The 57,671-nt window shown below is 61.9% G+C and carries 45 protein-coding genes (1 of these 45 running past the window's edge); 22 read left to right on the top strand and 23 right to left on the bottom strand.

Going from position 1 to position 57,671, the window contains the following annotated elements:
• The 9 genes from FBX99_RS09735 to FBX99_RS09695 form a co-directional block, all read right to left on the bottom strand.
• Window positions 1-1,554, bottom strand: partial view of a glycosyltransferase gene (locus FBX99_RS09735; RefSeq protein WP_145131340.1) — the start only. The gene continues 2,025 nt to the left of window position 1, outside the view; only the first 1,554 of its 3,579 coding nucleotides appear in the window; it begins with the start codon at window positions 1,552-1,554; its stop codon lies off the left edge, out of view.
• Between the two features lie 210 nt (window positions 1,555-1,764).
• Window positions 1,765-3,330, bottom strand: coding sequence for a flagellar hook-associated protein 3 (locus tag FBX99_RS09730; protein ID WP_144928299.1), 1,566 nt, complete (start codon window positions 3,328-3,330; stop codon window positions 1,765-1,767).
• A 13-nt stretch (window positions 3,331-3,343) separates the two neighbouring features.
• Window positions 3,344-5,410, bottom strand: a complete 2,067-nt coding sequence (gene flgK / locus FBX99_RS09725) for a flagellar hook-associated protein FlgK (RefSeq protein ID WP_144928301.1) — start codon at window positions 5,408-5,410, stop codon at window positions 3,344-3,346.
• Window positions 5,411-5,420: 10 nt separating this feature from the next.
• Entirely contained in the window at window positions 5,421-6,728 is a 1,308-nt protein-coding gene (flgJ, locus tag FBX99_RS09720) for a flagellar assembly peptidoglycan hydrolase FlgJ (protein ID WP_144928303.1), read from the bottom strand.
• A gap of 10 nt (window positions 6,729-6,738) precedes the next feature.
• A complete protein-coding gene (locus tag FBX99_RS09715) occupies window positions 6,739-7,824 on the bottom strand; it encodes a flagellar basal body P-ring protein FlgI (protein ID WP_144928371.1) in 1,086 nt (361 codons plus the stop codon).
• 45 nt (window positions 7,825-7,869) lie between these two features.
• Window positions 7,870-8,565 carry a flagellar basal body L-ring protein FlgH gene (flgH, locus tag FBX99_RS09710; protein WP_144928305.1) on the bottom strand — a complete coding sequence of 232 codons (696 nt, stop codon included), beginning with the start codon at window positions 8,563-8,565 and terminating at the stop codon, window positions 7,870-7,872.
• A gap of 52 nt (window positions 8,566-8,617) precedes the next feature.
• Window positions 8,618-9,403 (bottom strand): flagellar basal-body rod protein FlgG, encoded by a 786-nt coding sequence (flgG, locus tag FBX99_RS09705; protein ID WP_024778628.1) that lies wholly within the window; start codon window positions 9,401-9,403, stop codon window positions 8,618-8,620.
• Between the two features lie 49 nt (window positions 9,404-9,452).
• Window positions 9,453-10,190 (bottom strand): flagellar basal body rod protein FlgF, encoded by a 738-nt coding sequence (locus FBX99_RS09700; protein WP_144928307.1) that lies wholly within the window; start codon window positions 10,188-10,190, stop codon window positions 9,453-9,455.
• A 222-nt stretch (window positions 10,191-10,412) separates the two neighbouring features.
• Window positions 10,413-11,975 (bottom strand): sigma-54-dependent transcriptional regulator, encoded by a 1,563-nt coding sequence (locus tag FBX99_RS09695; RefSeq protein ID WP_139647281.1) that lies wholly within the window; start codon window positions 11,973-11,975, stop codon window positions 10,413-10,415.
• 281 nt (window positions 11,976-12,256) lie between these two features.
• Between FBX99_RS09695 and phhA the strand changes: the two genes are divergently transcribed.
• From phhA to FBX99_RS09680, 3 genes are all read left to right on the top strand, one after another.
• The gene (gene phhA, locus FBX99_RS09690; RefSeq protein WP_144928309.1) at window positions 12,257-13,042 is read left to right on the top strand and encodes a phenylalanine 4-monooxygenase; all 786 of its coding nucleotides are present in this window, start codon (window positions 12,257-12,259) and stop codon (window positions 13,040-13,042) included.
• Window positions 13,043-13,140: 98 nt separating this feature from the next.
• Window positions 13,141-13,497 (top strand): 4a-hydroxytetrahydrobiopterin dehydratase, encoded by a 357-nt coding sequence (locus FBX99_RS09685; protein ID WP_003184087.1) that lies wholly within the window; start codon window positions 13,141-13,143, stop codon window positions 13,495-13,497.
• Window positions 13,497-14,690 (top strand): amino acid aminotransferase, encoded by a 1,194-nt coding sequence (locus FBX99_RS09680; RefSeq protein WP_144928311.1) that lies wholly within the window; start codon window positions 13,497-13,499, stop codon window positions 14,688-14,690. The genes FBX99_RS09685 and FBX99_RS09680 overlap by 1 nt, the downstream gene beginning before the upstream one ends.
• A 106-nt stretch (window positions 14,691-14,796) precedes the next feature.
• On the opposite strand, the gene FBX99_RS09675 is transcribed toward FBX99_RS09680, so the two are convergent.
• Complete coding sequence (locus tag FBX99_RS09675; RefSeq protein WP_144928313.1) at window positions 14,797-15,363, bottom strand: NAD(P)H nitroreductase; 567 nt, start codon at window positions 15,361-15,363, stop codon at window positions 14,797-14,799.
• A gap of 163 nt (window positions 15,364-15,526) precedes the next feature.
• Here FBX99_RS09675 and FBX99_RS09670 point away from each other — a divergent pair, with 163 nt between their 5' ends.
• On the top strand, window positions 15,527-16,981 hold the full coding sequence (locus FBX99_RS09670; protein WP_145131508.1) for a TrkH family potassium uptake protein: 1,455 nt from the start codon (window positions 15,527-15,529) through the stop codon (window positions 16,979-16,981).
• Here FBX99_RS09670 and FBX99_RS09665 read toward each other — a convergent pair.
• Window positions 16,938-17,993, bottom strand: coding sequence for an AraC family transcriptional regulator (locus FBX99_RS09665; RefSeq protein WP_144928315.1), 1,056 nt, complete (start codon window positions 17,991-17,993; stop codon window positions 16,938-16,940). The genes FBX99_RS09670 and FBX99_RS09665 overlap by 44 nt on opposite strands.
• Window positions 17,994-18,130: 137 nt before the next feature.
• Here FBX99_RS09665 and FBX99_RS09660 point away from each other — a divergent pair, with 137 nt between their 5' ends.
• The gene (locus FBX99_RS09660; protein ID WP_144928318.1) at window positions 18,131-18,442 is read left to right on the top strand and encodes an Mpo1-like protein; all 312 of its coding nucleotides are present in this window, start codon (window positions 18,131-18,133) and stop codon (window positions 18,440-18,442) included.
• 26 nt (window positions 18,443-18,468) lie between these two features.
• Here the strand turns inward: FBX99_RS09660 and FBX99_RS09655 are convergent, their stop codons facing one another.
• Window positions 18,469-19,284, bottom strand: a complete 816-nt coding sequence (locus tag FBX99_RS09655) for a UDP-2,3-diacylglucosamine diphosphatase (RefSeq protein WP_144928320.1) — start codon at window positions 19,282-19,284, stop codon at window positions 18,469-18,471.
• Between the two features lie 133 nt (window positions 19,285-19,417).
• On the opposite strand from FBX99_RS09655, the gene FBX99_RS09650 reads away from it, so the two are divergent.
• Window positions 19,418-20,167, top strand: coding sequence for an AraC family transcriptional regulator (locus FBX99_RS09650; protein WP_144928322.1), 750 nt, complete (start codon window positions 19,418-19,420; stop codon window positions 20,165-20,167).
• Window positions 20,168-20,395: 228 nt separating this feature from the next.
• A complete protein-coding gene (locus tag FBX99_RS09645) occupies window positions 20,396-21,286 on the top strand; it encodes a DMT family transporter (protein ID WP_144928324.1) in 891 nt (296 codons plus the stop codon).
• On the opposite strand, the gene FBX99_RS09640 is transcribed toward FBX99_RS09645, so the two are convergent.
• Complete coding sequence (locus FBX99_RS09640; protein ID WP_144928326.1) at window positions 21,280-21,567, bottom strand: SelT/SelW/SelH family protein; 288 nt, start codon at window positions 21,565-21,567, stop codon at window positions 21,280-21,282. The genes FBX99_RS09645 and FBX99_RS09640 overlap by 7 nt on opposite strands.
• A gap of 70 nt (window positions 21,568-21,637) precedes the next feature.
• On the opposite strand from FBX99_RS09640, the gene FBX99_RS09635 reads away from it, so the two are divergent.
• Window positions 21,638-23,839: a patatin-like phospholipase family protein gene (locus FBX99_RS09635; protein WP_145131338.1), complete on the top strand. Its 2,202-nt coding sequence runs from the start codon at window positions 21,638-21,640 to the stop codon at window positions 23,837-23,839.
• Between the two features lie 144 nt (window positions 23,840-23,983).
• Here the strand turns inward: FBX99_RS09635 and FBX99_RS09630 are convergent, their stop codons facing one another.
• The 3 genes from FBX99_RS09630 to recQ all read right to left on the bottom strand — a co-directional run bounded on the left by FBX99_RS09630 (window position 23,984) and on the right by recQ (window position 28,774).
• Window positions 23,984-25,993: a FimV/HubP family polar landmark protein gene (locus FBX99_RS09630; RefSeq protein ID WP_145131336.1), complete on the bottom strand. Its 2,010-nt coding sequence runs from the start codon at window positions 25,991-25,993 to the stop codon at window positions 23,984-23,986.
• 101 nt (window positions 25,994-26,094) lie between these two features.
• Window positions 26,095-26,529, bottom strand: a complete 435-nt coding sequence (locus FBX99_RS09625; protein WP_041023344.1) for a MarR family transcriptional regulator — start codon at window positions 26,527-26,529, stop codon at window positions 26,095-26,097.
• 118 nt (window positions 26,530-26,647) lie between these two features.
• Window positions 26,648-28,774, bottom strand: a complete 2,127-nt coding sequence (recQ, locus tag FBX99_RS09620; protein ID WP_145131334.1) for a DNA helicase RecQ — start codon at window positions 28,772-28,774, stop codon at window positions 26,648-26,650.
• A gap of 291 nt (window positions 28,775-29,065) precedes the next feature.
• On the opposite strand from recQ, the gene FBX99_RS09615 reads away from it, so the two are divergent.
• The 3 genes from FBX99_RS09615 (at window position 29,066) to FBX99_RS09600 (ending at window position 30,989) form a co-directional block, all read left to right on the top strand.
• Window positions 29,066-29,653 (top strand): YecA family protein, encoded by a 588-nt coding sequence (locus FBX99_RS09615; RefSeq protein WP_139647302.1) that lies wholly within the window; start codon window positions 29,066-29,068, stop codon window positions 29,651-29,653.
• A 10-nt stretch (window positions 29,654-29,663) separates the two neighbouring features.
• Entirely contained in the window at window positions 29,664-30,059 is a 396-nt protein-coding gene (locus FBX99_RS09610; RefSeq protein ID WP_144928334.1) for a YbaN family protein, read from the top strand.
• 594 nt (window positions 30,060-30,653) lie between these two features.
• Window positions 30,654-30,989 (top strand): DUF6124 family protein, encoded by a 336-nt coding sequence (locus tag FBX99_RS09600; RefSeq protein ID WP_144928338.1) that lies wholly within the window; start codon window positions 30,654-30,656, stop codon window positions 30,987-30,989.
• A gap of 160 nt (window positions 30,990-31,149) precedes the next feature.
• Here FBX99_RS09600 and FBX99_RS09595 read toward each other — a convergent pair whose 3' ends face one another.
• Window positions 31,150-38,271, bottom strand: coding sequence for a retention module-containing protein (locus FBX99_RS09595; protein WP_145131333.1), 7,122 nt, complete (start codon window positions 38,269-38,271; stop codon window positions 31,150-31,152).
• Between the two features lie 454 nt (window positions 38,272-38,725).
• Between FBX99_RS09595 and FBX99_RS09590 the strand changes: the two genes are divergently transcribed.
• The 3 genes from FBX99_RS09590 (at window position 38,726) to FBX99_RS09580 (ending at window position 43,689) form a co-directional block, all read left to right on the top strand.
• Window positions 38,726-40,084 carry a TolC family outer membrane protein gene (locus FBX99_RS09590; RefSeq protein WP_144928340.1) on the top strand — a complete coding sequence of 453 codons (1,359 nt, stop codon included), beginning with the start codon at window positions 38,726-38,728 and terminating at the stop codon, window positions 40,082-40,084.
• Between the two features lie 19 nt (window positions 40,085-40,103).
• On the top strand, window positions 40,104-42,263 hold the full coding sequence (locus FBX99_RS09585; protein ID WP_144928342.1) for a type I secretion system permease/ATPase: 2,160 nt from the start codon (window positions 40,104-40,106) through the stop codon (window positions 42,261-42,263).
• 61 nt (window positions 42,264-42,324) lie between these two features.
• Window positions 42,325-43,689 carry an HlyD family type I secretion periplasmic adaptor subunit gene (locus FBX99_RS09580; RefSeq protein WP_144928343.1) on the top strand — a complete coding sequence of 455 codons (1,365 nt, stop codon included), beginning with the start codon at window positions 42,325-42,327 and terminating at the stop codon, window positions 43,687-43,689.
• Between the two features lie 50 nt (window positions 43,690-43,739).
• On the opposite strand, the gene FBX99_RS09575 is transcribed toward FBX99_RS09580, so the two are convergent.
• Both FBX99_RS09575 and FBX99_RS09570 read right to left on the bottom strand, forming a co-directional pair.
• Complete coding sequence (locus FBX99_RS09575) at window positions 43,740-44,336, bottom strand: tRNA-uridine aminocarboxypropyltransferase (RefSeq protein ID WP_145131331.1); 597 nt, start codon at window positions 44,334-44,336, stop codon at window positions 43,740-43,742.
• A gap of 7 nt (window positions 44,337-44,343) precedes the next feature.
• The gene (locus tag FBX99_RS09570; protein WP_145131329.1) at window positions 44,344-45,234 is read right to left on the bottom strand and encodes a LysR family transcriptional regulator; all 891 of its coding nucleotides are present in this window, start codon (window positions 45,232-45,234) and stop codon (window positions 44,344-44,346) included.
• A gap of 221 nt (window positions 45,235-45,455) precedes the next feature.
• Here FBX99_RS09570 and speB point away from each other — a divergent pair, with 221 nt between their 5' ends.
• From speB to FBX99_RS09550, 4 genes are all read left to right on the top strand, one after another.
• The gene (gene speB, locus FBX99_RS09565; RefSeq protein WP_024779101.1) at window positions 45,456-46,406 is read left to right on the top strand and encodes an agmatinase; all 951 of its coding nucleotides are present in this window, start codon (window positions 45,456-45,458) and stop codon (window positions 46,404-46,406) included.
• Between the two features lie 9 nt (window positions 46,407-46,415).
• The gene (locus FBX99_RS09560) at window positions 46,416-46,823 is read left to right on the top strand and encodes a nuclear transport factor 2 family protein (RefSeq protein WP_145131327.1); all 408 of its coding nucleotides are present in this window, start codon (window positions 46,416-46,418) and stop codon (window positions 46,821-46,823) included.
• 50 nt (window positions 46,824-46,873) lie between these two features.
• Window positions 46,874-48,421: a cytosine permease gene (locus FBX99_RS09555; RefSeq protein WP_256662516.1), complete on the top strand. Its 1,548-nt coding sequence runs from the start codon at window positions 46,874-46,876 to the stop codon at window positions 48,419-48,421.
• A gap of 136 nt (window positions 48,422-48,557) precedes the next feature.
• On the top strand, window positions 48,558-49,946 hold the full coding sequence (locus tag FBX99_RS09550; protein ID WP_144928353.1) for a sodium:solute symporter: 1,389 nt from the start codon (window positions 48,558-48,560) through the stop codon (window positions 49,944-49,946).
• 125 nt (window positions 49,947-50,071) lie between these two features.
• On the opposite strand, the gene FBX99_RS29145 is transcribed toward FBX99_RS09550, so the two are convergent.
• On the bottom strand, window positions 50,072-50,200 hold the full coding sequence (locus FBX99_RS29145; protein ID WP_256222727.1) for a PA1414 family protein: 129 nt from the start codon (window positions 50,198-50,200) through the stop codon (window positions 50,072-50,074).
• 139 nt (window positions 50,201-50,339) lie between these two features.
• On the bottom strand, window positions 50,340-51,233 hold the full coding sequence (locus FBX99_RS09545) for a LysR family transcriptional regulator (RefSeq protein WP_145131325.1): 894 nt from the start codon (window positions 51,231-51,233) through the stop codon (window positions 50,340-50,342).
• A 102-nt stretch (window positions 51,234-51,335) separates the two neighbouring features.
• Between FBX99_RS09545 and FBX99_RS09540 the strand changes: the two genes are divergently transcribed.
• On the top strand, window positions 51,336-52,502 hold the full coding sequence (locus tag FBX99_RS09540) for an MFS transporter (protein ID WP_145131323.1): 1,167 nt from the start codon (window positions 51,336-51,338) through the stop codon (window positions 52,500-52,502).
• Here FBX99_RS09540 and FBX99_RS09535 read toward each other — a convergent pair whose 3' ends face one another.
• Window positions 52,503-53,957: an NCS1 family nucleobase:cation symporter-1 gene (locus FBX99_RS09535; protein ID WP_145131321.1), complete on the bottom strand. Its 1,455-nt coding sequence runs from the start codon at window positions 53,955-53,957 to the stop codon at window positions 52,503-52,505.
• A gap of 329 nt (window positions 53,958-54,286) precedes the next feature.
• Window positions 54,287-55,123, bottom strand: a complete 837-nt coding sequence (locus FBX99_RS09530; RefSeq protein WP_144928361.1) for a S1 RNA-binding domain-containing protein — start codon at window positions 55,121-55,123, stop codon at window positions 54,287-54,289.
• A 337-nt stretch (window positions 55,124-55,460) separates the two neighbouring features.
• Between FBX99_RS09530 and FBX99_RS09525 the strand changes: the two genes are divergently transcribed.
• The 3 genes from FBX99_RS09525 (at window position 55,461) to FBX99_RS09515 (ending at window position 57,483) form a co-directional block, all read left to right on the top strand.
• Window positions 55,461-55,649 (top strand): hypothetical protein, encoded by a 189-nt coding sequence (locus tag FBX99_RS09525; protein WP_016702300.1) that lies wholly within the window; start codon window positions 55,461-55,463, stop codon window positions 55,647-55,649.
• 187 nt (window positions 55,650-55,836) lie between these two features.
• Window positions 55,837-56,553: a TorF family putative porin gene (locus tag FBX99_RS09520; RefSeq protein WP_144928363.1), complete on the top strand. Its 717-nt coding sequence runs from the start codon at window positions 55,837-55,839 to the stop codon at window positions 56,551-56,553.
• A 63-nt stretch (window positions 56,554-56,616) separates the two neighbouring features.
• Complete coding sequence (locus FBX99_RS09515; RefSeq protein WP_144928365.1) at window positions 56,617-57,483, top strand: DUF6279 family lipoprotein; 867 nt, start codon at window positions 56,617-56,619, stop codon at window positions 57,481-57,483.
• Window positions 57,484-57,671: the final 188 nt, after the last annotated feature.

Here is a 57,671-nt window from a genome sequence, read left to right as displayed (position 1 = left end):
CAGGTGTTCGATGGTCTGCGGCCCCTGAGTCTCCACCAGGCGCCAGAGCAGGTCATGGGGCGCCAATTCACCCAGGCCCGCATCGAAGCCACCCAGTGCCTGTACCCGCTCGCGAGCGAAGGCCAGGGTCCTGCCCACATAGGGATAGGCCCGCATCAGGTCGAGATTGAAATCCGGCTTGAAGATCGGCTCCGAAGACTTGCCATCCTCCAGCGCGCCTTCGTCACTGTAGACACAAGCGATGCCAGGCATGGCGTTGATCCGCTCGGCCAGCACCAGCAAGGCCGACTCCCGCAATCGGTCACCGGCGCGCAACAGATAGAACCAGTCGGCACCGTCCAGCCGAGGCAGCATGTCGTTGAGGCCACTCACCCAATCCGTTGGCAACGCCATGCGCAGCACATTGCCTTCGAGTGCACCGCGACCGTTGGAAAACAACAGCACCGGCTCACTGGCATAGAGTTGTCCAGCGATGCTGTCGAGGGTCAGCGATACTGCCTCGGCGTCTTCCTCGAAATCGAACACCACCGGCACGATACCCGGGCGCCGGGGCCAGAGTTCAACCTGATGGAGAACCACCCGTTGGCGCGCCGCGTCAAAGCGTCGACAGTCCAGCCACTGGGCGTAAAGTTCGTCGTAACTCTCCGTGTCGGTACCGACCTGATAACCGACGACGGCTTGTCGACTGGCCATCAACGAATTAAGGTTCAATTCTTCCCAGCCGTGCGGCTGGCCTGGCTTGACCTGATCGAGGGTCTGATAGCGGATCCAGCCCGCCGCTGGCGCGGATTCGCCACTGCGCTCCGCCAACATCCGGGACAGCCACGTCCACTCGACGACGGTGGCATCGACAATGTCAGGACGATGGGACAGGCGTTGTGGATACAACCGTTCGAGGCTGTCGAGACTGCACAGCTCCACCAGGTTGCCGCGCCGCAGCAGGCAGATGAACAACGCCAGATCGAGCAATGCGACAAATCCCTGGCCGGCCTGGGCCAGCGCTGGCAACAGGGACTCGATATCGGCCAGGCGCATCATGGCGCCAGAGAAACCACCGAAGATATTGCGTGGCGTGGACTCGATATAGGCCAACAGATCGTCGCCCTTGTACAGCCCTTCAAACAGGGCGATGCCGACGTTCTCCAGGCGAATCGGCAAGACGTAGCCGTCGGCATCGATGTAGTGGCGCTTACTGATGACCAACCGGGCGTCGGCATGCGTGTCGAGGGCCTGCGCCTGTTGACGCACGCAGGAGCCAAGCAACTTATCGTCATCGCAGAGAAACTTGATGTACGCGCCGCCCGCCTCTTCCAGGCACCGCAACAGGTTCTGCTGGAACCCCAGCCGCTGGGGATTGCGCAGATAGCGCACCGCGACGCGGGAAGATTCCTGCAATGCGTCGACGATCTGGCGGATGTCATCACCGGGGCAATCGTCGCACACGATGATTTCGAGGTTTTCGTAGTCCTGGTCCAGAGCGCTCTTGAGTGACTCGCGAAAAAAGCGCGGGTTGAATGCGGGAATGACAATGCTGACAAGAGGTGTTGGTTTCACGCGAAAGACTCTCGGCCGGCCGGTGCTCCGACCCTTGTGGCGAGGCGCTTGCCGTGGTGACGGGATATGCCGTGGCGAGGGAGCTTGCTCCCGTTGGATCGGTCCGACGCCTCGGGCGTAGCAGACCTTCTTGCGAGCGCTTCGCACTCAAGCGGGAGCAAGCTCCCTCGCCACAGTCTCATTTCAATCAATTGACAACATTACCCACCATCAGATCTTGTTGAACAACCCCAGTTGGGTGATCTTGCTGAACGCCAGTTGCGATGCCTGCAGCATAGTCTGTTGCAACGTCAGGCGCGTCATCACCTCGGCCGGATCGGAATCGCGGATCGCCGACTGGGTCTGAGAGTTGGCCAGAACAAAGCTGTGATTGGTGTCGGCCTGGGTATCGAGCGCTTGTCCACGACCACCGACCGAACTCAACCCACTGGTCAACTGGTCCGTACCGCTGGCCAGATTACCGATACCGGAAGCCAGCGCCGCGAGCATTTTCTGACCGGCGATCGCATCGCCCTCGATTGGCGTACTCAAGGCAGCCTTCAACTGGTTCACGGTATCCAGGATGTTCTGGGTTTCGTGGGTATTGACTGCAATGCTGAATTGATCGTTGGCCGCCGGTGCGCCATTGAGCGTAAAACTCACCCCGGACGCAGTGGCGACGTTGCCTGCCAGGGTTCCGCTGGAAATCACCTGGCTGCTGCTGGTCAGCGGCGCGGCGTACAGTTCGAAATCCGTGGCACTGGTGAATTTCAGCACCGCCGAACCCGTCGGGAAACTGGCGTGATAGGCAACCGGATCGGTGATCTGACTGTCGGTGATCTGCGTTGCGGTGGAGTTGCCCGGGCTGCGCGCCACGGTAAATGTGTCGGGTTTGGCAGCCAGGGTGAACGTGCGACCGGGCAATACGGCGCCAGCGACGTCACCGGACTTGAGGTTGACGTTCAGGGTCAGGTCGACACCGCGAAAGTTCACGTTCTGCCCGGCCTGGGTGTTGGGAGTGATGACGCCGCCCTGGCTGGCTTCAGCGGTCACGTCGTTGCCGCTTGAATCAGTGATCTTCAGCTGGGTGCCGCTGGTGAACTCAACGGTGTAGGGTTCACCGCTGCGGAACTGGCTGTTGTAGGTAACGGCGGACGACACCTGGCCGTTGGTCAGTACCACGCGGCCATCATCTACCGCCGGAGCGGTCATGGTGACCTGGGTGCGGCTGGTGTTGATGGCCTGCTGGAACACTTCCCAGCCGGTGCTGTTGGTGGCCATCGACATGGTGTCACCCACTGGAAGATCCAGGGTCATCTGGTCGCCGTTGTAGCTGTAGCTGCCATCGCCGTTGCGGGTGAACGGCACGACATCGCCCTTGGAGCCGGCGAAAATGTACTTGCCGTTTTCATCCTTGGTGTTCATCAGGCTCAACAACTGGTCTTCTATCGACCCCAGCTCCGAAGCGACGGATTTACGGTCTGAGTCGGTGTAACCGGCGTTACCGGCGCTCACAGCCAGTTCCTTCGCCCGCTGCAGCACGTTATTGATACTGGTCATCACCGCTTCAGTCGTGCCCAGGGTCGCCTTGATCGTGCTGACGTTGGTTTCGTACTGGGACAGCATGGAGGCCTGGTTACCCAGTTGCAGCAGACGCGAAGCACCTACCGGATCGTCGGCGGCGGTGTTGATACGCACCAGACTGCTGGCTTCTTCGCTGCTCTTGACCACGTTGGCGAAGTTTTTCTGGTAGTTCGCAGCCGTGCTTTCGTAGAACTGAGAAGTAGAAATGCGCATGGGCTACGGCTCCTTAAAGACTGTTGATCAATGTGCTGAAGATTTGCTGCGCCGCCTTGATGATCTGCGAAGACGCGGTGTAGTACTGCTGGAACTTGACCAGGTTGCCGGTTTCCTCGTCCAGGTCCACACCAGACAGTGAGTCGCGGGCGTTCTTGGCGTTGTTCAGGATCGCGCCAGTGGCAGCGCTGTCGAGCTTGCCCTGGGCAGCCTTGGAACCTACGCCCTCCACCAGCTTGCCGTAGGCATCGCTCAGGGAAATACCGCCACTGGAGGAACCGGTGTCGACGGTCTTGGCGGTCTGCAAACCGGCCAGGATGGTGCCGTTACGGTTGTCCAGGCTGCCCGCCTTGCTGACGCTGACGTTGATCGCGGCACCGTTGGACGGTGCTCCAGCGATGGACATGGCGAAGCTGACGGTACGCTGTACCGGAGGCACCGACGAATCCATGATCGGGTTGCCGCTGGCGTCCTTGAGCGGGACGCTCAGGTTCAACGTGTTGCTTTGGCCGGGAGTGATCGTGCCAGCGCTGAGTGTGTTGCCCTGGGCATCGAGCAGTTGATAAGCCTGGCTGGTGCCATCGGCGGAGGTCGCCCCGAACAACACCTTGACCGGCATGGAGGTCTTGATGCCGTTCTGGATGACGGTCGTCGTGGCCGCGTCGTAGATGTCCAGATTGGTCGTCAGGGTCGGCTGGCCGCTGGCCGGGATGGTCAGCGTGCCGCTGCCGCCCGGCGCAATGGCGGCACCCAGCGGCGCGGCGATCGCCAACCGCTTGGAGTCGGTCATCTCGGTCTTGATGTTGCCCGCCGCGTTGCGGGTCGGCGTGATCTTGAACGAGTCGCCGGCGGCTGCGGTGCCGTTGGCGAAGGTCATTGAGAAGCCGTCGATTACCGGTGGCGGTGTGGTCGCGGTGCTGAACGCGCCCATCGACGAGCCATCGGGCAAGCGCTGGACGGTGTAGTTGGTACCGCTGGTGAAGGTCACCTTGTAGTCGTTGGTGGTCAGTCGGCCAGCGTCGGTGATGGCCACGTTGAAGTTGCCGGAACCTGCGCTGTTATTGAGCGCGGCAACGCTGCGCTGACTGACCTGCGTGGCACTGTTGATGTCGTTGAACAGGTTGGAACCAAAGGCACCGTTCATGTCGATACCCGACGCCTGCACGGTGTTCATCTGGTCAGCGACCACCAGGGCAACGCGGCCCAGTTCATTCATGGCCGGGTCGAGTACGGTGTTGCGATAGCGCATCAGGCCACCGATCTCGCCACCGGTAAGCACCGAGGTGAGATCCATGGAGCTGGAGCCACTGTTGAGCTGGATACCCATGCGTCCCGGATCGTTCTTGTCCGGTACGGCTTCAAGGGTATTGACGATGGTGCCCATCACCAGCGGCTGGCCGGAACCCAGGTAGATGTCCAGGCTGCTGCCGTTCTCCACGACCTGGGTACCGGTGAAGGTCGACAGTTGGCGAATGGCTTCGCCACGGGAGTCCAGCAGATCATTGGGCGCGCCGCCGGCGTTGGAGACTTCGGCGATTTTCTTGTTCAGTTGGGCAATGGTGACAGCCAGGTCGTTGACCTGGTTGACCATGTTCGACAAGTTGCCGTTGATGTTCTGGCTCTGCTCGGTCAACTGGCTGGAAATCGAGTTGAACCGGTTGCTCAAGGCCTGGGCATCGCTGAGCAGCAACTGGCGGGACGCATCGTCCCCCGGCTTGGCATTGACGTTCTGCACCGAGGCGAAGAACTTGGTCAGCGCACCGTTGAGGCCGGTACCGCTGTCCGACAGCAGCGAGTCCAGCGGAGTGATCTGCCCCTGGTAGGCCGCCGCATCGCTGTTGAGCGAGGTGGTGGTTTTCAGCTGTGCTTCAAGGTAGGAGTTGTAGACCCGACGCACGTCGGCCAGGGTCGTACCCGAGCCAATGAACACGTTGCCGTATTGATTGGAGGCCTTGGTGGTCTGCACGGTCTGCTGACGCGAATACCCGGCGGTATCGACGTTGGCAATGTTGTTACCCGTGGTCACCAATGCGGTCTGGCTGGCTGACAGACCCGACATCCCTATATTGAGCAAACTCATGGTTCAGACCTTATAAAGTCGTGGTGGCGCCTGCGGATGCGTAGTTCTGGGAACTGGTCATCTGCCGGGCTATATGCGAAATCTTGCTGGCGTAGTGCGGGTCGGTGGCGTAACCGGCCTTCTGCAACTCGCGTACAAACTGTTCCGGGTTATCGGCCGACTTCAGCACAGCTTGATAGCGACTGTTGCTTTGCAGCAGATTGACCAGGTCATGGAAGCTGTCACGGTACGAGGCGTAGGAACGGAACTCGGCCGTCTCCTTGACCATCTCGCCATTGCGAAACTCACTGGTGATTGCCCGCGCCGAATCGCCTTTCCAGTTCTGGCTGGCCTTGATGCCGAACAGGTTGTGACTGCTGCTGCCGTCGGGTTGACGCATGACCGATTTGCCCCAACCGGTTTCCAGGGCAGCCTGGGCCACCAGGTAACGCGGGTCGACACCGATGCGGTCCGCCGCTTCCTTGGCCATCGGCAACATGGCGTTGACGAACTCGTCGGCATCGCGGAAGGCTTTGCGGGCCGGCGCCAGCGGTGGCTGCGCCACGGCACGCCCATAGACCTGCATGTCCCCGCTCGACTCGGAAGCCTTGAGCGCGGCCAGCCAGTCGCCGTTGGCCATTTCGCCGGAGGCGGACCGGGTGGCGGCGACGGCGCGATCCGAGCGAATGTTCTGCGCCGGCACATCGGTAGCGGCATTGGTCGATGCCGAAGGCACCAGGCCGGCCAGCAGGCGGTCGGCCAGTTTCGGCGGCAAAGCCAGGCGACGCTGGTTGAGCAGTTCCATGTCGTTGCGATGACTGCCCTCGCCCGCCCCTTGCGGTGCGCTGACGGCCCGCGAAGCCCAGAGCGGACGCTGGCCACTGTGGCGGGACAAAGGCCCGTCGGTGGGCAATGTTCCGGCGGCCACCGGGGTAGGCACCGCCTTGATCTTGTCCAGCGCCTCTTGCTGCTTGGCAGCCGACGCCGCAGCGGCTTCGCCCGGCGCCAAAGGTTTGTTCTTGGACATCTGGCGCAGCAGGACATCGGCCAGGCCGATACCGCCCCCCTCGCGAGACATGGAAACGGCCAACTGCTGGTCGTACATTTCCTGATACTGCTTGGCTTCAGGCGTATTCATGGGATTGTCCTTGCCCAACGCCTCGGTGGCAGAACGCATGGACTTGAGCATTTCGCCGAGGAACAGCGATTCGAATTCCTGGGCCACTTTGCGCAGGTTGCCATCGCTGTTCTTGTCGCCAACCTTGAGCTGGTTCAGACGGTTCAGGTCCGAGTAAGAGCCCGAATCTCCACTGATCAAAGCGCCCTTGCGCATATCCATGGTCCGTTCCTCAAATCACGATCAGGTCGGCTTGCAACGCGCCAGCCTGCTTCAAGGCTTCGAGAATCGCCATCAGGTCGCCCGGTGCCGCGCCGACCTGGTTCACCGCCCGGACGATTTCATCCAGGGTAGTGCCCGGGCCGAACTTGAACATCGGCTTGGCTTCCTGTTCGGCATTGACCCGCGACCGGGGCACGACAGCAGTCTGGCCATTGGACAGCGGGCCAGGCTGGCTCACGATCGGGTCTTCGGTGATGGTCACGGTCAGGCTGCCATGGGTCACAGCGGCCGGCGAAACCTTGACGTTCTGGCCGATCACGATGGTGCCGGTGCGCGAGTTGATGATGACCTTCGCCACGGCCTGGCCCGGGTCGACCTCGAGGTTTTCCAGGATCGACAGATAGTCGACGCGCTGGCTCGGGTCCAGGGGCGCGGTGACGCGGATCGAGCCACCGTCGATAGCCTGGGCCACACCTGGACCGAGCATGTCGTTGATCTTGTCGACGATGCGCTTGGCGGTGGTGAAGTCGGAACGGTTGAGGTTCAGCGTCAGGCTGTTGCCCTGGTTGAAGCCGCTCGGCACTGCACGCTCCACCGACGCACCGCCAGGGATGCGACCGGCCGACGGAACGTTGACGGTGATCTTCGAACCGTCGCGGCCCTCGGCGTCGAAACCGCCGACCACCAGGTTGCCCTGGGCGATGGCGTAGACGTTGCCGTCGATACCCTTGAGCGGCGTCAACAGCAAGGTGCCGCCCCGCAGGCTCTTGGAGTTACCGATGGACGACACGGTGACGTCAACCTGCTGACCAGGCTTGGCGAACGCCGGCAGATCGGCACTGATCGACACCGCCGCGACGTTCTTCAACTGGACGTTGCCGGAACCTGGCGGCACCTTGATGCCGAACTGCGACAACATGTTGTTGAAGGTCTGCAGGGTGAACGGGGTCTGGGTGGTCTGGTCGCCGGTGCCGTTCAGGCCTACGACCAGGCCGTAGCCGATCAACTGGTTGGAACGCACGCCGGAAATGCTGGCGATATCCTTCAGGCGCTCGGCATGAGCGCCGAAGGCTGTGGACATCAACAACGCACCCATCAACAGCTGTTTGAGATTCAACCGCTTAAGATTCAACTGGGCCACCTAGAAAGGGAACTTCGGGCTGAGGAAGAAACGGTCGAACCAGCCCGGCTGACTCGCATCGGCAAAGGCACCGGTACCCGAGTACGTGATGCGCGCATCCGCTACACGAGTCGAGGAAACGGTATTGTCGGTCGCAATGTCATCCGCACGAACCATGCCGGCGATGCGCACCAGTTCGTCACCAGTGTTGAGCGTCAACCACTTCTCGCCGCGCACAACGATGATGCCGTTGGGCAATACATCAGCGACGGTCACGGTGATGGAACCGGTCAGGCTGTTGCTCTGGCCGGACTTGCTGTCGCCCTTGGTAGCCCGGTCGGAGCCGTAACCGGCGTTGAGGCTCAGGTCGTTGCTGCCGATCGGGTTGTTGGTGGTCAGGCTGGAGCCGAACAACGAGGTGAGGCCGACACTGGTGTTGCTGGTCTTGTCCACCTGGGAGTTGGCGTTCTTGCTCGCCTGGGTCCGCTCGTTCAGGGTGATGGTGATGATGTCACCGACCCGGAATGCCTTGCGGTCGCTGTACAGATTCTGTTCGAAACCGGCCTGGTAGATCGAGCCGTTGTTGGCGGCGGCCGGCAACGGCGTGCGCGGCAACACCGGAGCGTAGTATGGGTCATTGGGCCTGGGCGTTGGCGCGACACATCCCGCAAGCGCGGTGATCCCACCCAGTGCCAGTACAGATACAAAGCGTTTCATGACCCTACCTCTCGGTGTTGCAGGCGACCTTGAGGCCGCCCTATAGAAGTGATTACAGATTCTGCGTAACGAACGAAAGCATCTGGTCGGCGGTGGAGATCACCTTGGAGTTCATTTCGTAGGCGCGCTGGGTGGTGATCATGTTGACCATCTCTTCAACGGTGCTCACGTTGGAGGTTTCCAGGGTGTTCTGCAGCGTGGTGCCGAAACCGTTCAAGCCTGGGGTGCCGATTTGCGGCGCACCGCTGGCAGCGGTTTCCAGGAACAGGTTGTTGCCTACCGCTTGCAGCCCGGCCGGGTTGATGAAGTCGGCGGTCTGCAGGTTGCCGATCACCTGGGCGGCCGGGTTGCCCGCCACGGTGATGGACACCGTCCCGTCACGGCCCACGGTGAAGGTCTGGGCATCGTTCGGGATGATGATGGCCGGCTCCAGGGCGAAGCCGCTGGCGTTGACGATCTGGCCATTGGAATCCAGGTGGAACGTACCGTCACGTGTATAGGACGTGGTGCCGTCCGGCTGCAGGATCTGGAAGAAACCGCGACCGTCGATGGCCATGTCCAGCGGCTGCTCGGTGGTTTGCAGGCTGCCGGCGGTGAAGTTTTTCTGGGTGCCGACAATGCGCACACCGGTACCGACTTGCAGGCCCGACGGCAGTTCGCTGTCCTGGGTCGACTGGGCACCTGGTTGACGCTTGACCTGGTACAGCAAGTCCTGGAATTCGGCGCGGTCACGTTTGAAACCCGTGGTCGAGACGTTCGCCAGGTTGTTGGAAATGGTGGTCAGGTTGGTGTCCTGGGCGGACAGGCCTGTTTTGGCAACCCACAGAGCCGGAAGCATTCGATTCTCCTCGTACGCCTGATTTTCGGCGCGACGCTTTAATTAATGGTTAGATCTGCAAGACCCGAGCCATGGCCTCGTCGCCTTCTTTGGCGGTGTTCATCATTTTCACGTGAAGCTCGAATTGCTTGGCCAGGGCCAGCACCGAAGTCATCTCGTCCACAGCATTGACGTTGCTCGCTTCCTGGAACCCCGACACCAGTTGCACGTTGGCGTCGATCGGTGCCGGCTGGCCGTCCTTGGTACGAATGGAACCGTCCAGGCCCTTGGTCATGTTCTTGAGGTCCGGGTTGACCAGCTTGATGCGGTCCACTTCAGCCATCACGCGTGGGCCTTCGCCCATGGCGCGGATGCTGATGGTCCCGTCCTGACCGATTTCGATCTTCTGCTCCGGCGGCACGGCGATAGGACCGCCGTTGCCCATCACCGGCATGCCGTTGCCGGCCCGGAGCACGCCCAGGGCGTCGACGTTGAGGCTGCCGGTGCGCACATAGCTTTCACCGCCATCAGGGTTCTGCACGGCCATCCAGCCCGGCCCGCTGACCGCCACGTCGAGGTCGCGACCGGTTTGCACCAGAGCGCCAGGAGTGAAGTCGGTGGCAGGCCGCTCGGACATGGCAAACGCCCGCGCCGGAAAGCTGTCGCCGAACACCGGCATCGAACGTGCCTGCTCCAGGTCTTTCTGAAAGCCATTGGTGGAGATGTTCGCCAGGTTGTTGGCATGGGCCCGCTGCGCCAGCGCGTTCTGACTGGCGCCAGTCATTGCCACATAAAGGTACTTGTCCACTGTCGTTCCTCTGCATGCCGGACGTTTGCCGCCCACTGCTGTACTGCTCAGCCATAAGCAATTTGCAGACCAACTTTTTTCTGGCGGCTTGGGGCCCGGCAAACAAAGGACTTGCAGGGTTTTGCGGTGAAGAAGGAAATGTAGCGAAGACGAAAAACCGGCGGTGACATGCCGCTGAAAGGCAAAGGATTACCGTGCAGCAGACTCGCCACAGCCAACGGATTACATCCCAGGCTCCTTGCCCACCTCATACTCCCGCAACTTATTGGCAATGGTGGTATGGGAAACCCCCAGTCGCTTGCCCAACTGCCGGCTGCTGGGATGTTCGGAGTAGAGTCGTTCCAGTACCGCCTTCTCGAATCGCCCGACAATCTCGTCCAACCCACCGTCCAGGGAAAAGTCGCCCAGGGGCTGGCGCACGCCATAGTCCGGCAGGCGGATATGCTCGGCCTTCACCGTCCCCCCGTCACACAGGGAAACCGCCTGGAACAGCACGTTTTCCAACTGCCGGACATTGCCCGGCCAATGGTAATGACTGAGGCGATCCATCGCCGCCGGGGCCAGTTTCGGCAGTGCACAGCCGATCTGGCGGCTGGCCTGGTCAAGAAAGTGTTCCACCAGCGGCGCCAGGCCATCGAGGCATTCGCGCAACGGCGGGATGTGCAGGGACAGGACATTCAAGCGGTGATACAGGTCCTGGCGAAACTCCCCTCGGGCACAGAGCTCGGACAAATCCACCTGGGTCGCGCAGATTACCCGGACGTCCAGATACACCTCCTCATCGCTGCCAACCCGACGGAAGCAACCGTCCTGCAAAAAGCGCAGCAGTTTCACCTGCAGGCGCGGGCTCATTTCCCCCACCCCGTCAAGAAACAAGGTGCCGCCAGCCGTCAACTCCAGCAGACCGAGCTTGCCTTCGGCGCGGGCGCCTTCGAAGGCACCCGGGCCGTAGCCGAACAGTTCGGTCTCGGCCATGGACTCCGGCAGCCCGGCGCAGTTGAGCGCCATCAGCGGCGACTGCCCACGCGGGCTCGCCAGGTGGCAGGCACGGGCCAGCAGCTCCTTGCCGGTGCCGGTTTCGCCTTCGATCAATAGCGGCGCGTCCAGCGGGGCCATGCGCCGGGCTTCGCGGACTACCGCGGCCATCACTTTCGAGCTCTGGAAAATACTGTCGAAGCCACGCAGTTCCTGCTTGCGCACGTTGTAGATGCGCTCACCGACCCGGTCGGCCCGATGCAGCGTCAATACCGCACCGGCCATGGCCTCGCTGTCGTCATGCTCCGATTGCAGCGGGGCAATGTCGGCCAGAAATACATCGCCCTTGACCTTGACCCGCAGCCCATTGATGCGCGACTGGTTGGCGCGTACCAACTCCGGCAGGTCGAAATCCTCGGCATAACGCGACAGCGGGATCCCCGGCACCTCGTCCACCCGCACCCCGAGCAACTGTGCCGCCGCCCGGTTCGCCGCGACGATGGAGCCGCCCATGTCGATGGACAACACCGGAAACTCCAGGGCGCCGAGCAACGCATTGAGCTCCATGTGCCGACGCTCGCTGGGCATCAGCCCTACCCGCTTGACGCCGAACACGCCGGCAATGCCCTCGAATTTCGGGCGCAACGCCTGGAATTGAATATTGATCAGGTTCGGGCAGTGCAGGTAGATCGCATTGCCATGCTCGCCACCGACTTCGCCCCGGGCGACGTTGATGCCGTATTCCACCAGCAGGTTGAGAATGTCCCGCAGGATGCCGATGCGGTTCTGGCAATGGACTTTGATACGCATAGGGGAGACCTGGAGCTCGTTGAGAGGCGTTTTTTCTGAGACTGAGTGCAAATAACCGTCAAGATTATGTGACAGCTGTAGGCCATTTCCTAGCTGAGAATCCAACCAGCACCGGATCACCGCCTCATACGTAACGAAAACTTTACGAAATCTCCCCATGCAACTCGAACATCTCGCCGCTGCCCCGCTGCACATTCGCCTGCTTCGCGCTATCTCTAATGCATCGCTGGACATAACAACAAAACAGTCTTCCCCTCGAGGGAAATCAGCAGGAGAGCAGCATGAAGCAGACGCAGTACGTGGCTCGCGAGCCCGATGCGCAAGGTTTTATCCACTACCCCGCCGAAGAACATGCGGTGTGGCACACGCTGATTACCCGCCAGCTGACAGTCATCGAAGGCCGTGCGTGCCAGGAATACCTGGATGGCATCGACAAGCTTGACCTGCCCCACGACCGCATCCCGCAGTTGGGGGAAATCAACAAGGTGCTGGGTGCGACCACGGGCTGGCAAGTTGCCCGGGTACCGGCGCTGATCCCCTTCCAGACCTTTTTTGAATTGCTCGCCAGTAAACAGTTTCCAGTGGCGACCTTCATTCGCACCCGGGAAGAACTGGACTACCTGCAAGAACCGGACATTTTCCACGAGATCTTCGGCCACTGCCCGCTGCTGACCAACCCCTGGTTCGCCGAATTCACCCACACCTACGGCAAGCTCGGCCTGCAGGCGTCCAAGGAAGAGCGTGTCTACCTGGCGCGCCTGTACTGGATGACCATCGAGTTCGGGCTGGTGGAAACAGCACAGGGCCGGCGCATCTACGGGGGCGGCATCCTGTCTTCACCCAAGGAAACCGTGTACTGCCTGTCGGACGAGCCGGAGCACCAGGCCTTCGATCCGCTGGAAGCCATGCGCACGCCGTATCGCATCGACATCCTGCAACCGGTGTATTTCGTCTTGCCAGAGCTCAAGCGTCTGTTCGACCTGGCTCATGAAGACATCATGGGCATGGTCAAGCGCGGTCGGGAACTGGGCCTGCATGCACCGAAATTTCCGCCGAAAGCCGCCTGAATGGCGTTTTTTGATTCCAAGTGAGTCTGTTGCACTGCGCAGCTTTGCTTTAGCGTGGGTGCATCGACGTTCTTTCCAATTCGATCCAGGAACACACCATGAACACTCTGAACCAAGCCCATTGCGAAGCCTGCCGTGCCGACGCCCCACAGGTCAGCGACGAAGAACTGCCGGTACTGATCAAGCAGATCCCGGACTGGAACATCGAAGTGCGCGACGGCGTGATGCAGCTGGAAAAGGTTTTCCTGTTCAAGAATTTCAAGCACGCCCTGGCATTTACCAACGCCGTCGGTGAAATTTCCGAAGCCGAAGGTCATCACCCGGGCCTGCTCACCGAGTGGGGCAAAGTCACCGTGACCTGGTGGAGCCACTCGATCAAGGGCCTGCACCGCAATGACTTCATCATGGCCGCGCGCACCGATGACGTGGCCAAGACCGCCGAGGGCCGCAAGTAATGCATTTCGACGCCATCGGCCGGGTGCCCGGCGACCCGATCCTCGGCCTGATGGAGGCCTACAGCGCGGACAACAACCCGAACAAGTTCGACCTGGGCGTGGGCGTCTATAAAGACGCCCAGGGCCTGACGCCGATTCTCGAATCGGTGAAACAGGCCGAGCGACGGCTGGTGGATCAGCAGACCACCAAGACTTACATCGGCGGTCATGGCGACGCTGCTTTCGGCCAGATGATCACTGCGCTCGTCCTGGGTGCCGACGCCTCGCAGATCGCCGAAAAACGCGCCGGCGCCACCCAGACCCCGGGGGGTACCGGTGCCCTGCGCCTGAGCGCCGACTTCATCGCCCAATGCCTGCCGGGCCGTGGCGTATGGCTGAGCAACCCGACCTGGCCGATCCACGAAACCATCTTCGCCACCGCCGGCGTCAAGGCGAGCCACTATCCCTACGTGGGCAGCGACAATCGCCTGGATTTCGAGGCGATGCTGGCGACCCTCAGCCAGGCACCGAAGGGTGACGTGGTCCTGCTGCACGCGTGCTGCCACAACCCCACCGGTTTCGACCTGTCCCAGGATCAATGGCGCCAGGTGCTGGAGGTGGTACGCAGCCGTGAGCTGTTGCCGCTGATCGACTTCGCCTATCAGGGCTTCGGCGACGGACTGGAACAGGATGCCTGGGCAGTCCGGTTGTTCGCCCAGGCGTTGCCCGAGGTGTTGATCACCAGTTCCTGCTCGAAGAACTTCGGCTTGTACTGCGACCGCACCGGTGCGTTGATCGTCTGCGCCCGCGATGCCGACAAGCTGGTGGACATCCGCAGCCAGCTGGCCAACATCGCCCGCAACCTGTGGTCGACACCGCCGGATCATGGCGCCGCGGTGGTGGCGACAATCCTGGGCAACCCGGAACTCAAGCGGCTGTGGGCCGACGAAGTGCAAGCCATGCGCTTGCGCATCGCCCAGCTACGCAGTGGCCTGCTGGACGCCCTCGAACCCTACGGCCTGCGGGAGCGCTTCGCCCATATCGGCGTGCAACGCGGAATGTTTTCCTACACCGGCCTGTCGCCCGAGCAGGTCAAGCAACTACGCGAGCGCCACAGCGTGTACATGGTTGGCACGGGCCGGGCAAACGTGGCCGGTATCGATGCGACGCGCCTGGACCGGCTGGCCGAGGCGATTGCGGACGTTTGCAAGTAACTGCTGTACCTGCCCAACCCTGTGGGGAAAGGCTTTATCTGTGGCGGGGGGATTTTTATCTGTGGCGAGGGGATTTATCCCCTCACCACAAAAGCTAGTCATTCCATCACTGCAACCCAGTCCACTCGCTGACGAACTCCGCGGTATCTTCCTTCGGCGCCGTCCGCGCTTCTTTCTGCGGTGTGCCCAGGTAAAGGAAGCCAATCACCTCTTCCCCCACATCAAGACCCAGCCCCTTGGCCACGTGCGGCGAGTAGGCCAGTTCGCCCGTACGCCACACGCCCCCAACGCCTTGGGCATAGGCTGCCAGCAGGATCCCGTGGGCAGCACAGCCGGCGGCCAGCAATTGCTCGGATTTCGGGACTTTGAAATGGTCCTGCAAACGAGCGATCACCACCACGACCAACGGTGCCCGCAGCGGGCCATTGAGGGCTTTTTCCACAACCGCCTCGGAGACCAGCGGATCATTGAATCGCGCTGCGTCGGCCAACAGTTCGCCCATGCGATAGCGCGCCTGCCCTTCGACCGTCAGGAAACGCCATGGCCGCAACTGGCCATGATCGGGAGCGCGCATCGCTGCGGCGAACATGATCTCCCGCTGTTCAGGCGTGGGTGCCGGTTCCACCAGGCGTGGAACGGAAACACGGTTGAGCAAAGCATCGAGAGCCTGCATCGGCCATCTCCCTGAAAAAATGTTTGGCTATTCTAGTGTCCTGTACGGCGAGTCCGTTAGCGCAAATTGGCCGTCGACGCACACGCCAGTCGCGCCGGGTGCGGTTTACATGCCGCTTAGCGTGGGTAGAATGGCGCCCTCTCCTTTCACCCGAGCGGACTTCATGGCGTTGCCGACCCTGCGGATCATTGGCTTCATCATCGGCATATTCCTGATCACCCTGGCGATCTTCATGGTCGTGCCCATGGCCACCCTGTTGATTTTCGAGCGCACCGGCGACCTGCCATCGTTCCTCTGGTCCAGCATGATCACCTTCGTCGCCGGCCTGGCCCTGGTGCTTCCCGGACGCCCCGAGCATGTGCACCTGCGCCCGCGGGACATGTACCTGCTGACGGTCAGCAGCTGGCTGGTGGTGTGCATCTTTGCCGCGCTGCCATTCCTGCTGACCCAGCACATCAGCTACACGGACTCGTTCTTTGAAAGCATGTCGGGGATCACCGCCACCGGCGCCACAGTCCTGAGCGGCCTCGACACCATGTCCCCGGGTATTCTGATGTGGCGCTCGCTGCTGCACTGGCTCGGCGGGATCGGCTTCATCGGCATGGCGGTGGCGATCCTGCCGCTGTTGCGCATCGGTGGCATGCGCCTGTTCCAGACCGAATCCTCGGACCGTTCGGAAAAAGTCATGCCCCGCTCCCACATGGTGGCGCGGCTGATCGTGGCGTCCTACATCGGCATTACCATTCTCGGCACCCTGGCACTCTGGTGGGCCGGGATGAGCCCATTCGATGCCGTCAACCATTCGATGTCGGCGATCTCGACCGGCGGCTTCTCCACCTCGGACCTGTCCCTGGCCAAATGGACCGAGCCGGCGGTGCACTGGGTCGCCATCGTTATCATGATCCTCGGCAGCCTGCCGTTCGCCCTGTACGTTTCGATGCTGCGCGGCCATCGCCGGGCGCTGATCAAGGACCAGCAGGTCCAGGGCCTGATCGGCGTGCTGCTGGTGACCTGGCTGGTGCTCGGCACCTGGTACTGGGCCACCACCGACCTGCATTGGCTGGACGCGCTACGGCACGTGGCTCTGAACGTGACATCGATTATCACCACCACTGGTTTCGCCTTGGGGGACTACAGCCTCTGGGGCAATTTCTCGCTGATGCTGTTCTTCTACCTGGGGTTCGTCGGCGGCTGTTCGGGGTCGACGGCCGGCGGGATCAAGATCTTCCGCTTCCAGGTCGCCTACATACTGCTGCGGGCCAACCTCATGCAACTGATTCACCCCCGTGCGGTGATCAAGCAGAAATACAACGGTCACCGCCTCGACGAAGAAATCGTGCGTTCGATCCTGACGTTTTCGTTCTTTTTCGCCATCACCATCTGCGTGATCGCCCTGCTGCTGTCGCTGCTGGGGGTGGAGTGGATGACGGCGCTGACCGGCGCGGCCAGCACCGTGTCCGGTGTCGGCCCCGGGTTGGGGGAGACCATTGGCCCGGCCGGCAACTTCGCACCGTTACCGGACGCCGCCAAGTGGATTCTGTCCGGTGGCATGCTGCTGGGCAGACTGGAAATCATCACGGTGTTCGTGTTGTGCATCCCGGCGTTCTGGCGTCACTGACCGCTTTGGCGAATCTCGCCGCCCGGTATTCGCCGGGCGTGGCATCGAACCAGCGGCGGAAGGCGCGAAAGAAATTGCTCGGGTCGGCAAACCCCAACAGATAGGCGATCTGCAGCAAGGTCATGGCCGGCTGCGCCAGGTACTGCTCGGCCAGTTCGCGACGGGTATCGTCGAGCAGGGCCTGGAAACTGGTGCCCTCCTCCTGCAAGCGCCGTTGCAGGGTGCGCTGGGACAAATGCAGCGCCTGCGCCACCACGTCGCGCTTGGGTTCGCCCTGGGGCAACAACCGACACAACACCTGGCGCGCCTTGTGGGTCACCCGGCTTTCCGAGAAGCGCGCCAGGTACTCACCGGCAAACCGGTCGTGGAGCTGCGCCATGGCCTCGTTGGCCGTGGGCAACGGTGCCTCCATGTCGGCCTGCTTGAAGACCAGCGCATCAAAGGGCGCACCGAACACCAGCGGCGCGCAGAACACCTGTTGATAAGGTGTCCGGTCGACCGGTTCGGCCCCCTGGAACAGCACCTTGACCGGATGCAGGGTACGTCCGGTCAACCAGTTGCACAGGCTCAGCGCACAGGCCAGAGACGCCTCGGTACTTTGCCGGGTGGTGGGGAGATGATCGCCGTGCACCGTCAGAATCAGCGCGTAGTTGCCTTCCATCTGGCGGATGCTCACATCGGCACTTTCGGCAATGATCCGCTGGTAACGCACCAGTCTCTGGAAACCTTCGATCAGCGTCCGGCTTGACATCAGGGCGTAACCGACCACATGGAACGACGCCGGGCGTACCACCTTGCCCATGTTCAGGCCAATGGCCGGGTTGCCCGACAGCTCCACCGCCCGTTGCCAGAGCCGCGTCATCGAATCCTGGGGGAAACGCGCGTCCGGATCTTCCAACGCGTCAAAGTCCAGCCCCAATTGATTGAACAGCACACGACAATCCAGGCCGTCCATTTCCAGCGCCTTGACAATCCCCATCGCCCAGCTTGAAGAAGTCGTTCGTTCGCTCATGACGTATCGCTTGCCTGACAAGCCGCAGAGTACGGCCGGATTTGCGAAGGATACTAAAGTGGCGCTCATTGTCACTGGCCGTTGCAGATGATCGCTCTAGACTTGAAAACAGAACCCTCACCAAAGAGCCAGCAGTCTTGGAAAACATCAGAGAATTCAAGAGTTTTGCCGACTTCTATCCGTACTACCTGGGCGAGCACAGCAACAGCACCTGCCGACGGCTGCACTTCATCGGCACCTCGCTGGTCATTCTGATTCTCATCCTGGCCGTTGTCGCAACGGCCTGGTGGTGGTTGATCGCCTTGCCGGTGGCCGGCTACGGCTTTGCCTGGGTCGGGCACTTCTTCTTCGAAAAGAACCGGCCAGCCACCTTCAAGCACCCGCTCTACAGCCTGTTGGGCGATTTCGTCATGTACCGCGACATGCTACGGGGCAAGGTTCCGTTTTAGGAAAGAGCCATTCCCTGTGGCAGGGCTCAGGCCGGTTCGGCGAGTTTGAGGGCCTTGAGCCGGGCTTCGCGCGCCTGGGCATCGGCCAGCCGGTACAACTCGATCGAGCCGTCCCAGTGTTCGATCAACGCCGTACAGGATTCGACCCAGTCGCCGCAGTTGAGGTATTCGACCTCCCCCACCTGGCGGATCTCGGCGTGGTGAATGTGCCCGCAGACCACGCCATGCAATTCGCGCTTCACGCACTCATGGGCGATGGCTTCTTCGAAGTCGCTGATGAAGCTGACGGCGGTCTTGACCTTGTGCTTGAGGTACGCCGATAACGACCAGTAGCCGTAGCCATAGCGAGCCCGCCAATGGTTGAGCCAGCGGTTGAGCGTAAGGGTGAATTCGTAGGCCCAATCCCCGAGAAACGCCAACCAACGGTGATAGCGGGTAATGACATCGAACTGGTCGCCGTGAATCACCAGCAGGTGCCGGCCATCGGCGGTGACGTGCACCGCCTCGTCTACCAATTGGATATTGCCCAGGATCAGCTTCGAATAGCGGCGCAGGAATTCGTCGTGATTGCCGGTGACGTAGATCACCTCGGTGCCACGCTTGCTCATGGTCAGCAAACGGCGGATGACGTTGGTGTGGGCCTGGGGCCAGTACATGCCGCCGCGCAGTTTCCAGCCATCGATGATGTCACCGACCAGATAGATCTTGTCGGCGTGATAGCCCTTGAGGAATTGCGACAAATGTTCGGCCTGGCAATCCCGGGTACCGAGGTGCACATCGGAAATCCACAGGGTGCGGACACGTTGCTTGCGGCTGGGTCTGGCGAGCTCGGCGCTGGTCATGAGCACCCCCTCTGATCGTTTTCACCACTGTGCACAGCAGCGGTTAATGGTCCGTGACAGGCACATGTCGATTACATGACAAGGCAACGCGACACACCTTCGGTTATGCTGGCGGCCTGCCCGGGAGACCGCGATGAGACCGATCCTCACGCTGCGCCACTACAGCCATGACCTGATTGTCCACAGCCACGACCACTCCCAACTGGTCTTCGGCTTGTCGGGCGCGCTGGATTTCGAGGTGGAGGGTCGTGGCAGCCAGGTGGTGCAGCAGAGCTTCGTGGTGGTGCCGGCCGGCGCTCATCATGCTTGCGGCAGCCCGCGCGGCAGCCGGTGCCTGGTGTTGGACGTCCCGGACGCTGAGTGGGTCGCTCAGTGCCTGGGGGATCACGCCGACGCCAGCCGGCGCTTGCTGGACAGCACCGCCCGCCGGCCCCTGGATGCTGGACAAAGCCAGTTGGTCAGCTGGCTCGCGGGAAGCCCGGTCAACGATCCGCTGATCGCCCAGCAAGGAGCGGTACTGCTGCTGGCCAGCCTGAATGGTACTCACCAGGAACCGACCGGTCGGCGGCGCCTGCCCTACGCAGCCCTCGACGCGCACATCGACCAATACGCCGCCTATCCCCTGCAAGTGGCGGACCTGGCCCGGATCGCGGGACTTTCCGCTGCTCGCCTGCATGCCCGTTTCGTCGCCGAATGCGGGCAGACGCCGATGGACTACATCCGCAGCCGCCGCTTGCACAAGGCTGTAGCGCTGCTGCGCGACTCGGACCTGCCCATCGGCGAGATCGCCAACCGGGTCGGCTACAGCTCCCAGAGCGCCTTCGCCGCGGCGATACTGCGCGAATTCGGCACCTCGCCGGGCAAACTGCGGCGCTGGCGCTAGCCTGGCGCTAAAAAACGCCAGGATCGCGACAGACTCGCACCTCTTCAAAGGTTTAAATATTCACCTGTGGGAGCGGGCTCGCTCGCGAACGCGGTGTATCCGTCAACATAGCAGCGGCTGACACACCGCATTCGCGAGCAAGCCCGCTCCCACAAGGGAACTGTGTCAACCGAGGGACATCAGTTCTTCACCTCCGTCAGCTTTGGTTTATCTGCTCTAAGGACTGCAATGACTCCCCGTACCGCCCTGGGCGCCCTGCATATCGGCGCACTGATGTTTGGCCTGACCGGTGTGTTCGGCAAACTCGCCGCCGCCTCGCCGACGATCATCGTCTTTGGCCGCGCCGTTTTTGCCGTGCTGGCCCTGACGGTGTTCGCCCGCTTCGCCAGCCATTCCCCATGGCAGAAACTCCGGCCGCGGGACGGCTGGCGGCTACTGCTCAGCGGACTGCTGTTGACTGGGCATTGGGTGAGTTTTTTCATCGCGGTGAAAGTCGCCGGGGTGGCGATCGCCACGCTGGGGTTTGCCAGTTTCCCGGCCTTCACGGTGCTGCTGGAAGGATTGGTGTTTCGTGAACGGATTCGGGCCAATGAAATCCTGCTGGTGGTGTTGGTGAGCATCGGCCTGGTGCTGGTCACGCCGGACTTCGACCTGGCCAGCGGCACCACCACCGGCCTGCTATGGGCAGTGGCATCAGGACTGCTGTTTTCCCTGCTGTCGCTGACCAACCGTGCCGGCGCAGGCTTCGTGCCGCCCGTGCAGGCGGCCCTGTGTCAAAACCTGGTGGTGGGGGTATGCCTGTTGCCGCTGGCCGCGCCACAACTGAGCGCGGTGCGTGCCCTCGACTGGCTGTGGATCGGCCTGCTCGGCGTGTTCTGCACCGGCCTGGCCCACAGCCTGTTCGTCGCCAGCCTGGAGGTGATCAAGGCCCGCACGGCGGCGGTGGTATTCGCCATGGAGCCGGTCTACGGCATCAGCATGGCCTGGCTGCTGTTCGGTGAGACCCCGACGTTGCGCATGCTGTCAGGCGGCGCGCTGATCATCGCCGCCATCGTGATGTCGAGCCAGCTAAGCGGCGCGAAAAAACCGATGGCTGGCAGTGAAGCGCCCTCTCACTGAACCCGGTCGTTGTGCCCCAGGTCCCGCTCCGGGTCGATCCGGTCACGGACCCGCTGCTTGAGCACCTTGGCCTCGGGGAAACCGCCGTCAGCCTTGCGCTCCCAGATCTGCTCGCCATCGCAACCGATGTGGAACACCCCGCCGGTGCCCGGCACCAGGGACACCTTGCCCAGATCGTCACCGAAGGTGCTGAGCAGTTCCTGGGCCAGCCAGGCAGCGCGCAGCAACCATTGGCACTGGGTGCAATAGGTAATGATGATTTCCGGTTTTTGCTCGGTCATTGCGGGTCGACTCGTGGCTTCGAAGGCGCCGCTATAATACTCGCCTTTGACCGTCCGCCCGAGACTGACGATGCGCCGCCTGCTGCCTTGCCTGTTCCTGTTGCTATTGCCCTTGTTCGGCCATGCCAGCGAGCCCGCCGGCGAAACCTCGCGGCCGAAGATCGGCCTGGTACTGTCCGGCGGCGCGGCGCGAGGCCTGGCCCACATCGGCGTGCTCAAGGCCCTGGAAGAGCAAGGCATCAAGATCGATGCCATTGCCGGCACCAGCATGGGCGCCGTGATCGGCGGGTTGTACGCTTCGGGGTACAAGATCGACGAACTGGAAAAACTCGCCCTGAGCATCGACTGGCAACAAGCCCTGTCCGACGCCCCGCCTCGCAAGGACGTGCCGTTCCGGCGCAAACAGGACGACCGGGATTTCCTGGTCAAACAGAAACTGAGCTTTCGCGATGACGGCAGCCTCGGCCTGCCGCTGGGCGTCATCCAGGGACAGAACCTGGCCCTGCTGCTCGAGAGCCTGCTGGCCCACACCAGTGACACCCGCGACTTCGATAAACTGCCGATTCCTTTCCGCGCCGTCGCCACTGACATCGCCAGCGGTGAAAAGGTCGTGTTTCGCAAAGGCCACCTGCCCAAGGTGATTCGCGCCAGCATGTCGATCCCGGCGGTGTTCGCCCCGGTGGAGCTGGACGGTCGGTTGCTGGTCGATGGAGGCATGAGCGACAACATTCCGTTGGACGTGGCGCGGGAAATGGGCGTGGACATGGCCATCGTGGTCGACATTGGCACCCCGTTGCGCAATCGCAAGCAACTGGTCACGGTGGTCGATGTCCTGAACCAGTCGACCACGTTGATGACCCGACGCAACTCCGAAGAACAACTGGCAACGCTGAACAAAGGTGACGTACTGATCCAGCCGGCCCTGGCGAGCTTCGGTCCAACCGATTTTGGCCGGGCCCGGGACATGATCGATGCCGGCTACCGTGCCACACAGATCCTCAAGGCCCGCCTGGCACTGCTTCGCCCTGCCGAACCGACCGATGTCGAACTCATGGCGGCACGTACTCCCAGCCAGCGTACGCCGGTCATCACCGCCATTCGCGTGGAGAACGACTCGAAAGTGGGCGACGACGTGATTCGCTATTACGTTCGCCAGCGCATTGGCGAACCACTGGACCTGGGACGCCTGCAAACCGACATGGGCACGCTGTATGGCCTGGACTACTTCGAACAGGTGCAATACCGCGTGGTGCACAAGGGCCCGGATAACACGCTGGTGATCAGTGCCCGAGGCAAACGTACCGGCACCGACTACCTGCGGCTGGGGCTGAGCCTGTCGGACGACATGCGTGGCGACAGCGCCTTCAACCTCGGCGCCAGCTATCGGGTCAACGGTATCAACCGCCTCGGCGCAGAGTGGCTGACCCGGGCGCAGATCGGCGACAGGCAGGAACTGTACAGCGAGTTCTACCAACCGCTGGACGTGGGCTCGCGCTACTTCATCGCGCCCTATGGGCAATTCGAATCCCGCAACGTCGAGGCGATCCTGGACAACGATCCGATCGCCCAATACCGCGTTGAACGCTATGGCCTGGGCCTCAACCTGGGTCGGCAGATCGGCAACAGCGGTGAGATCCGTTTCGGCGTCGGCCAGGCCTGGGGCAAGGCGGATGTGCGGATCGGCGATCACAGCCAGCCCAGCGAGGATTTCAATGAAGGTTTCTACGAACTGAAATATTCGTTCGACTCTCTCGACAACGTGTACTTCCCCCACGAAGGCGAAGACATCGGCCTGACCTGGCGCCAGTACGAACCCGGGCTGGGGTCCGACCAGCGTTACCGCCAATGGGAGTTCAAACTGGACAAAGCCCTGAGCAGCGGGCCGGACACCTTCATTCTGGGTGGACGCTATGGCCGCACGCTCGACACCGCGCAAATCGTGACGTCGAGCTTCGTGCTTGGCGGCGCGCGGCAGTTGTCGGGTTTTCGCGAAGACGGGATTTCCGGGCAGAACATGAGCCTGATGCGCGCCGTGTATTACCGTCGACTGACGCCGCGAGCCTACCTGCCCCTGGACTTTCCGCTGTACCTCGGCGGCTCCCTGGAGCGCGGCCGGGCCTGGAACAACGACAACGAATTCGACAGCGGCTATATCAATGCCGCCAGTATTTTCCTCGGGTTCGACACGCCGTTGGGGCCGCTGAGTTTCAGTTACGGCTTTAACGACGATGATGAGCAGGCGGTATATCTGAACCTGGGGCAGACGTTCTGATCGGCTGTGCAGTTTCCAAAGGAATATTGGTTATCTGACAGGCCGCCTTCGCGAGCAAGCCCACATTCCTGAGCGTCCACAGAACTGGTGTGGGAGCGGGCTTGCTCGCGAAGAGGCCAGTTGAGGCCCCATCAATTTCAGCTGTCAGCGAATCCCGGCCAGCAGCACCCGGGCGGTCTCTTTGAGGGGTTCATCGCCTTCCTGGAGCAATTCTTCAAGCAGGGTGATCGCCGTCTTCAAGTCGCCATCATCGATGCAGTTCTGCGCCTGCTCCAGTTTTTCAGCGTGTTCCGGCGCTTCGGGTTCAAGGGACATGGACTCCAGGGACAGAGCCTCAGACTCAGGCTCGAAGGGCAGCGCTTCCAGCTCCAGCGACTGCTCTTCATTGGCAAACCCGTCGAGAAAGGCGTCGTCCAGCGACTCGGTTTCCAGTGGTGCACTCCATTGCAGCTCCGGCTCGTCGAACCCCGAAAGTGACAACTCTTGGGAGACGTCAACGGCAGGCGTCGCGCCGGCGTTTTTTTCCTCGATGTTGTCCTGTTCATTGGTCAGGTCCCAATTGCTGTCCATGGACAGTGCATCCAGATCCAACTCGAATTCGTCGTCGGGCACGTGCACCGGCGCCGACACAGGAGCGAGGGCTTCAGGGGCTTGAGGCGCTGACGGTGTCACCACGGGTGCGGCAACCATCGCGACCTTCGGGTAACGCCCACGAATATCTTCCAGCGTCCTGGCATCGACGCCCTGCGCCGACAAGTGATGTTCCTGGGCCTGAAAGCCGATGGCATCGCCCTGTTTACCCAGTACCTCCAGCAACTTGAGGCCCAGGTCGGTGCGCTCCGGCTCCGCCAGCAATGCCGCCCGCAACAACCCCGCGGCTTCGGTGAAGCGGCCATAGGTCAGGTAGATCCCGACACCCTCCAGCACGTCCCCCAACGGCGCATCACCGTTGTTGAACGACGAAGCGACCTCAGGCTGCTGCGTATCGGCCGCCGATGCGTAGGTTTCAGCGTTGTCTTCGAGCATCGGTTCGGGACGTTCCGGCATCGGCTGTACGTCGGCCTGCTCCTGTCGACGACGGATGAACAGCAGCAACGCAAGCAACCCCAGAAGAGCCACCAGCCCCGCCACCCATAGCCAATTGACACCCTCGGGCTCGGGCTGCTCTGCCACAGGTTGTGACGGCGTCACTGACTGCGACTCAACCACTGGTGCGTCCTTCGCCACCTCAGTTGCCGGAGGCACAGAGGGTGGCGCAGCAGATGTAGCCGGGACCGGTGGGACCTCGGCCAGTTTCGCCTGCAACTCACTGATCTGCTTGCGCTGACCAGCAATTTCTTCGTCCTGGGCCTGCAGTCGGGCCTGTAACTCGTCGATGGTTTTCTGTTGTTGCTGGTTCTGCAGCGCGCTGGCGGCCAGTTGCTCGTCCGCAGCGACAGCGGCTGGTGTGGCTGCCGTTTCTGCCGGGGACGGCAACACCGCCGAATCGGGCAGCAGCAGGCGCTGGCCGATGGAAAGTCGCTCGCTGCCCGGGTTCAGGGCCTGGATCCCTTGCATCAGTTCATGTATCGAAGCGCCGCTGCCGGCATCGTGCAGACGTTTGGCGATGAGCCAGGGGTTGTCGCCCTGCACGACGGTGTAACGCTTGCCCTGGGTCGCCGGGGGCGGCTTGATGGCTGGCGCCGACGGGGACCGGGGAGCAGCGGCAGGTTCGTCGGAAGCGGGCACGATACCTGGCGTACCCGGTGGGTCGATCAGCACGGTGTATTCATGCAAGAGCCGACCGTTGGGCTGATTGAGCTGCACCAGGAAATTGAGGAACGGTTCTTCCACCGGTTTGTTGGAAGTGACCCGGATGAAACTGCGCTCGCCACGTATTACCGGGGTAAAGCGCAGGTTACTGAGAAAGAACACCCGCTCCACGCCGGCACGCTTGAAGTCGTCCGGGCTGGCCAGGCTGGCTGACAGATCGGCCTCGCTGAGCCCGTCCGCATCGACCAGGGCGATATCGGCGCGCAACGGCTGGTTCAAGGCGGAATGGAGCGTGATCTCTCCCAGCCCCAGCGCAGAGGCCAAAGCCGGATACCCCAATGCACCCAAGACAACTGACACGTTGACCCAACTGCGCAACGTGAACTGCAAACTTTCAAGCATGGGTATCCCTTTCGATTCGAACGCTTCCAATACGATTGCTTAGTACTGGTTATAGTTCGCTAATCGCTGAATCTCAAAAGTCGGGATACCGCCGATATGCCTCAGGATTTTTCCAGATTGGCCAGGATCCTGCCGTGAACCCGCATGCACACCCGCATGTCCTCTTCGTCGATGCCTTCGAACAGCTCCCGACGCAGTTGCGTGGCAATGGTTTCAATTTGCTCGATCAACGGCCGGGCCGGGGCGCAGAGCACGATCTTCTTGGCCCTGCGGTCCTCGGCCACGGCCTGGCGCTGCACCAGCCCCTGGGTTTCCAGGCTGTCGAGCAAACGAGCCAGGGTCGGCCCTTCGACGGCAACGCTCTGGGCCAGTTCGCGCTGGGTCGGCGCGTGTTCGAAGCGGGCCAGATGCAGCAGCACCAGCCAGCGTGCCTGAGACAGGCCCAGTCCGGCCAGGCGCCGGTCCAGTTCGGCACGCCAGCCCCGGGACATCTGCGCCAGTTGCATGCCAAAACGGTGTTGATCGGTTAACGACATAGAAAACTCATCAGATCTGAAATAGGAGAAATACTAATTATTAGTCAGCTAAGCATGCACATTGGATTCAAGCAAGGCCCGCCCCGCACTGAATCGTTAAAGGCGTGCAACTTACTGATCAGACTTCGAATTCCGATTGCAACGCAGCCCTCACGCAATACAGGACCCCTTCCGGTACCCGGCCGACGAACAGCGCCGCCACTTCCGCCACCGTTGGCAACTCGCCCTCCCCATCCAGGAACGCATCCTGCACCTCGCCCATCAGGTCTTCGGGCAGGTCCAGGGCCTGCTCCAGCGACAATTGCTGCTGGCCTATGGCTTCGGCCAGCATCGTGTAGACGTTTTTCTCCGAGCACTGGAGCTGTCCGGCGATCTGCAACGGGGTCATGCCGGCCCGGGCCAGGGTGATCAGCTCATGACGTACATCGGCCACCGCCTTCGGCGCCTCGGCCTCGCCGCCCAGCACCAGGAGGAAGGCCTCGCCATAGCGCTCCAGCTTGCGCGCGCCAACGCCGCTGACCCGGGCCATCTCCGCCAGGGAAGTGGGTTGGCTGCGCAGCATCTCCAACAGCGTCGAGTCGGGGAAGATGACGTACGGCGGCACGGCGTGTTCCTCGGCCAACTTGCGCCGCAAGGCACGCAAGGCTTCCCACTGATCGCGCTCTTCGCCACGGACCAGTTGGCTGGCCTGGCTCTTGCTGCTCTTGACCGCGGTCGCCGGCTTGAGATCACGGCGCAGTTCCAGGCTCACCTCGCCCTTGAGCAGCGGCCGGCAGGTCTCACTCAGGCGCAGGCCGCCATAGCCTTCCAGGTCGATGTCCACCAGGCCGCGGGCCACGAGCTGGCGGAACAGCGAACGCCATTCACTCTCGGAGCGGGCCTTGCCGACACCGTACACCGACAGGTGCTGATGGCCGAAACTGCGGACCTTTTCGTTGTCCTTGCCCAGCAAGACATCCACCAGATGCCCCACGCCATAGCGCTGGCCGGTGCGGAAGATGGTCGATAGCGCCTGGCGCGCCGGTTCGGTAGCGTCCCAGGTTTCCACGCCATCGACACAGTTGTCGCAGTGCCCGCACGGCTGGAGCATGTCTTCGTCGAAATAGGCCAGCAAGGTCTGACGGCGGCAACGGGTTTCTTCACACAGCGAGAGCATGGCATCGAGCTTGTGCTGCTCCAGGCGCTTGTGGCGTTCGTCACCTTCGGAGTTCTGCAACATCTGCTTGAGCATCACCACGTCCTGAAGGCCATAGGCCATCCAGGCATCGGCCGGCAAGCCATCCCGGCCGGCACGACCGGTTTCCTGGTAATAGGCCTCGAGGGATTTGGGCAGGTCCAGGTGCGCCACGAAACGCACGTTGGGCTTGTCGATGCCCATGCCGAACGCCACGGTGGCCACCATGATCAAGCCCTCTTCATTGAGAAAGCGCTTCTGGTGATAGGCCCGCAACTCGTTGGGCAACCCGGCGTGATAGGGCAACGCCGGAAACCCCTGGTCGCAGAGGAACGCCGAGACTTCATCGACTTTTTTTCGTGACAGGCAATAGACGATGCCCGCATCGCTGCGCCGCTCGGCGAGGAACGCCAGCAACTGTTTGCGGGGCTGCTCCTTGGGCACGATGCGGTAGAAGATATTGGGGCGGTCAAAGCTGGAAAGGAACCGCTCGGCGTCTTGCAAATGCAGACGCTCGACGATTTCTTCCCGGGTCCGTTTGTCGGCGGTGGCGGTCAGGGCGATGCGCGGTACATCGGGGAACAGCTCCGCCAGCTGCCCCAGTTGCAGGTATTCGCGACGGAAGTCGTGGCCCCACTGGGACACACAGTGGGCCTCGTCGATGGCGAACAGGGCGATTTCCAGGCTTTGCAGGAAGGCCAGCATGCGCGGCTGCACCAGCCTTTCCGGAGCCAGGTAGAGCATTTTCAACTCACCGCGCCGGATCCGCGCCGCCAGGTCGCGCTGCTGCTCGGCACTGAGGGTGGAGTTCAGTGAAGCGGCGGCAATGCCCAGTTCCTCGAGCGTCGCGACCTGGTCGTCCATCAAGGCGATCAGCGGCGAAACCACCACTGCCAGGCCATTGCGCAACAACGCCGGGACCTGGAAGCACAAGGACTTGCCGCCGCCGGTGGGCATCAACACCAGCGCATCGCCACCGCTGGCCACGCGCTCAATAATGGCACCCTGACGGCCACGAAAACTGTCGTAGCCGAAGATGTCCTTGAGGACGCGTTGAGCCTGTTCGAGCATAGAAACTCCAAAAATCACCGAAACATCCCTGCAAGGCTGGTTCAGAACCGAACATGCTGCACCGGGTAAATCGTAAGTGCGCGTTTCGAACCGCTGGGGCATCGCAGGGCATCACAAAACGCGGCAGTATACCCGAGGCCTTTCGTACAGAGGGTGTTGCTGACAAGAGGTGTTGAGATTCCGGAAGGCCAAACAAGGTCTCTGTGGCAGGCAAATCTGCCAAGCGGCTGGCCTGGGCGCTCAAGAAGGCCTAGAATTCCCGCATTGTTTATTCCCCCAAGGTAGCCTGTAATGTCCTTCGCTGAGCAACTGACCCGCCTGCAAGTCTTCCTCGACGCCGATGAGCTGCACGACGAAGCACTGGACTACGTGGCCGCTCACGGCTACCTGACCGCCCTGTCGATCTGCTCCGAGCAGGTGCCGGATCGCGAGTGGATCGATGCCCTCTTCGCCGAAGAGCCGCATTACACCGACGAAGCCCAACGCATCGAAATCGAAGCCACGCTGGTCGGCCTCAAGGCGCACATTGCCCGTCAACTGGCGTCCGACGAAGAATTCGAGCTGCCCTGCGAGCTGGACCTGGGCGATGACCCGGACGATTCGGAACTGCGTGGCTGGTGCATCGGTTTCATGGAAGGCGTGTTCCTGCGCGAAGCGGCCTGGTTCGAAACCGCCGAAGAGGAAGTCAGCGAAATGCTGCTGCCGATCATGGTCGGCTCCGGCCTGTTCGACGAGCAACCGGAGTTCTCCGACATCGCCGCCGATGCCAACCTGATGGACGACATGATCGTACAGATCCCGGAAGCCCTCACCGCGCTGTACCTGCTGTGCAACGCTCCGGACGAGAAGCCGGCGATCCTCAAGCCTCGTCACCACTAAGACGCAGCCTATGGACAACCCCATAGGCAACCGCCCCCTGATGTTGCGCTACGTGCTGCTGGCCATCGGCTGGCTGAGCGTGGCATTGGGGGTGATCGGGATTTTCCTGCCAGTACTGCCCACTACGCCCTTCCTGCTTCTGGCAGCGGCCTGCTTCGCCCGCAGTTCGCCGCGTTTCTACCAATGGCTGGTGGAGCACCCACGACTCGGGCCGTGGATCAAGGATTACCTCAGCGGCAACGGCATCCCGCTCAAGGGCAAGGTCTACGCCATCGGGTTGATGTGGGCGAGCATTCTGCTGTCATGCTACCTGGTGCCCTTGCCGTGGGCACGGGGGTTCATGTTGACGAGTGCGGTGTTGGTGACGGTTTATATCCTCAGGCAGAAAACACTGTGCAAGCCCTGAAGGCAGCGGGTCGGGCACTGGATAACGTCGAACATCGCTAGCCACTCCGCCCTTGATCGTTCACACGCTCTGCGTGGGAATGCCTCAACGGACGCTCTGCGTTCGGCTCTGGGAGACGCAGAGCGTCCCAGGCTGCATTCCCACGCAGAGCGTGGGAACGATCAATCAACTGTGTTTATTGAGCTGTGGGACGCTGCTGGAGCGGGCTACACCGCCTTGCGCCATTGCCTACAAGTACGCCAGAATCCGCCGGCTTGTGCACCAGGGGGGCGAGATCTATCGTTTGCCGGTCGCTGACGAATCAGCGATCGGGTTTGGTAGCCCGTCCTCCACATGACGCACAGCGTCACTACCTTCAACGGTGTCTTTTTGGCATTCGTCTTATGGTGGCCATGCGCAGGGCGCCCTCGGGCGCGCCGGCTTTCCATGTGGTCCGGTCTACCAACCTTCGTATGGCCGCCACCCTAATGAGATGGTCAGCCCAGTACGGGAGCCTCGGTAAATCTAAACTTACCGGGGTTCTCACTGACTTGCGGAGACCTCGTTTGGTAGCGAGGGTGATGGCTCCTTTCATTACACATGGAGCTTCATCTTATGTTCAAAGTAACTCCCAATCCGCCAGACGCCGACCCCACATCCTCATATGACAAAGCCGCCGATCGCGCCCTCGACTTTTACCTGAACCCCAAACCGAGCGAGTCCGAGATCAATCCGCCCTTCGATCAGCTCTTTGCCGTCGTCAATGGCATCGAGACTGAAGTCCTGCTCGCCAACCTCAGCGAAACCCTGGCCTCGGCCAATGCCATGGTCAGTGATCTGGCCTTCGAGCTGAACGGTTCCCGGCGGCATGTGGCGTTGGGTATCCAGCAATTGATTGAACTGGGCGCATTGCTCGCGAACCGGGCACTGGACAATGTCGAACATCGCTAGCCACTCCGCCCTTGATCATTCCCACGCTCTGCTTGGGAATGCCTCAACGGACGTTCTGCGTTCGGCTCTTGGAGACGCAGAGCGTCCCAGGCTGCATTACCACGCAGAGCGTGGGAACGATCGAAACCCGGAAACGGCGGGTTTGCCATTTCAGCTCAGCTCACACCGTATCCACCTTCAACGAATGATCATTCAACATCCCATTGATGATGGTCGCCGTGTCCGCCCCGCCCGCAATCATCCCCCCTGCGCCCGGTGTCACGCCGTAGTGGTTGGCGAGGTCGACGCCGGCCAGGTCGATGGTCTGGTTCGGCGTCGCGCCGGCGGTGGCGCTGACGTCAATGCTGGTGATGACCGATGCGCCGCTGCCGGTGACGGTGAAGTGCAGGTAGTCGTCCAGGGAGGCGCTGGTGCCGTTCTCTCCCAGCAGCAGTTGTGACAGGTCAAGTTTGTCGAGACCGGGGGTGAAGTCGGTGATCACGTCATGGCCGCTATTACCTGCCATCCACTGGAAGGTATCGGCGCCGCTGCCGCCAGTGAGGGTGTTGTTGCCCAAGCCGCCGATCAGGATGTCATCGCCGCCACCGCCATTGAGCACGTCATGACCCAGTCCGCCGTCGATGCGGTTGTTGGCCCCGTCGCCGGTGAGGGTGTCGTTGAAGTTCGAACCGACGAGGTTTTCGATACCGCCCAGGGTGTCGGTACCGGCGCCTAGCGTGTTTTGCGCGGCGAGCAGGCCCAGGTTCACCGTGACACCGGCGGTGGCATGGGCGTAGCTGGCGGTGTCGTTGCCGGTGCCGCCATCGAGCAGGTCATTGCCCGCGCCGCTGTAGAGCAAATCGTTGCCCGCTCCGCCGTGCAAGGTATTGTTGCCCGAGCCGGCACTGAGGATGTCGTTGCCGTCTCCACCATTGAGGAGGTTGTCGCCATTGCCGGCCAACAATACGTCATCTCCCGTGGTGCCGGTCAACGTATGGCCCGCCTGATAGCTGATGCTCACCGCCGCACTGTCGCTGCCGCCGTGGTTATCGCTGGCGGTATAGCTGCCGTGGTAATCCGGTGCGCTGTCCTGGGCGCCGGCATAGTTGACGGTCAGGGTCAGTTGATAGTTTTCCGCGGCGTTGGCGTTGCCGCCACCGGGGTTGGGGATGTTGGTGAGGTGGATCTGGTAGTTGCCGTCCGCTGTCGCTGTGAACGAAGCCCCATCGTTGATCGCGATGAACGGTCCGCCATTGAGGGAATACTCCATAGCAATGCGACCGGCCGACAGATTGTGGTCCAGGGTCAGGGTTTCACCTTGCTTGAGACTGATGTTGAGGCGATCCTCATCGTTGGTATTGTTGTTGGACACCATCCCCAGTGCACCGCTGACCACCAGCACCGCCGTCATGGCGGCGGGATTGGCGACGAAGGTACTGCGGTCGAGATTGATCGACTGCACGTTGTTGCCGGTGAAGCTGACCGTGCCAGTGCTGCCGGTGAAGTCCGCGCCTTTGCCGACCCAACCGGTGTTGAAGCTGGTGGGTGCAGCGGTCAGCGGATCGCCATTGGCGTCACTGTCGTTGCCCAGCAACAGTTCTCCCGGTACCACGATATTGCCCGACAGCACGTTGGTGATGACGTTGTCGCCCATCGCCACGGGTGGACTGTTAGGCACGACGTTAATCACCAGGCTGGAACTCGCCAGGTCGCCATCGTTGTCACTGACGGTGTAGGCGATGTTTTCGCTGATCACCGTACTGGTGGTGGTCTGAGAGGTGTAGCTGTACTCGCCGCTGTCGAGGTTGATCACCAGCGTGCCGTTGTGGGCGGTGGCGATGCTCACGCTGTTGTTCACGCTGTTGAACGTGCCATGGTTGGCCCCGCCACTGGCCGTCAATGCACCCTGACCACCGTTGGCGGCCGGGTCATAGCTGTACGTGGTGCCATCGACCACCAGGCTTTTGACATAGCCTCCGTCGGCGCCGAACGTACCGCCCTCGCCCAACAGGCTGCCGGTGACCGGCACGCCTTGCACGGTGCCGGACAATACCGAGTTGAGCTGGTTGAGATCGGTCACCACCACGGCGGTGGTGTTGGTATGGGTGCTGCCATCGTAGGCCAGCGGGTCGAGGTTGGCATTGCTGACCCCGCTGCCCAGGCCGATGGCGTAGTTCTTGATGCCGTTGGCGTCGAGGAAGGCTTTCCAGGCGGCTTCGTCTGCCGCACCGGTTTCCTGGCCCGACGTCGGTTTGCCGTCAGAGAAGAAGTAACCGATGTTCTGCGCCCCGGTCAGTTGCCCGGAGGTGACGAACGCAGTCTTGGCCGCCGCCACTGCCGCATCGTAGTTGGTCCCGCCGCCCGCCGTCAGGCTGGTGAGCAGCGTCTTGGCGGTCGCCACATCGACCCATACCGAGGTCTGGTCGGTGGCGCTGCTGCTGAAGGTCACCAACTGGACCTTCACATCGCCCATGTCATCATATTTATCCAGCAAGGCACCGATGGCCTGCTTCGCCAAATCCAGCCGCGAAAGCCCCGGCATGCCGGAAGCATCGGCCATGCTGCCGGACACATCGAGCACGATCAGCAGGTTCGAATCGATCTCCACCGCCGTCACTGAACGTTCCGATGCAACGGCGCTGGGCACATCGTCGACGATGCTCACCACCAGGTTGCCGGTAACGGTGTTGCCCAGGGAATCCGTGGCCTGATAGGTGAAGCTTTCGCTCAAGGCGTTCGGACCGTCATTGGCGTGGGGGGTCGTCGTGGCGGGCGAGGTCAGGGTGTAGGTGTAGGAGCCGTCAGGATGCAGCAGCAGTTGACCATAAGCCCCCGTGGCGTTGCCCACCAGGGTGAAGGTCACCGCGCCAGTGGCACCCGACACCGAACCGACCAGGCTGCCGCTGGCCGTTTCGCCGGTACCGCTCGGATCGCTGCCAGTGACTGTGCCAGGGGCCAGGTCCTGGCCGTCCTGATTCAGATCGAGGGCTTTTTCATAGACGGTAATGTCGTGGTCCGTTTCGGCAACAAGGCAGCTGTTGTGTACATCGATGGTGATCGTAGTGGTGCTCTCATCCCCATCGCCATCGCGCACGGTGTAGGTGAACACATCCGTGGCGCCGGGTGCGCCGACGCTGTCCGGGTTGCTGTGGTAGACCGCGTTGCCATTGGCATCCAGGGTCAGGTAGCCGTAGGTACCGTTGATCTGGGTGTTCAGACCGCCAACAACCGGGGTTGAAGTGTCGCCGCCAACCCGTACGCCGATGACGGTACCGCCGTCGGCGCCGAGCACGTCGTTGTCCAGCACGTTACCGCTGACCGTCCCGCCCTCCACCACCGCGGCTGTGTCGCAATAAGCATTTGGCACATCGTCGACGATGTTGATGACGATGGTGCTGGTGACGGTGTTGCCCAAGGAGTCCGTGGCTTGATAGGTGAAACTTTCACTGAGCGCGTTCGGGCCATCATTGGCATTGGGCGTTGTCGTTGCGGGCGAGGTCAGGGTGTAGGTGTAGGAGCCGTCCGGGTTGAGTAACAACTGCCCGTGGGTGCCGGTGGCGTCGCTCACCAAGGTGAAGGTCACGGCGCCAACGGCACCGGTTACCGCCCCCACGAGACTGCCGGTAGCGGTTTCACTGGTGGCGCTCGGGTCGCTGCCGGTGACAGTGCCGGGGGCCAGGTCCAGGCCATCCTGATTCAGATCGAGGGCTTTTTCGTGGACGCTGATGTCTTGATCCGGCGTGGCGACCAGGCATACGTCGTGTACGTCGATGGTGATGGTAGTGGTGCTTTCATCACCGTCGGCATCGCGCACGGTGTAAGTGAACACGTCCGTGGCGCCGGGGGCACTGACGCTGTCCGGGTTGCTGTGGTAGACCGCGTTGCCATTGGCATCCAGGGTCAGGTAGCCGTAGGTGCCATTGATCTGGGTGTTGAGACCGCCAATCGCCGGAGTCGAGGTGTCGTCACCGGCGCGTACACCAATCACCGCACCACTGGCAGCAGGCCCATCGGCACCGCCCACGTCGTTGTCCAGGACATTGCCGCTGACTGTCCCGCCTTCATTCACCGAGGCAGAATCGGCGTGGGCGGTGGGCAGGTCGTCGACGATGTTCACATCGAGATTGCCGGTTGCCGTGGTGCCGTTGTCATCCGTGGCGACGACGGTGAATTGCTCGCTGAGGCTGTTGGCACCGTTGGCGTTCGGATGGGCTTCGTTGTCCAGCAGGGTGTAGCTGTAGCTGACCACCCCGGTGGCCGCGTTGAAGCCGGTGATGGTCAGGGTGTTGCCCAGCGCCGTGGTGATGGACTGTGGAAAACCTGCCGCCACCCCGCCGCTGACGACCGTGATGCCGCCGACACTCAAGGTCTGCACGCCGTCCAGTGCGGTCACGGTGAAGGTGCCGTTTTGAGTCAGCGCTGATGTATCAGGACTGCTGCCGTCGCTGAGGTTTTTCTCCTGCACCGTCAGCTCGCCGCCGTCGGTATCCAAGCCGGTGATGATCACCGGATCGTCGTTGTTGTGCACCTGCAGCACCAGGTTCGCGGTGCTGGTGTCGCCGTCTGCATCGGTCAGGGTGTAGGTGAAGGTGTCAGTGCCGTTGCCGCCACCGTGCAAACCTTTGAAATCCGTGTCGGCGGGGTTGAGGGTGTAGGTGTAGGAACCATCGGCGTTGAGCACCAGGGTGCCGTAGGTGCCGGTAAACGTGCCCGGCGTGATCGGGCCGGAAGCGACGTGGTCGGCACCTTCGGTGTCGTTGCCCAGCACGCTGCCGGTCAAGGTCAGGTTGGTTTCCGAGGCGGTGCTGGCGTTGCTGTCGTCCACGGCGTGCGGCAGGTCGTCGATGATGTTCACATCAAGGTTGCCGGTTGCCGTGGTGCCGTTGTCATCGGTGACCACGACGTTGAATTGCTCGCTGAGGCTGTTGGCACCGTTGGCGTTCGGATGGGCTTCGTTGTCCAGCAGGGTGTAGCTGTAGCTGACCACCCCGGTGGCCGCGTTGAAGCCGGTGATGGTCAGGGTGTTGCCCAGCGCCGTGGTGATGGACTGTGGAAAACCTGCCGCCACCCCGCCGCTGACGACCGTGATGCCGCCGACACTCAAGGTCTGCACACCGTCCAGCGCGGTCACGGTGAAGGTGCCGTTTTGAGTCAGCGCTGATGTATCAGGACTGCTGCCGTCGCTGAGGTTTTTCTCCTGCACCGTCAGCTCGCCGCCGTCGGTATCCAAGCCGGTGATGATCACCGGATCGTCGTTGTTGTGCACCTGCAGCACCAGGTTCGCGGTGCTGGTGTCGCCGTCTGCATCGGTCAGGGTGTAGGTGAAGGTGTCAGTGCCGTTGCCGCCACCGTGCAAACCTTTGAAATCCGTGCCGGCGGGGTTGAGGGTGTAGGTGTAGGAACCATCGGCGTTGAGCACCAGGGTGCCGTAGGTGCCGGTGAACGTGCCCGGCGTGATCGGGCCGGAAGCGACGTGGTCGGCACCTTCGGTGTCGTTGCCCAGCACGCTGCCGGTCAAGGTCAGGTTGGTTTCCGAGGCGGTGCTGGCGTTGCTGTCGTCCACGGCGTGCGGCAGGTCGTCGATGATGTTCACATCAAGGTTGCCGGTTGCCGTGGTGCCGTTGTCATCGGTGACCACGACGTTGAATTGCTCGCTGAGGCTGTTGGCGCCGTTGGCGTTCGGATGGGCTTCGTTGTCCAGCAGGGTGTAGCTGTAGCTGACCACCCCGGTGGCCGCGTTGAAGCCGGTGATGGTCAGGGTGTTGCCCAGCGCCGTGGTGATGGACTGTGGAAAACCTGCCGCCACCCCGCCGCTGACGACCGTGATGCCGCCGACGCTCAAGGTCTGCACACCGTCCAGTGCGGTCACGGTGAAGGTGCCGTTTTGGGTCAGGGCTGGCGCATCCGGGCTCGTGCCGTCGCTGAGATTTCTCTCCTGCACCGTCAGCTCACCACCCTCGGTGTCCAGGCCAGTGATGATCACCGGATCGTCGTTGTTGTGCACCTGCAGCACCAGGTTCGCGGTGCTGGTATCGCCGTCTGCATCGGTCAGGGTGTAGGTGAAGGTTTCGGTCCCGCTTCCCCCGCCATGCAGTGCCACGAATTGCGGGTCGCTGGTATCCAGGGTGTAGGTGTACGTACCGTTGGGGTTGAGCACCAGGGTGCCGTAGGTGCCGGTGAACGTCCCGCCGATGATCGGCCCGCTGTCTGGGCCGGTGGGAATACGGTCGGCGCCCTGGTGGTCGTTGGGCAATACGTTGCCGGTGAGGGTGGCCAGGGTTTCCGATGCGATGCTGGCATTGCTGTCATCGATCGCCTGGGGCACGTCGTCGGTGATATTGACGTCCAGGGTGCCGGTGGCGCTGTCGCCATCGGTGTCCACCGCCACGACCGGGAACTGTTCGGTGAGGGTATTGGCACCGTCGCCGGTGGGATGGGTTTCATTGTCGAGCAAGGTGTAGGTGTAGCTGACTACTCCGGTGGCGGGGTTGTAGCCGGTGATGGTCAGGGTATTGCCCAGCGCGGTGGTGATGGCCTGGGGGAAGCCTGCGGGCACGCCACCGGCAATCACGCTGATGCCGCCGATGCTCAAGCTGCTCAACCCGTCAGGGGCATTGACGGTGAAGGTGCCGCTCTGTACCAATGCGCCCGGATTGCTGGCTGAGCCGTCGGCCAGGTTGGCCTCGTTGACGGTCAGTTCGCCGCCCTCCACGTTCAGGCCATCGAGGGTCACGGGATTGTCCGGTGGTTCAGGGGTCACGGGTGGCACAGTTTGATTGTCGCCATTGTCATTCCCATCGCCAGCCAGACGTACCAGCGGAAACTCGGGAACCCCGTTGAACCCGGCCGTAGGGAACCCGATCTGCGGTGCAACGGTACCGCCCACTTCCTCCAGCAGCACAAAGCTGTGCCCTCCACCCAAGGCACCGGGCGCATTACCGGCGCCGGGCCCTGCGGCCGTGGCTTCGCCGGTCTGGGTCGGGTCGGCACCGGCGGCGATGGCTTGCTGCAGTTTCTGCACGTCGGTCAGTTGCCCGACCGTCGGGGTCACCGCTTCAGGCGTATCGACATGGGGTACCTGGTGGGCGAGCAGCTGCGTAGAGAGTGTCAGGTTGCTTTCACGGCCCAAAGTCAGCTCCTGGCCGTTCGCAAGGTGCACGGCCACCGCTCCTTCAGCACCGGTGATCAGGTGCTCGCCGGCATACAGCCGGTCCCCTTCGACCAGAGGACGCCGCTGGCCTGCGGCCGTCTCTGCGAAAACCTGCCCCACAATCTTGCTGACTGTACCGATGAGCGCTGCCATGTGCATCCCTCCGTTGCCAACCACGGTCGGCACTTTGATGGGTGAAGAAATCCCCGTGCTTAGGGACAACCAGGAAATCTGGAAAATCTGCCAGCTTTCGCAGGCTCAAGAAGCGCTAGCCATTCGCCACAACGACAAAAAACCGTCACCTTGAAGACCTGCCCATTCAACCCTGTTAGCACCTCTTCACATTGTTTAAAAATTCCAATGGAACTTTTATTTGACGTCTAAAAGCCGTCAGAGCCCGCAATTTCAAAGGACTTACCCTTGAACAATGTGCTGCTTTTTTCCGGGCACATAAGTTTTTTTCGGCATAAGACTTATGAGAAATTCTTCTTAGGTTTCCTTCAGGATGTTCTTAGCTGTGTTGTTACAAGGTTGAAACGGTTTTGATCTTAAATACGTCAATATTCTGGCGACACAGAAGCACAACAGACCTCAGGAGATGCACCCCATGCGCGTTTTATCCCCTCTTTGCAGCGCGGTTTTGCTGGCGATGGCCTGCTCTTCTTCTGCGCAGGCCATGTCGCTGACCGAAGCGATCCAGAGCACCATCGCGACTCACCCTGAATTGGCACAACGGGTGGACAGCCGTCTGTCGGCCAACGAAGACGTCAAGGTCGCCAGGGGGGGCTTCTTTCCGTCGGTGGATTTGAATGCCGGCTACGGCCGTGGCTATAGCGACAACCCCAACACCCGTGCACAGGGCAATCACAACACCAACACCCTGAATTACACCCAGTCGGAGCTGCGCCTGCGGCAGATGCTCTTTGACGGGTTCAACACCAGCAATGAGGTGGAGCGCACCAAGGGCGTGGTCAATTCCCGGGCCTATTACGCACAAGGCACCGCCCAGGACCTGGCCCTGCGTACCATCGAGGTCTACCTCGAAGTGCTCAAGCGTCGAGAACTGGTGACCCTGGCCAAGAACAACCTGCAGGCGCACCTGCGGGTCAATGACCAGATCGGCCTGCGCACCCAGCGCGGCGTGGGCAGCACGGCCGATTCCGACCAGTCCAATGCCCGTCGGGCGCTGGCGGAGAACAACTACGACACCGCCCAGGTCGACCTCGCCGACGCCGAGGCGAACTTCTACAGCGTGGTCGGGCGCATGCCCGATGAACTGGAAACACCGCCATCGACCAAGGGCGAAATCCCCGCCGACCTGCGCGAAGCCCAGCAGAGCATGGTGGAGAATCACCCCTACTTGAAATCGGCCCAGGCCGACGTGCAGTCCGCCGAGAGCCAATATGAAGTAGCCAAGTCGCCGTTCTACCCACGCTTCGACGCCGAGGCCGCGGTGGGCGCCAATAACAACATCGGTGGCGAAGAAGGTCACGACAACAACTGGCGGGTCGGTGTGGTGATGAACTACAACCTGTTCCGCGGCGGCAGCGACAAGGCACGGCTGGCGTCCAACGCGCACCAGATCGACCAGGCCATGGACATTCGCAATAACGCCTTGCGCCAGCTCAATGAAGACACGCGCCTGGCCTGGAACGCGATGCTCAACGCTCGCAAGCAGACCCCCACAGCCCGGGAATATGCCGACACCACTGCCCGCGTGCGCGCGGCCTACCAGGATCAGTTCGGCCTCGGCCAGCGGACCCTGCTCGACCTGCTCGACAGTGAAAACGAGCTGTACAACGCCAACCGTCGCTACACCGAAGTGCGCTACACCGAGGAATACTCAATGTACCGGGTGCTGGCGAACATGGGCCTGTTGTTGAGCAAACAACGGATCGTGCTGCCGGCGGACGCCATCGCCCAGACCGAAGTCAAGAGCGAAGCACGGCTGCCCGAATTGAAGTAGCCCACTGGGAGCGATCAATGTGACCAGCATGGAACCCGCTATCCCCGGCGCCGACCCGCGCCTGAGCTTCGATGACCCTCTGCTGGATGGTCTGTTGATCCTCTGCAAACTCCATGGCGCGACGGTCAGCCGCGCCAGCCTCAGCGCCGGGCTTCCAATGGCGCACCAACGGCTGAGCCTGGACCTGCTGCCTCGTGCAGCGGCCCGGGCCGGTTTGCAGGCACGGGTGCTGCGCCGTGGCCTGGGCGAGATTTCACCGCTCAATCTACCGGTGATGCTGCTGTTGGCCGGTGGTCGTTGCGCGGTATTGCGACGCTGGCACGAGGACGGCCGGGCATTGATCCTGCCCTGCGAAGCCGACGGCGGCGAGCAATGGGTCAGCCGCGAGGAACTGAGCGCCGATTATGCTGGCCAGGCGTTGTTCGCCCGGCCGCGCCATGAACTCGAAGACCTGCGCTCGCCCCTGGTGCCACGGGTCGAAGCGTGGTTCCGCGACACCTTGAAATTGTCGCGCTGGCTGTATAGCGATGCGATCCTGGCGAGTCTGCTCATCAACCTGCTGGGGTTGATGGTGCCGCTGTTCGTCATGCAGACCTACGACCGCGTGGTGCCGAACCAGGCCACGTCTACCCTGTGGGTGTTGGCCGTGGGGCTGTTGATCGGCACCGGCTTCGAGCTGGTACTGCGAGTGGTGCGCGCGCACCTGCTGGACAGCGCCGGCAAGAAAACCGACGTGATCCTCTCCGCCACCCTGTTTGAGCGCATCACCGGCATGGCGATGAAGGTCCGGCCGGTGACCATCGGCGGGTTCGCCCAGAGCATCCATGACTTCCAGGGCCTGCGGGAATTTCTCACCGCCGTGACCCTCACCAGCCTGATCGACCTGCCCTTTGCCGTGCTGATGCTGTTGGTGATCGGTTTGCTGGGGGGCTGGTTGGTGGTCATTCCGGTGGTGGCGTTCCCCATCACAGTGATCTTCGCGCTGATCATCCAGGTGCGTTTGCGCGACACCGTACAAAAGAGCCTGGCCCTCGGCGCCCAGCGCCAGGCCTTGCTGATCGAAACCCTCGGCGGCCTGGAAACCCTCAAGGCCTGCAGCGCGGAAAGCGAGCGCCAGCACCAATGGGAAAGCACCCACGGCGCCCTCACCCGCCTGGACAGCCACGCGCGCAACCTCTCGGCACTGGCGACCAACGGCACTCTGTTCCTGCAGCAATTGGCCGGCATGACCACCATCGTCGCCGGGGTCTACAGCATCATCGCCGGCAATCTCAGCGTCGGCGCGCTGGTGGCGTCCTACATGCTTGGCAGCCGGGTCCTGGCGCCACTGGGGCAGATCGCCGGGCTGATCACCCGTTACCAGCAGGCGCAACTGACCATGCGCAGCACCGACGCCCTGATGGCCTTGCCCCAGGAACGCGATGCCAGGCAGCGGCCACTGGACCGCACCCAATTGCAGGGGGCACTGGACGTCCACGGCGTGACCTTCCACTACAACGACCAGAGCACACCGGCGCTGTCGAACGCGAGCTTCCAGCTCAAGGCCGGTGAACGGGTCGGGATCATCGGTCGCAGTGGCTCGGGCAAAAGTACCCTGGCGCGTCTGGTGATGGGATTCTACGAACCGCAGGAGGGCCAGTTGCTGCTCGACGGCCTGGACCTGCGGCAACTGGACGTCGCCGACCTGCGCCAACAGATCGGCTATGTCGCCCATGACCTGCCGCTGCTGGCCGGCAGCCTTCGCGACAACCTGACCCTCGGCGCCCGCTACATCAGCGATGCCCGCATGCTCGAAGTGGCGGAATTGACCGGCGTCGGCGAACTGGCTCGCCAGCATCCCCAAGGCTTCGACCGCCCGGTGGGCGAGCGCGGGCAGTTGCTGTCCGGCGGCCAGCGCCAAGCCGTGCTGCTGGCCCGGGCCCTGCTGCTCGATCCACCGATCCTGCTGTTGGACGAACCCACCAGCGCCATGGACAACAGCAGCGAAGACACTTTGCGGCAAAAGCTCCACACCCACATTCAGGGCAAGACCTTGCTACTGGTCACCCACCGCACCTCGATGCTGAGCCTGGTGGATCGACTGGTGGTGCTGGATAGCGGCCGGATCGTGGCCGACGGGCCAAAAGAGGTAGTGATCGAGGCGCTGCGCAAGGGTCGGGTCGGTTCCGGGACGGCCTAGCAAGCTCCCTCGCCACAAAGGCAACACCCAGTTTATCTACCTAATCGACGGGTATCCTCCTATGTCTGCTCAAGTCCCGGATCCAGCCGCCCGAAGCTACTTCAGCAGTTTCAGCAAAAGTGCCGAAAGCGAGTTCATGCCGGAAACCGCCGGTGCGGCGCTGCAGGATTCGCCCCGCCGATCCCGCGTCACCGTGTGGCTGGCCGCCGGGCTGATCGTCACCGCACTGGTGTGGGCGAAACTGGCGATCCTGCAGGAAGTCACCACCGGCGAGGGCAAAGCGATTCCGTCGAGCAAGGTCCAGGTGATCCAGAACCTGGAGGGCGGCATCGTCACCGAGATTTTCGTGCGCGAAGGCCAGATGGTGAACAAGGGCGATACTCTGCTGCGCCTCGACGACACGCGGTACCGGTCGAACAAGGGCGAAAGCGAGGCCGACCGCTATGCATTGATGGCCCAGGTCCAGCGCCTGTCGGCGGAGGCCGAGGGGCGGCCGTTCCAGGTATCGGCCGAGGTGACGGCCAAGGCCCCGCAAGTGGCCGAGGACGAGCGCGCGCTATATGAACAACGACAACGGCGCCTGGCCAGCGAACAACGGACTCTGACCGAACAACTGCGCCAGAAGACCCAGGAGCTGGCGGAGTTTCGCTCCAAGCAAGCCCAGTTCAGTTCCAGCCTGGCCCTGCTGCAAGAGGAAATGAACATGTCCGCGCCGCTGGTGAGCACCGGTGCGGTATCGCCGGTGGAGATCCTGCGGCTCAAGCGCAGCGCGGTGGAGATCCGTGGCTCGCTCAACGCCACCACCCTGGCAATCCCCCGGGCCGAATCGGCGATCAACGAAATCAAGAGCAAGATCGACGAATCGGAACAGACGTTCCGCTCCGACGCGGCCAAGGAGCTCAACGAGAAACGCACGGACCTGTCGAAAATCACCGCATCGAGCATCGCCATCGACGACCGCGTGACCCGCACCACCGTGGTTTCCCCGGTGCATGGGGTGATCAAGCAGCTCAAGGTCAACACCATCGGCGGCGTGGTGCAGCCGGGCAGCGACATGGTGGAAATCGTGCCCATGGAAGACAACCTGCTGATCGAAGCCAAGGTCCGCCCGCAGGACGTTGCCTTCCTCAATCCGGGCCAGAAAGCCATGGTCAAGTTCAGCGCCTACGACTACACGATCTACGGCGGGCTGAGTGCTCGGCTCGAACTGATCGGCGCCGACACCATCACCGACGATAAGGGCAACAGCTTCTACCTGATCCAGGTGCGTACCGATAAGAACCATTTGGGTGGCGACACCAAACCGCTGCTGATCATCCCGGGGATGGTGGCGACGGTGGATATTATTACCGGGGAGAAAAGTGTGCTGGATTACCTGCTCAAGCCGGTGCTGAAGGCGCGGACCGAGGCGATGCGCGAGCGGTAGTTCGGGTTTGAATCTTCAGTGAATGTCTATCGCCTTCGCGAGAACGACCACTATTTTCCAGCATGATTACGCTGATAGGTCTCCGCCCCCATCGCCGCAATCTGCCCTTCGATCAGCGCTTCGAACGGCCTCAGCAATGCCTCGAAACTCGCCGGCGCTTCCAGGATCTGCAACGCCTGGACAACCGCCTCCACCGTCGACAATGCGCCCGGTCCCGGCGCCTTGCGCAAGCGATAACGGGATACCCTGCCGTCGGCCAGCGTCACCCTCGGCAACGCCGCCAGCGAAGGATTGAGGTGCAGCAACTTGCGCGCCTTGCGCCAGGTGCCGTCCGGCACGACCAATAGCAGCGGATCGTCAGACGGCCCATAGGCCTGCATCGGCTGCGCATCCTCGCCGGGAAACAGCAGGCAGGCTTGATAACCCGGTCGATTTAGCAATGCAGGCAGATGCTTGAACACTTCACCGACGATCAACTCGGCGTTGTTGAGCCCCAGCGCCGCCAGGCGGGCGGTATTCAAGGCATGGTTCACTTCGCTGGGGTGTTGCAGCAGCAAGACCCGGGTGCGGCTGTCGAGGCTGGGGATCAGCGGGCACAGGCAATGGCTTTGCGGCCTGTGGCAACGCGGGCAATGAATTCTGGACATCGTCACCTCAGGCCTGGTGGAGCTGCGCTTTAAGCAGGTCGCGGAAAGTCTGGATCAGCGGCTCGCGGCTGCGACCCCGGCGCACGATCATCGAAAACGGCGCCTGATAGCCGAACGTAGCCGGCAGCAGCACCCGCAAGTCACCCTTGTCGACCCAGGCCTGGGCGTAATGCTCGGGCAGGTAGCCGATGTAGGCACCGGACAAGACCAGGATCAGTTGCGCCTCCATGCTCTCCACCGTCGCGGCGCTGTGCTTGAAGCCATGGCGGGCCAGTTCGGCCTGGCTCCAGTAACCGCGCCCGACCATCCTCTGCTGGGTGATGAGCTGTTCGGGGATGCGCCGCTCGTTGAACAGCGGGTGGCGGTTGCTGCAGTACAACCAGTGCTGCTCGCGGTACAGCGGCATGTACACCAGCCCGCTCATGCGCGTGGAAAACGCGCCAATGGCCAGGTCCAGGCGATTGTCCTGTACGCCGAGTTGCAGTTCGTAGGGGCTCATGACCGACAAGTGCAAGTGCACCGCCGGGTGTTCAAGGCTGTAGGCGCCGATGACCTCGGCGAAGGGCAGAGCCTTGTCGCTGACGGTGGAGTCGATCACCCCCAGGTTCAACGTGCCACGCAATTCGCCTTTCAGGGCTGCGGCGTACTGCTCGAAACCTTCGAGCTCACCCAACAGGCGCAAGGTTTCCTGATGGAACAACTCGCCCTTGCTGGTCAGGCTGAACCCGCCACGGCCACGATGACACAACACCAGGCCCAAGGCCGATTCCAGCTGGCTCATGTAGGTGCTGATGGCCGAGGTGGAAAGGTTGAGCTCATGCTGAGCATTGGCGAAACCCTGGTGCCGGACCACGCTGACGAAGATTCGTAGCAGTTTCAGGTCGGGTAGAGCGTTCATTGGGGGTTCTCCATACCAGCGTTCACTGCAAAACTTTGTGGCGAGGGGACCACTACTTCCCAATCCAAACAGGGGGACGGCGCTGACGCGAAGTCTATCGCCCCGCCCGCCATTAGTTTAGAAAAATCTGAACTAAGTATTTGCCCCCAACGATTCTTCTTGCCCACCGCTTTTCGCAGAATCGGCCCCTGATAACTAAAACAAACGATGAGGCCTTACCCGTGGACAAGATTCTTCACCAACCACTGGGCGGCAACGAAATGCCGCGCTTCGGCGGCATCGCCACCATGATGCGACTTCCCCACGTGCCCACCGCCGCCGGCCTGGACGCTGCCTTCGTCGGCGTGCCGCTGGACATCGGCACCTCCCTTCGCGCCGGCACCCGTTTCGGGCCGCGGGAGATCCGCGCCGAATCCGTGATGATCCGCCCCTACAACATGGCCACCGGCGCCGCACCGTTCGACTCACTGTCGGTGGCCGACATCGGCGACGTGGCGATCAACACCTTCAACCTGCTGGACGCGGTGCGGATCATCGAAGAGTCGTACCACAAGATTCTCGAACACAACGTCATCCCCCTGACCCTGGGGGGCGATCACACCATCACCCTGCCGATCCTGCGGGCCATCCACAAGAAGCACGGCAAGGTCGGCCTGGTGCACATAGACGCCCACGCCGATGTGAACGATCACATGTTCGGCGAGAAAATCGCCCACGGCACCACCTTCCGCCGCGCCGTCGAAGAAGGCTTGCTCGATTGCGACCGCGTGGTGCAAATCGGCCTGCGGGCCCAGGGCTACACCGCCGATGACTTCAACTGGAGCCGCCGCCAGGGTTTTCGCGTGGTCCAGGCCGAAGAGTGCTGGCACCATTCCCTGGCACCGCTGATGGCCGAAGTCCGGGAGAAAGTCGGTGGCGGTCCGGTGTACCTGAGTTTCGATATCGACGGCATCGACCCGGCCTGGGCCCCTGGCACCGGCACTCCGGAAATCGGTGGCCTGACCACCATCCAGGCCATCGAAATCGTGCGCGGCTGCCAGGGCCTCGACCTGGTCGGTTGCGACCTGGTGGAAGTCTCGCCACCGTACGACACCACCGGCAACACCTCGCTGCTGGGCGCCAACCTGCTGTACGAGATGCTCTGCGTACTACCCGGCGTGGCCCATCGCTGAGGCGTCGTCATGAACGAACAGGATCAAGTACTCAAGGCCGCCGCAGAGTTGGTGTCGGCCTTCGCTCGCAACGACCGCGACGCCTACTTTGGCGCATTCGCCGCTGATGCGAGTTTCGTGTTCCACACCCTCGAACAGCCCCTGCTGTCTCGCGATGCCTACCAGGCGTTGTGGGACCGCTGGCGCTCCGAGGAGGGTTTCGAGGTGCTCTCGTGCACGTCGAGCAACGCCTTCGTCAGCCTGCAGGGGGGCGTGGCGGTTTTCATCCATGACGTGGCCACCGAGCTGCGCATGTCAGGGGAGCGACACTTTAGCCAGGAGCGCGAAACCATTGTGTTTCGCCAAGAACAACAAGGCCTGTGGCTGGCCTGTCACGAACATTTGTCCGCAATGCCGGAAGGGCTGCCATCCCCTTAGCAACAGGCGACATTCCACATCCGATGAATGCGCCTCGATGATCGGAGCAGATCATGCATAACAATAACGATAATAGCCTTACGCAAATCGAAACCAACGGCGTCGAACAGATTCCGGACCACGAACGAACCGCCGGCCCGGGCGACCTGTTCCGGCTGATCTTCGGCGGCGCCAATACCTTCGCCACCGCCGTGCTCGGCAGCTTCCCGGTACTGTTCGGCCTTTCCTTCCAGGCCGGCGTCTGGGCGATTGTGCTGGGGGTGCTGGTGGGATCGGTGATCCTCGCGCCAATGGGTCTGTTCGGCCCACTCAACGGCACCAACAACGCAGTGTCTTCCGGTGCGCACTTCGGCGTGCACGGGCGGATCGTCGGCTCGTTCCTGTCGCTGCTGACCGCCATCGCGTTCTTCTCGCTGTCGGTGTGGAGTTCCGGGGACGCGCTGATCGGTGGCGCCAAGCGTTTGATCGGCGTGCCGGAAACCGACCTGAGCCTGGGGCTGGCCTACGGCCTGTTCGCTCTGCTGGTGCTGACGGTATGCATCTACGGCTTCCGCTTCATGCTGTGGGTCAACCGCATCGCCGTGTGGGCCGCCAGCCTGCTGTTCCTGCTGGGTATCTTTGCCTTCGCACCGACCTTCGACAGCCAGTTCGCCGGCACCGTCGGCCTCGGCCAGCCGGGTTTCTGGGCAGCCTTCATCGGCGCGGCGCTGGTGGCCATGAGCAACCCGATTTCCTTCGGTGCGTTCCTCGGTGACTGGTCGCGCTACATCCCGCGCGATACTCCCAAGCGGCGCATCATGGCGGCGGTGATCGCCGCGCAACTGGCGACGCTGATTCCGTTCCTGTTCGGCCTCGCCACCGCCACCATCGTGGCGATCAAGGCACCGGACTACATCGCAGCGAATAACTACGTGGGCGGGCTGCTGGCCGTGTCGCCAACCTGGTTCTTCCTGCCGGTGTGCCTGATTGCGGTGATCGGCGGCATGTCCACCGGCACCACGTCGCTGTATGGCACCGGGTTGGACATGTCCAGCGTGTTTCCGCGGGTACTGTCGCGGGTCAAGGCGACGCTGTTGATCGGCGTGCTGTCGATTGCCTTCATCTTCATCGGGCGCTTCGCGGCGAACCTGGTGCAAAGCGTGTCGACCTTCGCCGTGCTGATCATCACCTGCACCACCCCATGGATGGTGATCATGATCATCGGCCTGCTGGTGCGGCGCGGCTTCTACTGCCCGGATGATCTGCAAGTCTTCACCCGCGGCGAAACCGGCGGCCGCTACTGGTTCAGCCACGGCTGGAACTGGCGTGGCCTGGGGGCCTGGATCCCCAGCGCACTGGTCGGGCTGTGCTTCGTCAACCTGCCGGGGCAGTTCGTCGGGCCATTGGGTGAGCTGGCCGGCGGCATCGACATCAGCCTGCCGGTGACTCTGGGCCTGGCTTCGGTGGTGTACCTGGTGTTGCTGGGGGTGTTCCCGGAACCGGCGGCGGTGTATGGGCCGGATGATCCGCGCAGTAACGATTCGGCACCCAGCGCTGGGCCAAGCACTGTGGCGAGGGGATTTATCCCCGCTGGAGCGCGAAGCGGTCCCAAAGCCTGATACCTCGGTGCACCAGACAGATTTGAGTCGACTGCTCGGGGGCCGCTGCGCACCCCAGCGGGGATAAATCCCCTCGCCACAAAAGCATCACTCATCCCGACCTTCTTATAAAAAATACAATCGGAGACACGCCATCATGGCCTTGGATTTAATCGTCGTTCTCATCTACGCCGCCGGCATGATCGCCCTCGGCTGGTACGGCATGCGCCGCGCCAAAACCCGTGACGACTACCTGGTCGCCGGGCGCAACCTGGGCCCGGGTTTCTACCTGGGCACCATGGCCGCCACGGTGTTGGGCGGCGCGTCCACCATCGGCACCGTGCGCCTGGGTTATGTCCATGGGATTTCCGGGTTCTGGCTGTGCGGCGCCATCGGCCTGGGCATCGTCGGCCTGAGCCTGTTCCTGGCCAAGCCGTTGCTCAAACTGAAGATCTATACCGTCACCCAGGTGCTGGAGCGCCGCTACAACCCGGCCGCACGCCACGCCAGTGCGCTGATCATGCTGGTTTATGCGCTGATGATCGGGGCCACGTCGACCATCGCCATCGGCACCGTCATGCAGGTGCTGTTCGGCCTGCCCTTCTGGGCCTCGATCCTGGTGGGCGGCGGCGTCGTGGTGCTGTACTCCACCATCGGCGGCATGTGGTCGCTGACCCTCACCGACATCGTGCAATTCCTGATCATGACCGTCGGCCTGGTGTTCCTGCTGATGCCAATGTCCATCGTCGACGCCGGCGGTTGGGATGCGATGGTGGCGAAACTGCCGGCCAGCTACTTCGATTTCACCGCGATCGGCTGGGACACCATCATCACTTACTTCCTGATCTACTTCTTCGGCATCTTCATCGGCCAGGATATCTGGCAGCGGGTGTTCACCGCTCGCAGCGAAGGCGTGGCCAAAATGGCCGGCACCGCCGCCGGCTTGTACTGCGTGCTGTACGGCCTGGCCGGAGCGCTGATCGGCATGGCGGCCAAGGTGTTGCTGCCGGACCTCGCCAACGTCAACAACGCCTTTGCCAGCGTGGTCCAGACCAGCCTGCCCAGCGGCATTCGTGGGCTGGTGGTCGCCGCGGCACTGGCTGCGTTAATGTCCACTGCGGCGGCGGGCTTGCTCGCGGCCTCGACCACCGTGGTCCAGGATCTGCTGCCCCGCTTGCGCCAAGGCAGTGAAGGCACCGGCGCCGACGCCCATGAAAACCGCATCGCCACCCTGTTGATGGGCGTGGTGGTGCTGGGCATCGCCCTGGTGGTCAGCGACGTGATCAGCGCCCTGACCCTGGCCTACAACTTGTTGGTGGGCGGCATGCTGATCCCGCTGATCGGCGCCATCTACTGGAAACGCGCCACCACCGCGGGGGCGATCACCAGTATGTCGCTGGGCTTTCTGACAGCGCTGTTCTTCATGCTCAAGGATGGCCTGGACGCCAACACGCCGATCTACTACAGCCTGGGCGTGGCGCTGGTGAGTTTTGTGGTGGTGAGTCTGTTGTCGCCACGCTCGAACGTGGTGGCGAAGATGGTCTGATAGTCGGTAAACGACTGTGGGAGCGAGCCTGCTCGCGATGGCGGCGTATCAGCGACTACATATGCTGCTGGTACAACGCATTCGCGAGCAGGCTCGCTCCCACAAAAAATCGACCTGACAGGTAATCAGCGGCGACGCGGCTGGCGGCGGCGTTGCTCGTCATCGGTGCGAATTGGAATCGGCTGCATGGGCGGTTCGATCAGGCCGAGCGCGACACCCAGGTCGTGAAGCCAGTTCTGGATTTTCTCTTTCATCGTGGTGCCCCCTCAGGGTCGTGCGAGCGGCAGATTTCTGTGGCCCCTTCGCGTTGATAATAGTCCGATGTGCTGCGCAATGCTCGTCTCTGTTTGCAATGATCTGTTACTGAATTGATCCAAATCCCGAGCCCGTAGGTCAAGCCGATTGGGCCGTCGCCACGGGCGTTCGCGGCCAGGCCTGTTGCTGCAACTCGATCCAGGCGTTCAGGTTGGCCCCGACCATGCCTTTGCGCCACATCAGCCAGGTCGTGGCGCTGGCAAACGGCTCGGCCAACGGGTGCACCGCCACCCGCTCGCGGCCCGGCATACTGGCCAGCATCGACTCGGACAACAACGCCACCCCGGACCCGGCAATCACGCACGCCAGCATCCCCTGGTAAGACTCGATCTCCATCGCCCGGCCCATGGTTGCGTGATCATGGGAAAACCAGGCCTCCAGGCGCATGCGGTACGAACAACCCCGGCGAAAAGTAAACACGGAGCGGCCCTGCACATCCAGCGCACTGCGCACCGGCGGATGATCGGCTTCGGTGATCACCACCAATCGCTCGTCGCACAACGGCACGCCGTCCAGCCCCGCCAGTTCCAGCGGGCCATCCACCAGCGCCGCATCGAGCCGCCCGGTGAGCAGGCCCTCAAGCAATTCGCCGCTGGGCCCGGACTGCACTTGCAGGTTCACCGCCGGATACGCCCGGTGATAACTGGCCAGCAGGTCCGGCAGATGTATCGCCGCCGTGCTGTACATGGTGCCCAACACAAACTCCCCGGCCGGTTGCCCGCCCTGCACGGCCGCATGGGCTTCGTCGTGCAAGGCAAAGAGCTTGGCCGCATAGTCCAACAGGACTTTTCCTGCTGGCGATAGCTGCAAACGCTGACGCTCCCGCAGGAAAAGATCCACACCCAGTTGCTCCTCAAGCTGCTTGAGCCGGGTCGACAGATTCGACGGTACCCGGTGCAGGCGCTCGGCGGCACGGGTGATGGACCCTTCCTCGGCCACGGCCTGGAAGATCCGCAACTGACTGAACTCCACGACATTCTCCAAAAAGGAACAAGTTACTCACTATTATTCATTTTTATTGAAAGTCAATCGGTTCTAGCCTGACGGTCATTCGCCTCAATGTGGAGAACGACCATGTCGCCCCTTGTTCGCTTGCTCGCCAGCTTCATCGCCTTGATGATGGCCATGGGCATCGGCCGCTTCGCCCTTACACCTCAGTTACCTCATCTCATCGGCGAAGGTCAGATCGACTTGACCGCCGCCGGTCTGATTGCAGCCGCCAACTACCTGGGTTATTTCCTCGGCGCGCTGGACGCGATGTTCGCCCAGCGCCCGGAACAAGTGCGTCGACGTTTGCTCGGCGGCCTGTGGCTATGCGTGCTACTGACCCTGGCATCGTTCTGGGCCTGGGGCTTCTGGCCGCACCTGGCGCTGCGCTTCGGCACGGGCGTGGCGAGTGCCTGGGTGCTGGTGATGATCACGGCCTTGAGCCAACCCCTGGCAGCCGCGGCGGGACGGCCACGACTGGGTGCGCTGGTATTTGCCGGACCGGGGCTGGGGATTTTTCTCACAGGCCTGCTGGCCTTGGGCTCGAACCTGTTGGGCCAGACGTCCGCCACGCTGTGGCTGGTGTATGCCGGAGTGGCCTTGACGATGCTGCTGGTGGTGCTGCCGATCCTGCCGCAACCCGCTGCTGCGGTAACCGTTGCGCCGCCGGCCGGCTCTTCGCCGAACCGTGGCATTGCCCGGCTCGGCGTGGTGTACGCCTTGTACGGCGTGGGCTACATCATCCCCGCGACGTTCCTGTCGCAGATGGCCTCGGCGCAATTCCACGGTCAATGGCAGGCCGACCTGTTCTGGCCCTGCTTCGGCCTGGCCGCCGCCCTCGGTGTGCTGCTGGTGAGCCTGCGTCGGCCGGCGCCGAACAGCACCGGCCGCTGGTTGATCGGCACGTTATGGTTGCAGGCCGCCGGGGTGTTCGCCTGCCTGCTGGGGAACGGGCCAGGGCTGGCACTGGGGGTCATCCTGTGTGGCACGCCGTTCCTGGCGTGCATGCAACTGGTGATGCTGCGCTCCCGGGAACTGGCGCCCCATGCCAACCAGCGCAACGCCGGGTTGCTGACCGCCTGCTTTGCCGTGGGCCAGCTCAGCGGGCCGCTACTGGCGGCGCTGAGCAGCCACTTCAGCGGTGGCCTGCAACCGGCACTGATCGTTGCCGGCTGCGGACTGGTGCTGGCCGGTGGGTTGCTGCTACCCCGCCGGAGCGCGATGGCCCCCTGCCCCCAAACTGCCTTGCGTTGATCAGGCCTGGCCGACAGAGCTGAACGATGGGCTCGGTTGCGCGACCGACTCACGCCGCGCCAGGGCAAAATACAATACTCCGCCAAGGAAGCAGCCGGTGAACCAGGCGAAGTTGGCCATCGGTTGCAACAGCGGTGTGAAGGTGATCGCCACGCCCATCAGCGTCGCCGGTGCCAACGCCTTGACCGCCGTCCAATTGATACCGCCGCTGTAGTAATAACGCCCGCTCGGGCTGTCATCGAACAGCGCATCGACGTCAATCCACTGCTTTTTGATCAGGTAGAAGTCAACCAGCAGAATGCCGAACAGTGGGCCGATGAAGGCTGCCAGCACATCCAGGGTGTAATGGATCACTTCAGGATTGTTGAACAGGTTCCAGGGCGTGATGAAAATCGACGCCAGCGCAGCGATCATGCCGCCGGCACGCCAACTGATCTTGCTGGGGGTGACGTTGGCGAAGTCGAAGGCCGGCGAGACGAAGTTGGCAACAATATTGATGCCGACGGTGGCCGTCACGAAGGCGAAGGCCCCCAGCAACACCGCCACATTGTTGTCGACGCGCGCCACGGTGGCGATCGGGTCATGGAGCATTTCGCCGAACACCGGCAAGGTCCCGGAAACAATCACCACGGTGACCAGCGAGAACGCCAGGAAATTCACCGGCAGCCCCCAGAAATTACCCCGGCGCACGTCAGACATGCTCCGGCAGTAGCGGCTGAAATCGCCAAAATTGAGGGTCGGCCCGGAAAAGTACGACACCACCAGGGCCGTCGCCACGATCACCTGACCAAACGCCTGCCAGCCGGACAGGGATTTTTCCGTCAGGGTAAAGCTGATGTTGTTCCAACCGGCCTTCCATACGATCCAGCCGGCCAGCAGAAACATCACGGCATAGACCACTGGCCCCGCCCAGTCGATGAAACGGCGGATCGACTCCATGCCCGCCCAGAACACCAGCGCCTGGACGAACCACAGGCTGAGGAAACCAAACCAACCCAGGTAAGACAAACCGGCGAAATGCGGCGTCGCGAAGACTTCCATTGAAGGAAAAAACCGCAACACCACGATGATCAGCGCACTGGAGGCCAGGTACGTCTGTATGCCGTACCACGCGACGGCAATCAAGCCGCGAATCACCGCCGGGATGTTCGCGCCGAACACTCCGAACGCCAGCCGACAGATCACCGGATACGGAACCGCCGCCTGCTGGCTCGGCCTGGCCACCAGATTAGCGATCACCTGCACGATGCAAATCCCGCCCAACAGCGCGATCAACACCTGCCAACTCGCCAGCCCCAACGCGAACAGGCTGGCGGCGAACACATAGCCACCGACGCTGTGCACATCGCTCATCCAGAACGCGAAAATGTTGTACCAATTCCATTTCTGCGGCAGCGGGCCCAAATCCTGGTTATAGAGGCGGGGGCTGTAGCCGTTGGGCAATTGCTCAGACATCGGGGAGGCTCCTTATGGATACCGCCGTGCCCCCGAGATGATCTGCTCACCATACTGCGCACGGGAGCCGGCATGGTTTGTATACGAAGCGATACGCAGAATGCGTGCCATAGCAGGAAAATGTGAGACAAACCACGGCGTGCCGCGGGATTTCATAGCGCGCAGGAAGGGACATACGCCCACGAACAGGGCGCGAATGCATGCTAAAGGTGCAGAATTTTGTATACAGCCAGATCAAAAGGTTAGACCCAGCACTTTGTGGCGAGGGGATTCATCCCCTCGCCACAAAAACATCCTTTCCGACACAAATGCTGTAGTCGACTGAAAGATCAGCTCAACTCAATACGATCCGCATGAATGACAATCTGCCCATTCTTGTACAGCGCACCAATGGCTTTCTTGAAGTTGCCCTTGCTCACGCCAAACAGGCTGCTGATCAGCGCCGGATCGCTCTTGTCGCTGACTGGCAGGGTGCCGTTGTTGTCGCGCAACTTGGCGAGGATCTTGGCATTCAGGCTGGTGGCGGCTTCCTGGCCCACCGGCTGCAGGCTCAGGCTGATCTTGCCGTCCGCACGGATTTCCTTGATGTAGCCTTTTTCCTGCTTGCCTGGGCGCAGAAACTTAAAGACTTCGTTCTTGTGGATAAGTCCCCAGTGGCGGTTATTGATGATCGCCTTGAAGCCCATGTCGGTGGCCTCGGCAACCAGCAGATCCACTTCCTGTCCCGGCGTGTAGTTGGCCGGCGTCTTGTCCAGGTAACGGTCCAGGCGTGCAGTGGCAGTGATCCGGCGGGTGTGCTTGTCGAGATAGACATGCACCACACAATAATCCCCGGCGGCCATCTGGCGTTTCTCTTCCGAGAACGGCAGCAACAGATCCTTGGGCAGGCCCCAGTCGAGGAACACACCGATGCTGTTGACTTCAACCACTTTCAGGCTGGCGAATTCACCGACCTGGACTTTGGGTTTTTCCGTGGTTGCGATCAGTTTGTCGTCGCTGTCCAGATAAATGAAAACATTGAGCCAGTCTTCATCTTCGCTGGGAATATCCTTGGGAATATAACGATTGGGCAAAAGAATTTCGCCGTCCGCACCACCGTCCAGATATAAACCGAAGTTCGTATGTTTAACCACTTGCAAACTGTTGTAGCGCCCGACTAAAGCCATTTCCGAATACCCTCGTTGCGTGGGCGGCATTCTACCCGGTTTTGCGGTGCGATTCGTGGACAGCGGAAAGCACCCGCCCCGACCTTGATTTTCCAGGGTTTTCATCTCTGGAGCGGCCATTCGTCAGGCAGACGATACCCATGCGACCGATTCGCACAGGCCAGTTGACGGTATATTTCCTTGACGGTTGTTATTTAAAACAGTGGCTTAGGACAATGACTGCGGTATAAATCCACCCATTAACCAGCCCTATCCAGATCAATCAGCGGGATATCAGCCAAGCAAGGGCCATGTATTTCCTGTACGATGCCTGGCCCAATTAATTATCGACAGGTTAATGGCCGCCATGCGTGTAAAAGCATCCAACAGCAAAGCAAAGCCAGCTCCAGCCGTTGAAACCAGCGAATCGATCAACGACCAGATCGCTGCGTTCCTCAAATCCGGCGGTGAAATCCAGCAAATCGCCAAAGGCGTCAGCGGCCAGACATTCGGCCCATCCAAGCAGATCAGCCTGGGCAAGAAGTAATCCCCGCATCACCTGGTCCCAAAGCGCTTTGAGCTTCGAAGCGCTTGGACTGGAACCTCCCCTGCCACATCCCACCTGTAAAAATCGACGAACGGCCTTCACCGCCAGGTATTCGTGGGTATGCTTGCACCTCTCTAGCTCAAGCGTTCCAGCTTATCCTGCTCCTCGCTAATTCACGGAGTGAAGCATGCGTATCCCCATTGCCTTGCTGACCATCAGCCTGCTGGCCTGCTCTCCTGTCCACGGACAGATCTTCCAGCGCGAACTCGGCGACTTCGACCTCAAGCTCGGCACCAGCCCCACCCGCAGCATGGCCCAAGGCCTCGTCACGCCTTCGAGCACCGGCTCATTTCACGGTGGCCTGGACCTGAGCCACGACAGCGGCTGGTACTTTGGACAATGGTCACCCAGCGCCGGCCTGACCTCCTCCGCCGACCTCGAAGTGGATTCCTACATGGGTTTCAAACACCCCTTCGACCAGACCCTGGGTTACGAAGTCGGCCTGATCCACTACAGCTACCCCACTGTCGACACCCTCGACAGCCAGGAACTCTATGGTGGCCTGACCGTGCTCGGCAGCCGTTTCGGCGCAGCCTTGAGCAACGACCCGGACAAACAGAACAGCACGCTGTTCGCCGACCTGGGCGGTAACGTGCCGTTCGGCATCGGCATCAGCGCCAAATACACCACCCACCAGCTCAATACGCCGGTTTCGGTCGAGAACGGCTATGTAGGCAGTTTCAGCGACTGGTCGTTGAAAATTTCCCGCCCGTGGCGCGGCATCGACCTGGACCTGATCTACAGCGACTCCAGCCTCAGCGGCAGCAGCTGTTCGGCCTACTCCGGCCACAACAGCGAATGCGACGGCCTGCTGACCCTGAAGATGGCCCATCCGTTTTACTAGGCTGAACTGCCGCGCGCCTGCCATGCTCAAACAAAACACCGATGGCTTCGCAAGGACTCGCTCATGTCGCGCTGGTTTACACGCACCGTCACGTTTATCGCCCTGCTGCTGTTACTCACGGCCTGCAGCCGCATCGGCCTGGCCTACCGCAACCTCGACCTGATCATCCCTTGGACCCTCAACGACTATCTGGAGATCAACGGCGAGCAAAAAGACTGGTTCAACGAACGCCTCAAGGAGCACCTGAGCTGGCACTGCACCACCCAACTACCCGGTTACCTCGATTGGCTGGACCGCTTGAAGACCATGGTCCAGACCGATCAGGTGACCGACGAAGCCCTGCAGCAGCGCACCCGGGAAGCCAAGGCCGCCATCGCCGAAACCGCTCGGGAAATCACCCCGTCAGCCATCGAATTGCTGCAAGGCCTGAACGACGAACAAGTCGCCGACATGGACGCCGCGTTCATCAAAGACCAGCGCAAGCGCCAGCAGGAATACCTCAAACCGTCGCTGCAACGGCAAATCCAGGAACGCAGCGAACGCATGGAAAAACGCCTGAACGACTGGCTCGGCCCCCTCAACATCGCCCAACGTCAGCGCGTGGTGGCCTGGTCCACCGCCTTGGGCGACCAGAACCAGCAGTGGATCGCCAACCGCGCCCACTGGCAAAACCAGTTCAGCGCCGCCGTGGCCCAGCGCCACGCCCCCGATTTTCCGAAACGCATCGAACAACTGCTGATCAACCGCGAAAGCCTCTGGACCCCGGCCTACCGCGAGGCCTACAACAACACCGAAGCCCAGGCCCGCAGCCTGCTGATCGACCTGATGGCCGACAGCACCCCGCCCCAGCGCGAACGACTGCTGAAGAAAATCGACGGGGTGAAGAAGGACTTTACTGATTTGAAATGCCTGAAAGCGGCCCGCTCTTAAGACCACCACAAGACTAATGTGGGAGCGGGCTTGCCCGCGAAAGCGGTGTAACAGCTAACGATATGTTGACTGACACTCCGCATTCGCGGGCAAGCTGAACTGGCCTAATGATTTTGGACACTTCAATCGGGCGCTATGATGGCGCCCAAATCTGAGGTGTTTGGATATGCGTAAATCTTATTCGAGTG

Origin of the sequence: Pseudomonas sp. SJZ074 (genome assembly GCF_007828215.1) — a bacterium.
Lineage (GTDB): Bacteria > Pseudomonadota > Gammaproteobacteria > Pseudomonadales > Pseudomonadaceae > Aquipseudomonas.
Note: the sequence above shows the minus strand (reverse complement) of the source record. Positions and strands in the feature narration are given on the sequence as shown.

Bases quoted from the DNA above. Each gene is read 5' to 3' on its own strand.
- FBX99_RS09730 (WP_144928299.1), bottom strand. From the start codon at position 3,330: ATGCGCATTTCTACTTCTCAGTTCTACGAAAGCACGGCTGCGAACTAC.
- flgK (WP_144928301.1), bottom strand. From the start codon at position 5,410: ATGAGTTTGCTCAATATAGGGATGTCGGGTCTGTCAGCCAGCCAGACC.
- flgJ (WP_144928303.1), bottom strand. From the start codon at position 6,728: ATGGATATGCGCAAGGGCGCTTTGATCAGTGGAGATTCGGGCTCTTAC.
- FBX99_RS09715 (WP_144928371.1), bottom strand. From the start codon at position 7,824: ATGGGTGCGTTGTTGATGTCCACAGCCTTCGGCGCTCATGCCGAGCGC.
- flgH (WP_144928305.1), bottom strand. From the start codon at position 8,565: ATGAAACGCTTTGTATCTGTACTGGCACTGGGTGGGATCACCGCGCTT.
- flgG (WP_024778628.1), bottom strand. From the start codon at position 9,403: ATGCTTCCGGCTCTGTGGGTTGCCAAAACAGGCCTGTCCGCCCAGGAC.
- FBX99_RS09695 (WP_139647281.1), bottom strand. From the start codon at position 11,975: ATGCGTATCAAAGTCCATTGCCAGAACCGCATCGGCATCCTGCGGGAC.
- phhA (WP_144928309.1), top strand. From the start codon at position 12,257: ATGAAGCAGACGCAGTACGTGGCTCGCGAGCCCGATGCGCAAGGTTTT.
- FBX99_RS09685 (WP_003184087.1), top strand. From the start codon at position 13,141: ATGAACACTCTGAACCAAGCCCATTGCGAAGCCTGCCGTGCCGACGCC.
- FBX99_RS09680 (WP_144928311.1), top strand. From the start codon at position 13,497: ATGCATTTCGACGCCATCGGCCGGGTGCCCGGCGACCCGATCCTCGGC.
- FBX99_RS09675 (WP_144928313.1), bottom strand. From the start codon at position 15,363: ATGCAGGCTCTCGATGCTTTGCTCAACCGTGTTTCCGTTCCACGCCTG.
- FBX99_RS09670 (WP_145131508.1), top strand. From the start codon at position 15,527: ATGGCGTTGCCGACCCTGCGGATCATTGGCTTCATCATCGGCATATTC.
- FBX99_RS09665 (WP_144928315.1), bottom strand. From the start codon at position 17,993: ATGAGCGAACGAACGACTTCTTCAAGCTGGGCGATGGGGATTGTCAAG.
- FBX99_RS09655 (WP_144928320.1), bottom strand. From the start codon at position 19,284: ATGACCAGCGCCGAGCTCGCCAGACCCAGCCGCAAGCAACGTGTCCGC.
- FBX99_RS09650 (WP_144928322.1), top strand. From the start codon at position 19,418: ATGAGACCGATCCTCACGCTGCGCCACTACAGCCATGACCTGATTGTC.
- FBX99_RS09645 (WP_144928324.1), top strand. From the start codon at position 20,396: ATGACTCCCCGTACCGCCCTGGGCGCCCTGCATATCGGCGCACTGATG.
- FBX99_RS09640 (WP_144928326.1), bottom strand. From the start codon at position 21,567: ATGACCGAGCAAAAACCGGAAATCATCATTACCTATTGCACCCAGTGC.
- FBX99_RS09635 (WP_145131338.1), top strand. From the start codon at position 21,638: ATGCGCCGCCTGCTGCCTTGCCTGTTCCTGTTGCTATTGCCCTTGTTC.
- FBX99_RS09630 (WP_145131336.1), bottom strand. From the start codon at position 25,993: ATGCTTGAAAGTTTGCAGTTCACGTTGCGCAGTTGGGTCAACGTGTCA.
- FBX99_RS09625 (WP_041023344.1), bottom strand. From the start codon at position 26,529: ATGTCGTTAACCGATCAACACCGTTTTGGCATGCAACTGGCGCAGATG.
- recQ (WP_145131334.1), bottom strand. From the start codon at position 28,774: ATGCTCGAACAGGCTCAACGCGTCCTCAAGGACATCTTCGGCTACGAC.
- FBX99_RS09615 (WP_139647302.1), top strand. From the start codon at position 29,066: ATGTCCTTCGCTGAGCAACTGACCCGCCTGCAAGTCTTCCTCGACGCC.
- FBX99_RS09610 (WP_144928334.1), top strand. From the start codon at position 29,664: ATGGACAACCCCATAGGCAACCGCCCCCTGATGTTGCGCTACGTGCTG.
- FBX99_RS09600 (WP_144928338.1), top strand. From the start codon at position 30,654: ATGTTCAAAGTAACTCCCAATCCGCCAGACGCCGACCCCACATCCTCA.
- FBX99_RS09595 (WP_145131333.1), bottom strand. From the start codon at position 38,271: ATGGCAGCGCTCATCGGTACAGTCAGCAAGATTGTGGGGCAGGTTTTC.
- FBX99_RS09590 (WP_144928340.1), top strand. From the start codon at position 38,726: ATGCGCGTTTTATCCCCTCTTTGCAGCGCGGTTTTGCTGGCGATGGCC.
- FBX99_RS09580 (WP_144928343.1), top strand. From the start codon at position 42,325: ATGTCTGCTCAAGTCCCGGATCCAGCCGCCCGAAGCTACTTCAGCAGT.
- FBX99_RS09575 (WP_145131331.1), bottom strand. From the start codon at position 44,336: ATGTCCAGAATTCATTGCCCGCGTTGCCACAGGCCGCAAAGCCATTGC.
- FBX99_RS09570 (WP_145131329.1), bottom strand. From the start codon at position 45,234: ATGAACGCTCTACCCGACCTGAAACTGCTACGAATCTTCGTCAGCGTG.
- FBX99_RS09560 (WP_145131327.1), top strand. From the start codon at position 46,416: ATGAACGAACAGGATCAAGTACTCAAGGCCGCCGCAGAGTTGGTGTCG.
- FBX99_RS09550 (WP_144928353.1), top strand. From the start codon at position 48,558: ATGGCCTTGGATTTAATCGTCGTTCTCATCTACGCCGCCGGCATGATC.
- FBX99_RS29145 (WP_256222727.1), bottom strand. From the start codon at position 50,200: ATGAAAGAGAAAATCCAGAACTGGCTTCACGACCTGGGTGTCGCGCTC.
- FBX99_RS09540 (WP_145131323.1), top strand. From the start codon at position 51,336: ATGTCGCCCCTTGTTCGCTTGCTCGCCAGCTTCATCGCCTTGATGATG.
- FBX99_RS09535 (WP_145131321.1), bottom strand. From the start codon at position 53,957: ATGTCTGAGCAATTGCCCAACGGCTACAGCCCCCGCCTCTATAACCAG.
- FBX99_RS09530 (WP_144928361.1), bottom strand. From the start codon at position 55,123: ATGGCTTTAGTCGGGCGCTACAACAGTTTGCAAGTGGTTAAACATACG.
- FBX99_RS09525 (WP_016702300.1), top strand. From the start codon at position 55,461: ATGGCCGCCATGCGTGTAAAAGCATCCAACAGCAAAGCAAAGCCAGCT.
- FBX99_RS09520 (WP_144928363.1), top strand. From the start codon at position 55,837: ATGCGTATCCCCATTGCCTTGCTGACCATCAGCCTGCTGGCCTGCTCT.
- FBX99_RS09515 (WP_144928365.1), top strand. From the start codon at position 56,617: ATGTCGCGCTGGTTTACACGCACCGTCACGTTTATCGCCCTGCTGCTG.